The sequence below is a fragment of the Nonomuraea sp. NPDC049758 genome, assembly GCF_040674635.1.
GTDB lineage: Bacteria > Actinomycetota > Actinomycetes > Streptosporangiales > Streptosporangiaceae > Nonomuraea.
Window position 1 is genome coordinate 1 of the sequence record NZ_JBFAMZ010000021.1, and the last position, 56,195, is coordinate 56,195.

The window sequence follows — 56,195 nt, forward strand, 5'->3', positions numbered from 1 at the left end:
CGGTTACATTCCGAACCCGGAAGTTAAGCTTCTCTGCGCCGATGGTACTGCACTCGGGAGGGTGTGGGAGAGTAGGTCACCGCCGGACAATCTTTCAAAGAAGCCCCACACGGATCGTGTGGGGCTTCTTTGCGTTGTACACGTTTCCCGGTGAAGAGCTTCAGGGGCGCGCTGGACGCCTTGGGAGTTCGATCCGGTGTGACAGGGCCGGCCGCAAGGTCGCGTCGTGCCAGCCGGCTCGCGCACCTGGAGTTGCCTGGCAGGGCCGGTGCGCTGTAGGAGACCCCATGTGTTGACGCGCTCTCCGCACCCAGCTTGTCCCTCTTGGATACGAGCACATCGACGTCAGCAACTTTCCGTTCCGACGACTGGAGATCGGGCGCGACGGCTTATAAGCCTCGTGAGGCTGCCATGGGTAATGGCGGTGAGCCAATTGCTGCGCACACGGTCGACGGCAATTCCCCGGCTGCCTCTCCTGGCAGGAGCGGTGGGCTAGGTGTCGTTCTGCCGCCTTCGGGATCGGTTGCATCAGAGCAGAGCGCCTCTCGGGGCGCCTGGCGCCCAGCAGTGGTGAGGGGCCCCCATAAGCCACAGGCTTGTCCGCGATGTGTCTGTCGCAGAACTCATCGTTCAGAGGCTTCCTCCAATGCCTCCGGGGACGACTATGACATCACTGCCGCGTCTTTCTATGAAGCGGCGTTCTGTGTGTGGAGGTGAAAGCTGGGATCGTCGTGGGTAGCTGGAGGGCTCGTTAACGGTCGGGGGCTTGCTAGGCTGGGGGGAGCGGGCCACCCCCACGGGTGGCCTTCGTCGCGTAAGGCCCGAGGGCGGGCGGCGACCAGCCACGGTGGACCGCCGTTGTGAGTCCGCTGAGTGAGCCAACGAAATGGACCAGAAGTGAACAGTGATAACGGATCGGACGGCGGACAGCGCGGGCGCGGCGACTACGGGGACAGGCGCTCCAGCGGCGGCAGGACTGGCGGATACGGCTCTCGCGGGCGTGATTCCGGTGGCGATCGTCCGTTCCGTTCAGAGGGCCGGCCGCGGCCGTACAACCGCGAGGACAGAGCGCCCCGCAGCGGGGAGGGTTCCCGCGACGAGCGTGCGCCGCGGCGCGAGGGCGGTTTCCGGGACGAGGGCCGCTCCTACCGCGACCGGGACGACCGCGGACCCCGCCGCGAGGGCGGCTACGGTGAGCGCCGCGAAGGCAGCGGCAGCTACGGCGAGCGCCGCGAGGGCGGCGGCGGCGAGCGACGCGAGAGCCGGTACGGCGATCGCGGGCCGCGTCGTGAAGGTTTTGACCGGGGTCCGCGTCGTGAGGGCTTCGATCGCGGGCCGCGGCGTGAGGGTGACGAGCGTCCGCCTTACCGGGACCGGGATGATCGTGGGCCGCGCCGTGAGGGCGATGACCGCCGTCCGTACCAGGACCGCGGACCTCGGCGTGAGGGCGGCGGCTACGGTGACCGCGGGCCCCGCCGTGAGGGCTTCGATCGCGGGCCGCGGCGTGAGGGCGACGAGCGTCGTCCCTTCCAGGACCGCGGACCTCGGCGTGAGGGCGGCGGCTACGGCGACCGCGGGCCGCGCCGTGAGGGCGGTGGTTTCGGTGACCGTGGGCCGCGCCGTGAGGGCGGTGGTTTCGGTGACCGTGGGCCGCGCCGTGAGGGCGGTGGTTTCGGTGACCGTGGGCCGCGCCGTGAAGGTGGCGGTTTCGGTGACCGTGGGCCGCGTCGGGAAGGCTTTGACCGGGGTCCGCGTCGTGAGGGCTTCGAGCAGGGGCCGCGTCGTGAGGGTTTCGACCGCGACCGCGGGCCGCGTCGCGAGGGCTTTGACCGCGGTCCGCGCAGGGAAGGCTCCGACCGCGGGCCGCGTCGCGAAGGCTTCGACCGGGGCCCGCGCCGTGAGGGCGGTGGGTACGGCGAGCGCCGCGACGACCGCTTCGGTGACCGGGGCCCGCGCCGGGAAGGCTATGACCGTGGTCCTCGTGGTGAGGGCTCCGAGCAGGGGCCGCGTCGTGAGGGCTTCGACCGTGGGCCGCGTCGTGAGGGCGGCGGTTACGGTGACCGTGGTCCGCGTCGCGAAGGGGGGCCGCGCCGAGAGGGTGGGTTCCGTGACGACCGCGGCGGCGGGCAGCGTCGTGAGGGGTTCGACCGGGGTCCGCGTCGCGAGGCTGGCTACGACCGCGGCCCGCGCCGCGACGACTCCTACGGGCCTCGTCGCGAGGGTGGCGGCTACCGTGAGTCGCGTCCGTTCTCGCGTGACGACCGCGGGGAGCGTCCGGGCGGCGGCACCCGCGCCAGGTACGGCCGCGAGGACCGCGACTCCGACGCCCCGCAGCGCGAGAGGCTGCCCGAGGTGGCACCGGACATCACCGCAGAAGAGCTCGACAAGGAAGTGCGCGAGGAGCTGCGTTCGCTGCCCGGTGACCTCTCCGACCTGGTCGGCAGGCACCTGGTCGCCGCCGAGCGCGCCCTGGAGGAGGACGACCCCGACAAGGCGCACGAACACACCAAGGTGGCGCGTCGGTTCGCCGCTCGCATCGGTGTCGTACGCGAGGCTGCAGGCATCGTCGCCTACCGGGCCGGACACTTCTCCGAGGCGCTTAGCGACCTGCGTGCGGCCAGGAGGATGACGGGGTCGGACGCGTACCTGCCGGTCATGGCCGACTGCGAGCGCGGTCTGGGCCGTCCGGAGCGGGCCATCGATCTCGTACGTTCGCCGGAGGCCGAGCGGCTCGACCGGGCCGGACGCATCGAGCTGACCATCGTCGAGTCGGGCGCCAGGCGTGACCTCGGCCAGCAGGACGCGGCCGTGATCACCCTCCAGCGCCTGCCCGAGCTGCGCGACCCGCAGCCCAAGCCGTGGTCGGCGCGCCTCGCGTTCGCCTATGCGGACGCCCTGGCCGACGCCGGGCACCAGGAGGCGGCGACCGACTGGTTCGCCCGTGCGATGGCCTTCGACGAGGACGGGGAGACGGACGCGGCCGAGCGCTACGCCGAGCTCACCGGAGCCGTCATCGAGGACGTCGAGGAGGACTTCGAGGAGGATCTCGACTCCGAGGACGACTTCGACGACGCCGGCGCCGCCGACGCGGGCAAGCTGGCCGAGGAGGAGGAAGAGGACGACGAGGCCCTGGCCGAGGCGGACGACCTCCTGGAGCCCGAGGCCGCCGAGCAGCCTGCCGAGCCGGTCGAGCCTGCCGAGCCGAAGGATGCCGTCGCTGCTGAGACGGCCGAGCCGGAGGCGGGCGAGCCCGCCGACGGTGGCGAGGAAGAGAAGCTGGCGGAGGCCGGGACGCCGGGCATCACGCCTGCGTTCATCGAGCCGAACTTCGGTGACGTGCTGGAAGTCGAGACGGACGAATCCGCTCAGGACCGGCCGAAGAAGAACGACGAGTAGGTGTTGCTGCTCCGCCGTACCCCTGATGATCAGGGGTACGGCGGAGTTTTTTGTGTCACATGGAGTGTGGTCGGCCGGTCGTCATCGTTCGACGCGGTTGAGCCAGTGGAGGATGCCCGCGACGTTCGACGGGGCGCCGCTCAGCAGCTCGAACTGCTCGGCAGTCACATCGTCCGACTGCAGGGCGGTGTAGCGCTCCTTGGTGCGGTCGCGGACCATGGCGACCGCGTGATCGAGGTCGAGGCCCTCCGAGTGTGCCTGGCGGGTGAGATCCACCCAGACCTGGAGCTCTTCGGCGGACCGCTCAAGGGTCTCCTGGACGGCGCCGACCGGTCCATAATGGCTGAACAGCAACCGTTGCGGACCAAGTGCCTGGAACAGGGCGATCGAGTCGAGGGCCGTCTGAAGGTCGAAGTCCGGCGGCGGCGTGGCGGGGCGCAGGTCGCCGGTCTGGGGCAGGTACACGCCCGCGGCGTCCCCGACGTAGAGGTCTCCGGTGGCGGAGTCGATCAGGCCGACGTGGTGCTTGGCGTGGCCGGGCGAGTAGTGGCTGCTCAGCGTGCGGCCGTTGCCCAGGTCGATGGCTCCGGTGTCGCCCAGGGCGACGATCCGCTCGGCCTCGGTGGGGGACAGCTCGCCGAAGAGGGTGTCGAGCTGGTCACCCCAGACCATCCGGGCGCTGGCCATCAGACGCGACGGATCGGCCAGATGGCGCGCGCCCTTCTCATGTACCACTACCTGCGCGGACGGGAAGAACTTCGCGATGTCGCCCACACCGCCCGCGTGGTCCAGGTGGATATGGGTCACCACCACGGTGGCCAGGTCGTCCGGGCCGACGCCGAGCGAGGCGAGCGCGTCGCGCACCACGGGGGACGAGGTCGAGGTGCCCGTCTCCACCAGGCACGGACGATCTCCCAGGATCAGGTAGCCGGCGGTGATGCCCGCGTATCCGGCCATCTTGGTGTCGATCTCATAGACGTCGCCGCCTAGTGCGGTGATGTTGTCCACAGGCACTCCCGCGCGTACATCCGTCATCCCCAGAACGACGTTCGCATCGATCCGGGCTTCCCTTCATCGTAGAGAGTGACCTCCTCCGGAACACAAACGGGAGGACGACAATGGATCGGAACGAGGTCGTGCTGGTGGGGCGGCTGTCGGCGGCGGTCGAGGAATACGCGATGCCGAGCGGCGACATGGCCACGAAGTGGCGCGTCATCGTACGCCGCCGGCGCAGGCACCGGCGAGGCCCGGCTCTCACCGACAGCATCCCGTGCGTCACGTTCGATCCCGAGGTGGCGGAGATCGTGCGGGGCCTCAAACCGCGGGACTTCATCGAGGTCACGGGCGCGTTCCGCTGCCGGGTCTTCGGCCCGGCCGCCGCCAAGATCTGGCGGTACGAGGTGGAGGTCAGTGCCGTCAGACCTGTCGAGGAGACGGTTCCTGAGCCGTCTGAGGAGATGGTTCCGAGCCGGGGGCCGCGACAGGTGGCTCAGTTGGCCGGGGCGGGGTGACCTTGCCGGCGATGGCGAGGCGCCGCCCCGGAGAGCGCTCGGAGGTGGGCAGGGGAGGCGCGGCCACGCGGCAGGGGCGGCGTCAGTCGATGGCGAACGTGCGCAGGACCAGGCCGGTACGCGGTTTGGGGCCGAAGGAGGTGGACTTGCGGGGCACTCGTTCGCCGCCCGCGGCGACCGCCAGCACGTCATGGACCATGAGCGGCTTGAGGATGACAGCTGTGCCTCCCGTCTGGATCGCGAGCCGCAACGCCGCCTCGGTGTCGTGGTGGACGATGCGTACGGCCCGCTCGTCGTCCTCCATGCCCCACACCTTGGGCAGGATGAACTCGCTCAGGATGGAGGTGTTCAGCGAGTTCCAGCGGTCCGAATGGTGGTCCGGCATCGCCAGGTTCAGCTGCACCGGGTCGGGGTCGGTGAGCAGATGGGTGCCGCTCTCCCCGGCGAGCAGGAAGGCGGGCTCGGCCGCGTTCTGCAGTGCCTCCAGGCCCTGCGCCAGGTCGTCGTAGTCGTGCACCTGCCAGGCGCCCCTGGCCCTGGCGGCGGCCTCGGTCAAGGGGAGACCGGGGATGACGCGGTGGATGGCCTTGAGGTCGGGTGGGTAGGCGGTGGAGTCGACGATCAGGGCCAGCCCGAAGTCCCAGGGGCCCAGCGCCTGCCGGGGGTCGGCCGGGGCGGAGGCCGGTTCCGCCGACGGATGGGCCAGGTGATCGGTCAGCTCGTGCCGGAACGAGGTGACTGGGCTGGGAGAGGGCGTTACGGGGCGGTCCGGAGCCGCGTTGAGGGGGGCGTGCTGAGAAGCCTGGGGAGCGTAGGGCGTGGCCTGGTGGGTTCCGTCCCGCAGGGCTTGGCGGGCGGCGTGCTCCTGACGCTGGAGGACGCGGTAGGTGGCGTACCGGTGGTGGCCGTCGGCGATCAGGGCCTGACGGTTGCGCAGGTCGGCGTTGATGGCGGCTATCTCGTCCTGGTCGGTGATCGCCCACAGACGGTGGGTGAGGCCGTCCTCGGTTCCGGCCGTGACGAGGGGCGGTCGTTTGGCGGCCACCTCGTCCACCAGGCGGGTCGCCTTGCCGTTGTCGCCGTTGTAGAGCAGGAAGATGGGTTCGAGGTTGGCCTCGGTGGTGCTCATGAGAGCCAGCCGGTCGGCGATGGGGCCGGGCATGACGTCCTCGTGGGGGAGGATGACGCGCTCGGCGGGGTCGACCAGGCCGACGTCGCCGATCAGGCCGCGCTGCAGGATGTGCGGGCCGCTCTGCTCGTACACGTACAGGGCGGGGGTGTCGTCGGCCACGAGGACGCCGGCGTCCAGCCAGGCCCTCAGGGTGTCCCTGGCCTCGGAGTAACGGGCTTCGAGCGGCACCTCGGTCCGGTGGCGGAGTCTGGGCGGGGTACCGGCCGGGACGCGTGGGGTGCCGGGTTCGGTGGCGGGTGTCGCTTCGGGGTTGCAGGGAAGGATGAGGCGGACGACGTTGTTCGGGTGGGAGGCAAGGAGGGCTTCGACGTCCGCGTCGCTGATCAGGTCGTACGGTGGGGAGGTCACCTTGGCGGGATCTTCGACATCGAAACGTACGCCTCGGAAGGGCCGTAGCACCAGTCCGTCAGGCACCGGCAGTTCAGGAGTCCCCATACCGGGCATGCTCCCATAAATGCTTGCGCCTACCAGGAGTTGCCCCAATCGTTTGCTGTCGCGCCCCTTACGCGGCGGAGCGGGAGCGAGGTTCGTCGTCCAGCGATGAAGGAGTCCTCACGCATGGTTCAGGGCGGAAACGGTCACGATGAGTCCGTGGGTGGCGTTCCCGGGGGCGGTGTCTACGACTGGTATCAGCGTGGCGTGAAGTTGCTGAAGGAGGGGAGTCCGGCTGCTGCCGCGGCGTTGCTGGAGCGGGCCGCCGCTGCTGAGCCGCAGTCCCGGAGCATCCTTGAGGCGCTGGCTCGGGCGCAGTTCAACTCCCGCCAGTACGCGGAGGCCGCGGCCAGCTTCCGGCAGATCGTGGATGCGAACCCGGCTGAGGATTATGCGTACTTCGGGCTGGGCTTGTCGTTGTGGCGTACAGGGGATCTTGAAGGCGCTCAGGAGCCGCTGGCCATCGCGGTGGCCATGCGGCCGGACGAGCGGCATTACGTGTCGGCCTTGAAGAGCGTGCGGGCGACGTTGAGGGCTCGCCGAGAGATGTAGGGGGCAGGCGGGCGCGGGAGCCGGCCATGGCGAACGTCGTGTCCCAAGCGACTGTGCCACCTGGGCGTTTCGATCCTCCTTGGGGCATCAGCTCGGGCGGGAGCCTTCCGCGGTGTTTGGTTCCGGCCCGTCGTGCTGAGCGGGCGTCGTCGCGGCAGAGCGCTTCCTTGGTCTGGCCCTGTGCTGGACGGCGCGTATCCGTGGCCCGGCACGCGACTATGCCGTGCCCCGGTCGGCCCATAGGAGTGACGCTGTCGCTGGGGGCCTTCCGGGGCCTCGACGAGGCGTTCATGCCGTCACGCATGGGCGGCCATGTCCGCGCGGTCCCCAGCCGCTGACGGCGGCCGAGGGACATCGCGGCATTTGCCCGCCGTCGACCCCGAGCACCTGGCCGGTGGTGACGACTCCGCCCGGTACCAGAGAAGTGGCTTCCCAGCTGCTGAGCGACCGACTCGGGTTGTGCGGAGAACACGACCTGCTGGGACATATGGGGCCTGTGCGGTGGCTTTCCCAGCCGAGTGCTCTAGGGGCGGGGTACGGCGAATGCAGCCGTCGTGGCTGCCCAGGCCGTCCCAGTTTGAGCGTGCAGGCATGCCATGGCTGCCTTGCGTAAGGGATCAGGCATGCCGTGGCCGTATTTGGCTGCACCACCATCGTGGAAGCGGCGGAAGGCTGCCGTGAGGGTCTTTGCCCGGTTCGCGCGGCGGAACGGCGCCTTGAGGGCCGTGCCTCCAGTTCCGGGCTTGTCGGCCGTCGCCTTCCATGCACGGCATCACGGCTATGCGACTGGTCAGGTGGCAGGGGTCAGCCGTGGCGGGTGGCGTTGGCGAGGATGGCGGATCGGAGGTAGGCGGCCAGGCCGGGCGACGTGCGGTCGAAGGTGGCGGTGAAGCGGGGGGCGGAGACGTACAGGTCGGCCAGGCCGCGGTGGATGTCGTACGTGCAGTCGTAGAACCAGCGGGAGAGGTGGGCGCGGTGTTCCTCGGCCAGGTCCATCGCGAGGTCGCCGTCTGCCGGGACGTCGGCGTGCATCGCGTCGGCGAGGCGGGCCGAGAGGGCGGCTGCCTCGGCCTCGTGCCGCTGCCAGTCCTCCTTCGTGTACGTCGAGGTGCGGCGTGCGGATTCGGCCCAGGCGTGTGTGCCGCCCCAGCGTTCTTCGGCCTCCGCCGCGTACTCGTCATGGGCGGGAGCGTCGAGGGGTTCTGCACGTTCCTCGGCCGTGGCGTCGGGCTCGCGGGACATGGTCATCCTTCCGGTTGCGGTTGCGGGTTTCCCGATCCACGAGGAGAGGGCTTCCTGTGGCGGGGTACGAAGGCGACGCTAAAGTCTCACGCGGCGTGAGAGTCAAACGGGAAGAGGCGCTGTGCTGATTGACGGCTATGACACCCTGCTGCTCGACCTCGACGGTGTGGTCTATCTCGGACAGCACGCGGTTCCCGGGGCGAGGCAGGCGCTGGAGGAGGCGCAGGGCAGGGGGGTCCGGCTCGCCTACGTGACCAACAACGCCTCCAGGACGCCCGCCGCCATCGCCGCTCACCTGCGGGAACTCGGCGTCCCGGCCACGGCGGCCGATGTGGTGACCTCGGCGCAGGCGGCCGCGCGACTGGTCGCCGAGCGGGTGGCTCCGGGCGCCGCGGTGCTGGTCGTGGGCGGGTCGGGGCTGCGGGTGGCCGTACGGGCTCATGGGCTCAGGCCGGTGTCCGTCGCGGCCGAGTCGCCCGCGGCGGTGGTTCAGGGGATTGCTCCCGGTTTGTCGTACGCCCTGCTGTCGGAGGGGGCGCTGGCCGTACGGCAGGGTGCGCTGTTCGTGGCCTCCAACGCTGACAGCACCATGCCGACCGGGCGGGGCGAACTGCCGGGGAACGGGGCAATGGTCCGGGTCATCGCCGCCGCCACCGGGGTCGAACCGGTGTACGCCGGTAAGCCGGATCCGCCGTTGCACCGGGAGTCGATGATTCGTACGGGCGCCCGGCGGCCGCTGGTCGTGGGGGATCGGCTGGACACCGACATCGAAGGGGCCTCCAACGCGGGGGCGGAGAGCCTGCTGGTGTTCACCGGGGTGGCCACCCCGCTCGACGTGCTGACCGCTGGGCCCCGGCACCGGCCCACGTACCTGGCCGAGGACCTCGGCGCGCTGGTCCAGCCCTATCCCGACGTCCGGGACGGCTCCTGCGGGGGATGGCGGGCCGAGTGGCGCGACGGGACGCTGCACCTCGAAGGCGACGGCAGCCGGATCGACGGCCTGCGCGCGGCCTGCGACGCCGCCTGGACGGCCGCCGGGGAAGGGCGGATCGGGGAGGACGCGGTCAAGGACGTCCTGAAGCGCGTGGGGTAAGGCGATCGGCGCGGGGCCGCCTCGACCTTGTCTTTCCCGCCAGGCGCGGCCAGGAGCCCACGAGCCCTGTCGTGTCGGCGTCCTTCTTCCACGGCTCGCAACACGACGGGCTCGTCCACGCGCGTGGTGCAGGGGCAGCGCCATGATGCGGGGGGCTTGTCGGGAAAGCGTCAGATGGGGGCGACGTGGCCGCCGGAGGGCGGCTCAGTCGGTCGGGGGTCGAGGGGCAGGTTCGCTGTTCGCTTGTCGCCTAACAGTTAACGCACGCGCCGAGTAGTTGCCTGACAGCGAACACACGCGCTGCGCAGCTACGTAGGACGTTGAAGAGCCACCTGAACGGAACCGGTCAGATCAGCTTGCGCAGGCGCAGCAGGTCGCCGAAGCTCGCGTCGATCTTCACCCGCCCTCCGAGCAGGGCGCGGGCCAGATCCAGTTCGCCGTCGACCAGCGCGACCAGGTCGTCGCTCGCGATGGTGATCTTCACGTCGGCCGGTTTGCCGCCCGCCGGCGGCTCCTCGGTGAAGGGGTCGAGCCCCCCGTGGTGCAGCCGCCCGTAGAAGATCATGTCGAGGTCGGAGACCCGGGCGCTGACCGTGCGCTCGACCACGTGTTTGGCACGATCCTCCGCGCCGATCTCGTCGAACTGGGCGACGAGCCTGGCCAGTGCCGCCCGGCACTCCTCGACGCTTGCCATGTTGGGCATCCTTTCTTTCCCTTTGCGGTCGGTAGCGTTCCACATCACTAGCACCCCCGTATGAGCTTCAACGCGTGACACGCCTGCCAAGGTCCCGGGCGCTCGCCCGAGGCGTTACGGTCGAGTCATGAGTGAGCTGCCGGAGGAGACCGGTGACGAGCGGGTCGACGCCATCGTGGCCGGTCTCGGTCGTGTGGGCGAGCTGCCGGTGAACGAGCACGTGGCGGTGTTCGAGGAGGCGTTCGCCGGGCTGGAGTCCACTCTCGCGGGTGCGGGCGACGAAGCGCTGGGCGAGCGGTGAGCCGCAGGATCCGTCTCGACAGCGAGCTGGTGCGCCGCGGGCTGGCCAGGTCGCGCGAGCAGGCCGCCCAGCTCATCGAGGCCGGGCGGGTCAGCGTGGGCGGCCAGCAGGCGCACAAGCCCGCGACCCAGGTCGACACCGCCTCGGCCATCGTCGTCGCCGAGTCGGCCGACGGGCCCGACTATGTTTCGCGGGGAGCGCACAAACTGCTCGGGGCGCTGGAGGCGTTCAAGAGCCTGTCGGTGGAGGGGCGCAGGTGCCTCGACGCGGGAGCCTCCACGGGCGGCTTCACCGACGTGCTGCTGCGCCACGGCGCGGCCCATGTGCTCGCCGTCGACGTCGGCTACGGCCAGCTCGCCTGGTCGCTGCGCACCGACGAGCGGGTGACCGTGATGGAACGCGTCAACGTGCGCGACCTGACCCCCGACATGGTCGGCGAGCCGCCCACGCTGGTCGTGGGCGACCTGTCGTTCATCTCACTGCGGCTCGTGCTGCCCGCGCTGGCGCAGGTCGCCGCGCCGCGGGCCGACTTCGTCATGCTGGTCAAGCCGCAGTTCGAGGTGGGCAAGGAGCTCGTGGGCGCGGGCGGTGTGGTGCGCGACCCCGAGCTGCGGGCCAGGTCGGTGCGCGAGGCCGCGGCCAAGGCGCAGGAGCTGGGGCTGAGCGTGCGGGGCGTGACCGCGAGCCCGCTGCCCGGCCCTTCCGGAAATGTCGAATACCTGCTGTGGCTGGGCAAAGGAGAGGGTGATCCGCCCGTCGCCGAGCTCGATGCCGAGATCCAGCGTGCCGTCGCGGAAGGGCCGCAATGAACCGGACCGTGCTGGTCGCCGTCCACACCGGGCGGGGCGCCGCCGTCGAGAGCGCCCGTCTGGTCATCAACCGGCTGGTCGGGGCGGGCATCAACGTGCGCGTCCTGGACACCGAGGCACGTGACATCGGCTGTGGCGGGGTGGAGGTCGTCCCCAGTGACGACCCGGGCTCGGCCAAGGACGCCGAGGTCATGATCGTGCTCGGCGGCGACGGCTCGTTGCTGCGCTCGGCCGAGCTGGCCAAGCCCGCCGGCACGCCGCTGCTCGGGGTCAACCTCGGGCACGTCGGGTTCCTGGCCGAGGCGGAGGTGGCCGACCTGGCCGCGGCGGTCGACAGTGTGGTCGCCGGGCGCTACGACGTCGAGGAGCGCATGACGATCGACGTCCTGGCCAGGCAGAACGGCCGGGTGATCGCCGACACGTGGGCGCTCAACGAGGTCACCGTGGAGAAGCAGGAACGCATGCTGGAGGTGGTCGCCGAGATCGACGGGCGGCCGCTGTCCCGCTGGGGCTGCGACGGCGTGATATGTGCCACTCCTACGGGTTCGACGGCGTATGCGTTCTCGGCCGGCGGGCCGGTGGTCTGGCCGGAGGTCGAGGCGCTGCTCCTGGTGCCGATCAGCGCCCACGCGCTGTTCGCGCGGCCGCTGGTGGTCTCGCCCCGGTCCACGATGGCCGTGGAGATCCTGCCGGACACTCCGGGCGGCGTTCTGTGGTGCGACGGCCGCCGCCGTTTCGAGCTGCCCTCCGGGTCGCGTGTGGAGGTGCGCAGGGGCGCCGAGCCGGTGCGCCTGGCCCGTCTGCACGGCGTCGAGAACACCGGCGCGCCCTTCACCGACAGGCTGGTCGCCAAGTTCGAACTACCGGTTCAGGGATGGCGCGGGAGAGTGCGACCCTGAATGAATGGAGGGCGGAGCGCGTAGGATCCCATGGGCAACAGGTGTCCGGAGACAATCGACCGGCCATCAGGCACGGCAGTGACGGGAGTGGGCAGTGCGACCAAGGGTCGAGGAGGTCCGCATCCAGGGGCTCGGCGTCATCGACGAGGCCGTACTCGAGCTTTCGCCGGGCTTCAACGTGGTCACCGGCGAGACCGGCGCGGGCAAGACGATGGTCGTCACGGGGCTCGGGCTGCTGTTCGGCGGCCGGGCCGATCCCTCGCGCATCCGTCCGGGGGCCGACAAGGCGACCGTGGAGGGCACGCTCGTCGTCGAGCCCGGCGGCCGGGTCGCCCAGCAGGTCGAGGATCTCGGCGGTGAGGTCGAGGACGGCGAGTTGATCATCTCGCGCACCGTCTCGGCCGAGGGCCGTTCCAGGGCCTGGCTCGGGGGCCGTACGGTGCCCGTCGGCACGCTGACGTACCTGGCCGACGACCTGGTGGCGGTGCACGGGCAGATGGACCAGCAGCGACTGCTGCAGGCCGCCAGGCAGCGCGCCGCGCTCGACCGTTACGCCGGAAACGAGCTGGTCAAGCCGTTGCGGGCGTATTCACAGGCGTACAAGCGGCACAAGCAGGTCGGGGCGCTGCTCGACGAGCTGACCACCCAGGCCAGGGAGCGTGCCCAGGAGGCCGACCGGCTGCGGTTCGGCCTGGAGGAGATCGAGAAGGTCGACCCCAAGCCGGGCGAGGACGCCGAGCTGCGCGAGGAGGAGGAGCGTCTCTCGCACGCCGACGCCCTGCGCAGTGCCGCCACCACGTCCCACACCGCGCTGCTCGGCGACCCGATGGAGGCCGGCGGCGGCGCCCGTGACGTGATCTCGCTGCTCGGGGAGGCCCGCGCGGCCGTCGAGGCGGTGCGCGACTACGACCCCCAGCTCGCCGGCGTGGCCGACCGGCTCGCCGAGGCCGGATACCTGATCTCCGACGTCGCCACCGACCTGGCCGCCTACGCCGAGTCCATCGAGGCCGACCCCGCCCGTCTGGGAGCCGTGCAGGAACGCAGGTCCGTGCTGGGCAGCCTGATCAGGAAGTACGCCGAGGACAGCGCGGGGGTGCTGGCCTGGGCCCAGCAGGCGGCCGCCCGCCTGGGCGAGCTCGAAGGCGACGACGAGCGCATCGAGGAGCTCACCCGCGAGCACGAGGAGCTCACCACCAGGCTCACCACCCTGGCCGCCGAGCTGACCAAGGTGCGCGAGGCCGCCGCCGAGCGGTTCGGCCAGGCCGTGACCGAAGAGCTGACCGCGCTGGCCATGCCCCACGCCCGGGTCGTGGTGCAGCTCACCCAGAGCGCCGACTTCGGCCCGGAGGGCGTCGACGAGGTGGAGCTGCGGATGGCCGCCCACCCGGCCGCGCCGCCGCTGCCGCTCAACAAGGGCGCCTCCGGCGGTGAGCTGAGCCGCGTCATGCTCGCCATCGAGGTCGTGTTCGCCGGTGCCGACCCGGTGCCCACGTTCGTGTTCGACGAGGTCGACGCGGGGGTCGGCGGCAAGGCCGCGGTCGAGATCGGGCGCCGGCTGGCCCGGCTCGCACGCACCGCGCAGGTGATCGTCGTCACCCACCTCCCACAGGTGGCGGCCTTCGCCGACCAGCATCTGGTCGTCGAGAAGGCCAGCGACGGCAGCGTCGTGCGCAGCGGGGTCGTCACGCTCAACCACGAGGGGCGCGTCCGCGAACTGTCGCGCATGCTGGCCGGTCTGGAGGACTCCGAACTGGGCCGGGCGCATGCGGAGGAGCTGCTGGGGCTCGCAGCGGCCGACAGGTGATTCAGCGTGACATAGTGGACACGCGGCGTAGTGCTTGGCCTCCGCGCTGTTTCCCTCTGGCAGGATGGTCATGATGAAGGTTCCGGGGAGCAAGATGCCGGGCCTCCGTGGCAGGAAGGTCGGTGACCTTCCCGGTGTGACGGCAGTGGCGAGAATCGACCGGCGAACCAAGAGGCTGACCAAGCGCCTCCAGCCCGGGGAAATAGCGATTATCGACCACGTCGACGTTGACCGGGTCAGCGCGGAGGCGCTCGTCGCGTGCGGCGCGGCGGCTGTGGTCAACGTCGCCGCGGGCATCAGTGGCCGCTATCCCAACCTGGGTCCGCAGATCCTGCTCGAGGCGGGCATGCCGTTCGTCGACAACGCCAATCCCGAGCTGTTCGAACGCGTCAAGGACGGCGACGTCATCCGCCTCCACGAGGGCGTCATCTACCTCGACGACGACGTCGTGGGCAAGGGCGAGGAGCAGACGGCCGAGGCCGTCGAGGCCGCCATGGCCGAGGCGCGCGCCGGGCTGGCCGTGCAGATCGAGGCTTTCGCCGTCAACACGATGGAATACGTTCGCGGTGAAGGCAAGCTTCTCATCGACGGAGTCGGCGTGCCTGAGATCCGCACCCCGATGGAGGGCAGACATGTCCTCATCGTGGTGCGCGGATATCACTACAAGGAAGACATCGCCACCCTCCGTCCCTACATCAGGGAATACCGCCCCGTCCTCGTCGGCGTCGACGGCGGCGCCGACGCGCTGCTGGAGGCCGGTTACCTCCCCGACGTGATCGTGGGCGACTTCGACTCCGTCTCGACCAAGGCCCTGACCTGCGGCGCCGAGCTCGTCGTGCACGCCTACCGCGACGGCCGCGCCCCTGGCCTGGAGCGGGTGCACCAGCTCGGCCGCGAGGCGGTCATCTTCCCGGCCACCGGCACCAGCGAGGACATCGCGATGCTCCTGGCCGACGACAAGGGCGCCGAGCTGATCGTCGCGGTCGGCACGCACGGCACCCTGGAGGAGTTCCTCGACAAGGGCCGCTCCGGCATGGCCAGCACCTTCCTGACCCGGCTGATCATCGGCAGCAAGCTCATCGACGCCAAGGGCGTGAGCAGGCTCTACCGCAGCCGCATCACCACCTCCCAGCTCCTGATGCTCGTGATCACCGCCCTGATCACCATGGGGGTGGCGCTCTTCCTGTCGCCGCTCGGCCAGACCTGGCTGAACGGCCTGCAAGACGTCTGGAACGCATTCATCTTCTGGCTGGTCGGACTCTTCTCGTGATCGATTTTCGCTACCACGTCGTCTCCATCGTCGCGATCTTCCTGGCGCTGGCGGTCGGGATCGTCCTGGGCACCACGCTGCTGCAGGAGCCCGCGGTCAAGTCCGCGCAGGAGATCTCCGCGCAGCTCACCAAGACCAAGGACGAGCTGCGCGTGCAGATCGACCAGCTCCAGGGCCGCGAGGCGGGCAACGACGCCTTCGTCACCAGCGTCACTCCGAAGCTGGTGGCCGGCGAGCTGACCGGCCAGCGCGTGCTGCTGGTCGAGGCGCCGGGGTCGAGCACCACGTTCCGCGAGGCCGAGCAGCAGGTGCTGGAGGAGGCGGGCGCCGAGGTGAGCGGGCGCGTCACGCTGACCGAGAAGTTCTTCGACCCCGACCGCAGCGGTGTGCTCGACGGCCTGGTCAACCAGCTCAAACCGGTCGACATGGTCTTCCCGTCCACGGCGACCGTCTGGGACAAGGCCGGCGCACTTCTCGCCTCCACGCTGCTCACCACCGACCAGGCCCAGGCAGGCACCCCCAATGCCGCGACCGCCGCCGTCATCAGCGGGTTCGAGGCGGGCGGGCTGGTCAGCACCGACGGCGACCCCGCCAAGCGGGCCATGCTGGCGGTGATGTTCGCGCCGGAGAAGGCGTACGAGGGGGAGCAGGCCGAGACCCAGCTGGGCGCGCTCGTCTCCGTCGCCGACCGGCTCGACGCCGCGGGCAAGGGGGCGGTGCTGACCGGCAGCGCCGCCAACACGGCCGTCACCGGGGGCGCCGTCAGTGCCCTGCGCGACGACGGCGATGTCGCCAAGCGCGTGTCCACCGTCGATACCGTCGATATGCCCACGGGCCGGGTCGTGGTCGTCTACGCTCTCCGGGAGCAACTGAGCGGGCGGGCCGGCCAGTACGGCATCGGCAAGGGGGCCTCGGCCACCCAGCCCGCGCTGCCGACCACCACACCCTCACCGACCCAGTCAGGGAGCTGACATGGCCCGTGGCCTGCTCTACGCGCTGGCCGGCGCCGCGATCGGTGCCGCCGCCGCCCGTGCCGCCTACTCCGCCTTCACCCGGAATCGTCCGGCCGATCTGGGCGGGCGCTGGACGCGCAAGAATCACCGCGGCGAGCCCATCACCCTGCTGGAGGGGCCCGCGTTCGTGGCGGGCTCCGGCGCCGCGGCCGCGCTCACGCCCGGCCTGGCGCCGCGTACCCGGCTGGCCGCGGTGCTGGCCGGCGTCGGCACCGGGGCCCTCGGGGCCTACGACGACCTCTACGGCACCACGTCCTCCAAGGGATTCAAGGGCCATCTGACGGCTCTGGCCCGCGGTGAGGTCACCAGCGGCGCGGTCAAGATCCTCGGGATCGGCGCCACCGGGCTGGGCGCCGCCGCCCTCGTCTCCGACGGGCCCGTCGACACCCTGGTCAACGGCGCGGCCATCGCCGGCGCCGCCAACCTCGCCAACCTGTTCGACCTGCGTCCCGGGCGGGCGATCAAGGTCGGGCTGCTGGCCGGCGGGCCGCTGCTGGCCGTCTCGCTGCTGCGCTCCTCGCCCGCCGCCGCGGCCCTGGCCGCCGTGCCGCTGGGCGCCGCCGCGGCGCTGCTGCCCGACGACCTCGGCGAGCGCGCCATGCTCGGCGACGCGGGCGCCAACTCGCTCGGCGCCCTGCTCGGGCTGGCCGCGGTCACCAAGCTCGGCAGGCCCGGCAGGCTCGTCCTCCTGGGCACGGTCGCGGCGCTCACCGCGGCCTCGGAGAAGGTCAGCTTCACCAAGGTCATCGCCGCGAACCCGGTGCTCAACCGACTCGACATGCTCGGGCGGCGTCCCGTCGACCACGTGTGACCCTCCGCGCGCGATTGTCGGTGGTACCTGCCAGGATGTCGGCGTGACCGGATACTGGGCGGGGGAGGCCGGGTGCGGAGCGTGACGGCGCGGGGCGTGGCGGGTGGCGCCCTGCTCATCGGGGCGCTCACCGTGCTGGCCCGGATCGCCGGCTTCGCCAAGCAGTACGCCTTCGCCCAGACCGTCGGCACCAACTGTCTGTCCACCGCCTACATGACGGCCAACCAGATCCCCAACATCGTCTTCGAGGTCGTCGTCGGAGGTGCGCTGGCGGGCATGGTGGTGCCGGTGCTGGCCGGGTCCGCGGCCTCGCGCGAGCGCACCGGGCACATCAGCTCGGCGCTGCTGACGTGGGTCGTCGTGGTCCTGGTGCCGCTGGGGGCGCTCACCGCGTTGTTCGCCCGGCCGGTCATCGGGCTGTTCCTCGGCGAGGCCGTCAACGGGTGCGACACGACCCAGCTCGTCGCCGTGGCCACCCGGATGCTGGTCGTCTTCGCCCCCCAGATCCCGCTGTACGGTGTGGCCGTCGTGCTCTACGGCGTGCTGCAGTCGCACAGCCGCTTCGCCGGGCCCGCGGTCGCGCCGCTGGTGTCCAGCATCGTGGTCATCGTGGCGTACCTGCTGTTCGTGCCGCTCAGCTCGGGGACCGTCGACCCGGCTCATCTGCCCGGGCCGGCCGAGCTGGCGTTGTCGGTGGGCACCAGCCTGGGCGTGCTCTCGCTCGTGCTGACCGTGGTCGGGCCCGTGTCGCGGCTGGGGCTTCGGTGGCGGCCCACCTTACGGTTCCCCGACGGCGTGGCCGGGCAGGTGCGCAGGCTCGCCCTGGCCGGGATCGCGGCGCTGCTCGCCCAGCAGGCCGCCATGATCGTCGTCGTGCTGCTGTCGAACAAGGCGATCGGCAACGGGGCCCTCACCGTCTACAACTACGCGTGGGCGATCTACCTGGTGCCGTACGCGGTGCTGGCCGTGCCGATCGCCACCAGCGCGTTCCCCCGGCTGTCGGCGCAGGCGGGCGACGCGGTCGCGTTCTCGGCGCTGGCGGCGCGGACCACGCGGGCCGTGGTGCTGGTCACGGGGCTGGCGGCTGGGGTGCTGGCCGCCGCGTCGGGGCCTGGGGCGGTGGTGTTCCTGGGAGGCAGGAGCGAGGTGCCGCCGCCTCAGCTGGCCCTGGCGATCGCGCTGTTCGCGCCGGGCATCGTCGGCTACGGGCTCATCGCCCATCTGAGCCGGGTGCTCTACGCGGCCGGGCTCGGGCGGGCGGCCGCCACCGGGACGGTGGCGGGGTGGCTGGTCGTCATCGTCGCGCAGACCGTGCTGGTGCTGCTGCTGCCCGCCGGGTGGAAGATCGGTGGGATGGCGCTGGGGATGAGCGTCGGCATGACCGCCGGTGGGGTGTTGCTGCTCGGGGCCGTGGTGCGGGCGCGCGGGAGCGGTGCCGCGGCGGGGCTGCCCCGGGCCGCGGGGGCGGCGGTCGTCGGTGGTGTGCTGGGGTACCTGGCGGGGGCTGGGGTGGTGAGGTGGCTCGGCGTCTCGGGCATCTGGCCGAATGTGGGTGCGGTGGTGCTGGCGGTGGTGGTGGCCGTCGTGGTGGGGGCTGTCGTCGTTGCGGTGGTGGACCGGCCGGATGCCAGGGTGGTGGCCGGGCTGCTCCGACGGGGCGGCTGATCCACGGCCACTGATCCTCTGCCTGTTGTGCGGTGGGTGCGCTCCGGCGGTTACTGGTCGTCGCGCATGGCTTCGGGGGCGGACGGCTGGCCGCGCTTGGCTTCGGACGCTCGGACGGCTGGTCCTGTACGGCTGGTTCCGTGCGGCTTCTGGGGCTTTGCGCAGCTGGGTCGCGTTTCTGGGGGCGGACGGCTGGTCACGCGGGGCTTCTGGGGCTGGCACGTCTGGTGGCGCGGTTCGTGGTGGCGCGGCTCCTGGTTTTCCGTAGTTTCTGTTCTTCTGCCGCGGGTGGCTTGCAGTTGGTGCTGGTTCCGCGGTGCGAGGTCTTCTGTGTGAGGCAGGGCTTCCTCGAAAGCTTGCCTTCGAGGGGCTGACCTGTGTTGGGTGGCGGGCCATGCAGGGCCAGGAGCCACCTGGGGGCGTGGCCTCTGGAAGGTTGCTGGCCTTGGAAGGGGCAGCAGGGTATCGGGCACGTGGTTCCAGTGGTGCTTGACCTTTTGCGGGCCAGGCGCCCGCAGGGCTGGCCGGGCTGTGAAGGTGCCCACATTTCTGGGGCCCGTGAGGCTCAGGGGCTGTCGAACTGCCCGGCATCAAGAACGTGCCATGGGCTTGGGAACCGTGGATCCCTGGCTTGGGGCACAGGGGCCTGCGCGGTTGGTTGCTTGGTTGGTGGTCATGGCGGACCAAGGCGTGGTGGTCGGGGGCCCTTGAGGCTCAGGTGCCTGTGGGGGCAGGTACTGGGCGTCGGTGGGTTGGCGGGTGAGATCGGGAAGCTGTGGCGTGATTCGGGTTACGGTTTCAGCTTTGAGGTGTGGCTGCGGTTTCCGGTGAGGGCTCAGGAGGGGTCGTGCGGGTGGCTTTTGTGATGGGGACCACGTCGGGTGGGACCGGGCGGCATGTACGGATGCTCGTCGAAGGGCTGGTGCAGCGCGGCCACCAGGCGGCGGTGGTGGGGCCGGGGAGTGTCGAGGAGGCGTTCTCCTTCCGGGCGGCGGGAGCCGCGTTCGCCGAGGTGCCCGTGTCGGACCGGCCGCATCCGCTGAACGACCTGCGCGCGGTGCTCGCGATCCGGCGGCTGACGCGCGACGCCGACGTCGTGCACGCCCATGGCCTGCGAGCGGGGGCGTTGGCGAGCCTGGCACTGAGGGCGTTCAGAGGTCAGGGGAAGCGAAGGGGCGATGGCCGGGAGGGGCCGGGGGTGGTGGTCACCCTGCACAATGCGCTTACCGCCGGCGGTTTCGTGGGGTTCGTCTACGGGGTGCTGGAGCGGATCGTGGCGCGGCGGGCCGACCGGGTGCTGGTGGTCTCGCCGGATCTGGCGGAGCGGATGAGCGTCCTGGGCGCTCGGGAGGTGGCGGAGGCGGTGGTGCCCGCGCCGCCGCTCCGGGCCGCCCGGCGCAGGCCCGAGGAGGTGCGGGCGGAACTGGGGGCGGGTGATCGTCCCCTGGTGCTGACGATCGCCCGGCTCGCCCAGCAGAAGGGGCTCGACACCCTGCTGGACGTGGCGGCCGGGCCGTGGGAGTCGCCGGCGCCCCTGTTCGCCGTCGCGGGTGAGGGGCCGTTGCGGGCGGAACTGGAGGACCGGATCCGGTCCCGGAACCTTCCCGTCCTGCTTCTCGGAGACCGGGACGACGTCCCCGACCTGCTGGCGGCCGCGTCCGTCGTGGTCAACTGCAGCCGCTGGGAAGGGCTGCCGCTCAGCCTCAGCGAGGCACTGATGGCGGGCACGCCGGTGGTGGCCTCGGACGTCGGCGGAATTCCGTGGCTGGTCGGTGACGCGGGGATGCTGGTGCCGTACGGGGACGCCGAAGGGCTGCGCAGCGCGTTGCGCAAGGTCCTGGGCGAGCCGGAGGTCGCGCGGACGCTGGCCGAGGCGGCCGCCCGGCGCGGACGGGAGTTGCCGGACGGTGACGATGCCGTGGAGAGCGTCCTCGGGGTGTACGAGGGGGCAAGATCGAATGGATGATGAGATCAGAGTGTCGGCGTATACTGCGTGGGTTAGGGAGGGGAGTATCCCTTCGCGACAGCCTCGTCATCACGGTGCAGCCCCGCTCCACGGGGCCCCCGGGGCTGCCGGTCCGCGTTGTTCGCGGGCGGGAGAGACCTCCGGCAATGAGTCATGCATGCCGGAGGGTTTGAATCGTGACCGTACCCGTGTGGGCCTGGATCGCCGTCATCGGCGGTCTGCTGGTCGTCCTCGCCTTTGACCTTTGGATCGTCGACCGCGGTGAAGCCCGTGAGTTCTCCATGCGGCAGGCCGGATATTGGGTCACCTTCTATGTCGCCCTGGCCGCGTTGTTCGGTGTGGGGTTGTGGGCCACCTTCGGGGCCGACAAGGCGGGGGAGTTCTTCGCCGGGTACATCACTGAATACAGCTTGAGCGTCGACAACCTGTTCATCTTCTTCATCATCATGAGCAGGTTCGCGGTGCCGCGGCCCTACCAGCACAAGGTGCTGCTCGTCGGCATCGTGCTCGCGCTGGTCATGCGCGGCATCTTCATCGCGCTCGGCGCCGCCGCGCTTGAGCGGTTCAGCTGGCTCTTCTACGTCTTCGGCGCCTTCCTCGTCTACACCGCCGTCAACCTGATCCGGCAGCACCTCAAGGGCGAGGAAGACGAGTTCAACGAGAACATCCTGCTCAGGTGGGTGCGCCGGGCCTTCCCGACCACCGAGGGGTACGTCGGCTCGAAGGTCAGTGTCAAGATCGACGGCCGCCGCATGGTGACCCCCATGCTCATCGTGATGGTCGCCATCGGCACCACCGACCTGCTGTTCGCCCTCGACTCGATTCCGGCCATCTTCGGGCTCACCAAGGACCCCTACGTCGTCTTCACGGCCAACGCGTTTGCCCTGATGGGGCTGCGTCAGCTTTACTTCCTGCTGGGCGGGTTGCTGCAGCGACTCGTCTACATCAGCTATGGTTTGGCGTTCATCCTCGGGTTCATCGGGGTTAAGCTGATAATGGAGGCGTTGCATGCCAGCGGCGTCTCCTGGGCACCCGAAATTCCCATCTGGGTGTCGCTCACGGTCATCGGCTCCACCATGGCGATCACCACGGTTGCGAGCCTGATCAAAGCCCGCATGACGAGCGGCGAAGGCGAGCACACGCACCCGGAGCAGGTCTAGCGGAACGGCTATCGAGGCGCTTTGCTTGTGAAGTTGCGCCGTGTAATAGTTGCGAGTTCCGTAACAGCATGGCAAAGCGCCTAGTCCAGTCACCACCAAAGGTTGTACGTGTCAGACGATTCTGCTAAGTCGAGCCGCGTCCGGCTCGCGCGCGGGGTCTCCCCGTGGCTCCTCCCGACGGCGGCCGCGGCGGCCGCCACCGCGCTGCTGACGCGCCGAGACCGGCGCTGGGCCCTGGCTGCGGCCCCGCTGGGTGCGCTCACGGGCGGCATGCTCTGGTTCTTCCGCGACCCCGAGCGCACTCCTGGCGAGGGGCGCATCCTGTCGCCCGCCGACGGCGTGGTGCAGAGCATCGACCCCTGGCCGGACGGCCGCACCCGCGTCGCGATCTTCATGAGCCCCCTGAACGTGCACGTCAATCGTGCCCCTCTTGCGGGAAATGTCACGTCCGTGCAGCATGTCGCAGGTGGGTTCCTGCCGGCGTTCAACAAGGACAGTGACCAGAACGAGCGCGTGGTGTGGCATTTCGAGACCGCGCTGGGCGACATCGAGATGGTGCAGATCGCAGGCGCCGTGGCGCGCCGGATCGTGCCGTACCTGAGCGCCGGGGCGAAGGTGGCGCAGACCGAGCGCATCGGGCTCATCCGGTTCGGCTCGCGGGTCGACATCTACCTTCCCGAAGGCATCTCGCCCGCGGTCACCGTGGGGGAGAAGACGGTTGCGGGGGTGACCAGAATTGACCACGGCTGACGCCGGCAGCTGGCAGGCGGGCGAGGAAGAGCCCCGCGGTCCCGTGGGCAAGGCGTTCCGCCTGTCCGCCGCGGACTCGCTCTCGCTGGGCAACGCGGTCTGCGGGTTCCTCGCCGTCTGCGTCCTGGCCTACTCGGCGATTCAGCAGCTCACGGTCGCCGACGGCAAGTTCACGCCCACGCCGAGCTACTTCGCCACCGCCATCGTCCTGCTGCTCATCGGCGCGACCTGCGACCTGTTCGACGGGCTCGTCGCGCGGCGCTTCCGCGCCTCGGCGATGGGCGCCGAGCTGGACAACCTGGCCGACGTGATCAGCTTCGGGTTCGCGCCCGCGTTCATGGTCGTGATCTGGGGTGTCGGCGCGCCGCCTTCGGTGCCGTTCATCGCGGTGGTCACCGCCGCGGCGGCCGTGCTGGTCGCCGGTGTCGTACGCCTGGCGCGCTTCGCGTGCGTCAAGACCAAGAGCGGCGACTTCATGGGCCTGCCCATCCCCATGGGCGCCATGACCGTGATCTCCATCGTGCTGCTGTTCCAGCCCAGCATCTGGGCGCTGTTCGCGGTGCTCGGCGTGGCCTGGCTGATGGTCAGCCGGATCGAGTACCCCAAGCCGAAGGGGCAGCTCGCCGCGGTCGTCCTCGGGTGGATCATGGTGAACGTGGCCTTCCTCACGTTCTGGGTGGCCTGGCCGGAAGGCGGCGACCTGCCGATCAAGATCGGCGCGACCATGCAGATCGCGCTCGTCGCGGCCATCCCGCTGCGCATGTTGTTCTACAAGCGGGAGCTGCGCAAGGAAGCCGAGCGAATCGGCAACTAGGGGATTTTTCATCCATCTTCGGCTTTGATGGATTCATGTCGGCCATGCCGCGCGAGCACACGCGTACGTACTACCTCGGCAAGCTGGCCACCGAGCTGGAGCAGCGCGGGCTGACCGCCACCCTGCGGGCCAACCCGCCCGCGCTGCGGATCAGCGATCCCGACACCGCGCTGCTGGCCGAGACGATCGACTGCGTGCCGCTGCCCGAAGGGTGGTTCTACCGCTGGTCGTGGGGCGAGCTCGTGGGCCTGGCCGACGATCCCGCCCTGGCGGCCGGGCGCATTGTGCGCGTGCTGGCCGCGGGCAGGTGAGCTACCAGCCTCTGGCCTTCCACTCGGGCAGCGAGGGACGTTCGGCGCCGAGCGTCGTGTCCTTGCCGTGGCCGGGATAGACCCAGGTGTCGTCGGGCAGGCGGTCGAAGATGCGCTCGGTCACGTCGGTGTAGAGGCGCTCGAAACGCTCCGGGTCCCTGCCGGTGTTGCCCACCCCGCCGGGGAACAAGGAGTCGCCGGTGAACAGGTGACGGCCGTCGGCGCCGCCGTCGTACAGCAGCGCGATCGAGCCCGGGGTGTGGCCGCGCAGGTGGATGACCTCCAGGGTGACCGGGCCGAGGGCGATCGTGTCGCCGTGGTCGACCGTGCGGCCGACCGGGACGGGTAGGGCGGGCGCGTCGAGCGGATGGGCGATCACCTCGGCGCCGGTCACCCTGGCCACCTGTTCGAGGGCCTGCCAGTGGTCGCCGTGCTGGTGGGTGGTGACGATCGCGCCGAGCGGCTGGTCGCCGACGAGCGCCAGCAGCCGGTCGGCGTCGGCCGCGGCGTCGATCAGCAGCTCGTCGCCGGTCTCGGTGGAACGCAGCAGGTAGGCGTTGTTGTCGTGGGGGCCGACCGCCAGCTTGGAGATGGTCAGGGCGGGCAGCTCGCGCACGTCGGCGGGGCCGCCGACCCGGACGTCGCCGGTGTAGGTCATGGGTAGTCCTTCGGGGGCGTCGCGGGCAGATCAGCGGGAGCCGGCATCGTCAGCCACGGCGGCGGCTCGGGAAGGAGCGCGCCACCGTCACCAGGCGGCGACGGCTGTCCCGCGGGCACCAGGGTAACGCCCTCGCCCTCCGACCTTCCCGTCAACCAGGCCAGCATGTCGCCCGGCCGGCCCTGGACCGCCGGGCCGTGGCCGAGGTTCTGCCACCTTTGCCCCGGCTCGCCGGTCAGGACGACCTCGCTCACCGTGCTGCGGCCGTACGGCCAGGACCGGCGGAGGTCGTGCAGTTCGCGGCGGACGAACGTCTCCGGCCAGTCGCGGTGACCGTACCCGGCGCCGAGGTCCACGTGGTGCATGCCCACCTCGCGCAATCGGCGTACCAGGATGTACCAGGCGGGATGCGACGGCGGCCGCATGCCTCGTACGGACACCGGCCACGCCTCGGCGGGCAGATCGCGGATCGCGGCGGCCAGGCGCGCGGCGCTGCCGGCCAGGTCGGCCAGGTGGCGCGCGGCCGGACGGGCGGCGGCGGCCTCGATCTCGGCGGTCCTGGCCTCCAGGGAGGGGTACTGCGGGGTCTCGACGCCCGTCCTCGCCCAGGTGAGCAGGCGAAGATGGGAGCGGGCGTTGCCGGCCAGGTGGGCGAGCACGTGCCCTCTGGTCCAGCCGGGCAGCAGGGACGGGGCCGCGACGTCGGCGTCGGAGAGGGACGCGGCCGTGGCCAGCAGCCGGTCGGTCGCGGAGGCGAGTTCGGCCTGTACCGCGGGTAGAACAGTCATATCCGGATATTTCATCACTTAGGTGTCCAAGGTCGGGTGCGGGCATAAAGCGGCAGGTCAAGTGGTTGACTCTCAAAGGGCTCCTGCCGACGCGGGAGATGGCCGTAACCTGTGAAGGACGGATTTTCGGGGGCCGGGGATCGGCTCGCCGAAAATGTCGGTGCCCCCGTCTACCATCCCCCGTGGACCTATCCGCCTTTCGACCTCCGGGATCGCCGTGGCAGACCGCCTGATCGTGCGTGGTGCACGAGAACACAACCTCAAGGACGTCTCGCTTGACCTGCCGCGAGACTCGCTGATCGTCTTCACCGGCCTCTCCGGCTCCGGCAAGTCGAGCCTGGCCTTCGACACGATCTTCGCTGAGGGCCAGCGGCGCTACGTCGAGTCCTTGTCGGCCTACGCCCGCCAGTTCCTCGGCCAGATGGACAAGCCCGACGTCGACTTCATCGAGGGCCTGTCGCCCGCGGTGTCCATCGACCAGAAGGCCACCAGCAAGAACCCCCGCTCCACCGTCGGCACCATCACCGAGGTCTACGACTACCTGCGCCTGCTGTGGGCGCGCATCGGCAAGCCCCACTGCCCGGCCTGCGGCCGTCCGATCGCCCGGCAGATGCCGCAGCAGATCGTCGACCGCGTGATGGACCTGGAGGAGGGCACCCGTTTCCAGGTGCTCGCCCCCGTCATCCGCGGCCGCAAGGGCGAATACGCCGAGCTGTTCCGCGAGCTGCAGACCAAGGGCTTCGCGCGGGCCAGGGTCGACGGCACGGTCGTGCGGCTGGAGGAGCCGCCGACGCTGAAGAAGTACGAGAAGCACGACATCGAGGTCATCGTCGACCGCCTGTCGGTCAAGGAGTCCTCGCGCCGCCGGCTCACCGACTCCGTCGAGACCGCGCTGCAGCTGTCCGGCGGCACGATCACGCTGGAGTTCGTCGACCTGCCGGAAGACGACCCGGGCCGTGAGCGCTTCTACTCCGAGCACCTCTACTGCCCCTACGACGACCTGTCGTTCGAGGAGCTGGAGCCGCGCTCGTTCTCCTTCAACTCGCCCTTCGGCGCCTGCCCCGAGTGCACCGGCCTCGGCACCAAGATGGAGGTCGACCCCGACCTGGTGGTGCCCGATCCCGAGCGCACGCTCGGCGACGGCGCGCTGCACCCGTGGTCGGGCGGCCACACCAGCGAATACTTCGTCCGGCTGATCGAGGCGCTCGGCCACACGGTCGGGTTCACCCTCGACACGCCGTGGGAGCGGCTGCCCAAGAAGGCCCAGAAGTCGCTGCTGTACGGCCACGACGAGCAGGTGCACGTCCGCTACAGCAACCGCTACGGTCGCCAGCGCTCCTACTACACCACTTTCGACGGCGTCATCCCCTGGGTGCAGCGCCGGCACGCCGAGGCCGAGAGCGACGCCACGCGCGAGCGCTTCGAGGGCTACATGCGCGAGATCCCGTGCCCGGCCTGCAAGGGCGCCCGGCTCAAGCCGGTCACCCTCGCCGTCACCGTCGACGACCGGTCGATCGCCGAGGTCGCGGCCATGTCGATCGGCGAGTGCGCCAAGTTCCTGGCCGAGCTCAAGCTGTCCGACCGTGACATGCACATCGCCGAGCGGGTGGTCAAGGAGATCAACGCCCGCATGGGCTTCCTGCTCGACGTCGGCCTCGACTACCTGACCATGGACCGCGCCGCCGCCACCCTCGCCGGTGGCGAGGCCCAGCGCATCCGGCTGGCCACGCAGATCGGCTCCGGGCTGGTCGGCGTCCTCTACGTGCTGGACGAGCCGTCCATCGGCCTGCACCAGCGTGACAACATGCGCCTGCTCGACACGCTGATCAGGCTGCGCGACATGGGCAACACGCTGATCGTCGTCGAGCACGACGAGGACACCATCGCCGCCGCCGACTGGGTGGTCGACATCGGTCCCGGCGCCGGCGAGCACGGCGGCCAGGTCGTGGTGTCCGGCACCGTCCAGGAACTCCTCGCCAGCGAGGAGTCCATGACCGGCCAGTACCTGTCGGGGCGCCGGAGCATCCCGATCCCGGCCAAGCGCCGCAAGCGTGACAAGAAGCGGCAGATCACGGTCAAGGGCGCGCGCGAGCACAACCTCAAGGGCGTGGACATCGAGTTCCCGCTGGGCGTGTTCACGGCGGTGACCGGCGTGTCCGGGTCGGGCAAGTCGACGCTGGTCAACGACATCCTCTACAACGCGCTGGCCAAGGAGCTCAACGGTGCCCGCACGGTGCCGGGGCGGCACTCCCGCATCAACGGCATGGACCAGGTGGACAAGGTCGTGCACGTCGACCAGTCGCCGATCGGCCGTACGCCGCGCTCCAACCCGGCCACGTACACCGGGGTCTTCGACCACGTGCGCAAGCTGTTCGCCCAGACGGCCGAGGCCAAGGTGCGCGGCTACCAGCCCGGGCGGTTCAGCTTCAACGTCAAGGGCGGGCGCTGCGAGGCGTGCGCGGGCGACGGCACGATCAAGATCGAGATGAACTTCCTGCCGGACGTCTACGTCCCCTGTGAGGTCTGCCACGGCGCCCGGTACAACCGGGAGACGCTGGAGGTCCACTACAAGGGCAAGACGATCGCCGAGGTGCTCGACATGCCGATCGAGGAGGCGCTGGCCTTCTTCGACGCGATCCCGGCGATCAAGCGGCACCTGCAGACGCTCAACGACGTCGGCCTGGGCTACGTGCGGCTCGGGCAGCCGGCGACCACGTTGTCCGGCGGCGAGGCGCAGCGCGTCAAGCTCGCCTCCGAGCTGCAGCGGCGCCAGACCGGCCGGACGATCTACGTGCTCGACGAGCCCACCACCGGCCTGCACTTCGAGGACATCCGCCGGCTGCTCGGCGTGCTCGGGCGGCTGGTCGACGGCGGGAACACGGTGATCGTCATCGAGCACAACCTCGACGTCATCAAGACCGCCGACTGGATCATCGACATGGGCCCCGAAGGCGGGTCCCGCGGCGGCACGCTCGTGGCCGCGGGCACGCCCGAAGAGGTGGCGCTGGTCAACGAGAGCCACACCGGGCGCTTCCTGCGGAAGATCCTGTCGCTCTGAGGCAGTGACCGGCTCGGGTGCGGCTGGGCCTCACCTGGGTCAGGTGGTGGCTTGGGTTTCTGCGGGAGTCAGGGCGGTGGCTCGGACGCGGCGGCGGCGCTTGGCGGCGTCGCCGCGCTCCAGCCACCACTCGGCGAACAGCAGCGGCAGCACCCAGCCCAGCCAGGCGCTCAGCGCGCCGACCGTGGCGGCCAGCAGCGCCTGGTCGCCGTGGAAGGTGGTGTCGAGCTGCGGTGACAGCGTGATGACGAACACCGCGCCCCACAGGCGGTTGGTGATGATCGACATCGTCAGGGCGAAGCTGCGGATCATCCACCTGCGGTGATCGACGAACCTGCGCTGCCTGGCCATCCGCCAGCCGGCCAGGGTGCAGCCCAGCCAGAGCAGCGCCAGCACCACTCCGCTGGCCCTGGTCACCGGGCCGAAGGGCGTGGCCAGGCTGACCACCAGTCCCAGCAGGCCGCCGGGCAGGCAGCCGCCGAAGACGTACACCCGGCCGATCACGCGGTGGGCCCGCGGATGGCGGGCGCGGAACCACGGCCAGACCTGCAGGCAGCACGAGATCATCGCGATCGAGCCGAAGATCACGTGCAGGGAGAGCACCGCGAAGTGCGGTGGGAAGAAGTCGGGCGCCGGCACCCGCGACCGGCTCGGGTCCAGCGACAGGTAGGGCGGCAGGGAGAAAGCGACGAACGCGATCGCCACCACCACGAGCGGAGCCACCCACGGACGCCGCCACCAGCGCGGCCCGGACGTCGTGGGATTGGGAGTCTCGGTGAGTGTCATGAGCGACACGCTCGCGCGCGGCGCTGACCGCGCGCGTACCGTCCGCTGACCGTGTGCCGACCGCTCGTTGCCGCGACGGTGACCGTATCGGTCACCCGATGGGCGGACCGAGGGGTGGGGCCAATAAAGTGGAAGCACGGGTAACGGCTTGACCTGCTGGGGGTCGGCGGAGACGCGAAGGGTCGGCTAATTCATGACGGTGACCAATCAGGGCGAAGCCATGCCCGAAAACGGTGGCATCGGGCGGCGCGAGATGCTCGGCGTGGCGGGGGTGGCCGCGTGCGGGCTGGCGCTGGCCGGGTGCGGGGCGGGGGACGCCAAGGCGCAACCCGCGTCGGGGATCAAGGGCAAGGTGCTCGCCAAGACGGCGGACGTGCCCGTCGGCGGCGGCACGATCGTGCAGGAGTGGCGGATCGTGATCACGCAGCCCACGAAGGGCGTCTACAAGGCGTTCAGCGCGGTCTGCACGCACAAGGGATGCACGGTGGGCACGCCGAAGGACAACGTCATCACGTGCGCGTGCCACGGCAGCGAGTTCGCCGCCGACAGCGGCCAGGCCACCAAGGGGCCCGCGACCGCGCCGCTGACGGTCTACCAGGTCAAGGTGGAGGGCGACGGCATCGTCGTGGTCTGAGGACACGGTCTGAGGACGGGTCTCAGGGTGGGCTGAGGGTGTGGGCCGAGGCCGGCGCTCGGGGGTGGGCCGGGGAAGGCTTGTTCTGGGTAATTGTGCGTGGTTTCCGGGATTGGGGGCGTGCAGGCTGAACCGGTGCGGGGGCGCCGGCCGTACCTGCATGTGAGACCGAGACCTGGGAGGACGCACCATGACAGAAACGACGCGCCGGACGGTCATGCTCGGCGCCGGAGGCGCCGGGCTCGCGGCGGTTCTGACGGCGTGCGCGAGCTACGGTTCGCCGACGACGGCGGCGAACGAGGCGCCGGCCACCGAGGAAACGGCCGCCGGGGGGCCGTCGTCGGAGCCCGGGAAGAAGGCGAAGAAGAAGGCCAAGGCGCTGGCCGGCACCGGCGACATCCAGGTCGGCGGCGGCGCGGTCTTCAAGGACCAGAAGGTCGTGGTGACGCAGCCGACCGAGGGGGAGTTCAAGGCGTTCACGGCGATCTGCACCCACGCGGGATGCACGGTCGCCAGCGTCTCGAACGGCACCATCAACTGCCCCTGCCACGGCAGCAAGTTCAAGATCGAGGACGGCTCGGTGGCCGACGGCCCCGCCGACGCGCCGCTCGCCGAGAAGAAGATCACTGTGGACGGCGACAAGATCAGACTCGCCTAATCCCCGTCTCATGAATTTCTCACCTGCCTCCGGTTGGGTGGAACGCATGGGAGATGACCTTCGAAGCCGTCGGGCAGTGATAGCGGGTGTGGGCGCGGGCGGGCTGGCCCTGGCGATCAGCGCCTGCGGCGGAAGCACCGAGACCCCGGCGGCCACCGCCCCCGACGCGGGCGGCCAGTCGAGCGCGGCGCAGCCGGGCGCGTCGCAGTCCAGTGCCCCGCAGGCCGGCGGCGCGCTGGCCAAGACCGCCGACATCCCCGTCGGCGGCGGGACGATCTTCAAGGACCAGAAGATCGTGGTGACGCAGCCGACGGCGGGCGAGTTCAAGGCCTTCAGCGCGATCTGCACGCACAAGGGCTGCCCGGTGGGCAGCGTCGCGGACGGCGCGATCGTGTGCCCGTGCCACGGCAGCAAGTTCAACATCGCCGACGGCTCGGTCACCAACGGCCCGGCCGACAAGCCGCTGGCCGCGCAGCAGATCAAGGTGGAGGGCGACCAGATCACCCTGGCCTGACCCGTGACCTGACCCCTGGCGTGATCCATGGCTTGGGCCCATGGCCTGAACCATGGCTCGGCCCCGAACGCGGTGAGCCCCGTCGTGCCGTCCGAAGGCTCGGCGGGTCACCTTGTCGGTGGCGCCTACTAGGCTTTGACCGTGGCGAGAGCAGCGGGCAGCCCCTTGAGTTTCCGGCCCAGACCAGGTTCGATCCCCGAGTCGCCGGGGGTCTACCGGTTCAGGGACGCGCACGGCCGGGTGATCTACGTCGGCAAGGCCAAGAGCCTGCGGCAGCGGCTCAACTCCTACTTCGCCGACTTCTCCGCGCTGCATCCGCGCACCCAGTCGATGCTCACCACGGCCGCCGACGTCGACTGGACCGTCGTCGGCACCGAGGTCGAGGCGCTGCAGCTCGAATACTCCTGGATCAAGGAGTTCGACCCGCGCTTCAACGTCAAGTACCGCGACGACAAGTCCTACCCCTACCTCGCGGTGACGATGGGGGAGGACTTCCCGCGCGTCCAGGTCCTGCGGGGCGCCAAGCGCAAGGGCACCCGCTACTTCGGCCCCTACTCGCACGCCTGGGCCATCCGCGAGACCGTCGACCTGCTGCTGCGCGTCTTCCCGGTGCGCACGTGCAGCGCCGGGGTGTTCAAGCGGGCCGGGCAGATCGGCCGTCCGTGCCTGCTGGGCTACATCGACAAGTGCTCGGCGCCGTGCGTGGGCCGGGTGACCCCGCAGGAGCACCGCGAGCTGGCCGAAGACTTCTGCGACTTCATGGCGGGCAACACCACCCGCTTCATCAAGCGCCTCGAGAAGGACATGCGCGAGGCCGCCGCCGAGCAGGAGTACGAGCGGGCGGCCCGGCTGCGCGACGACATCCAGGCGCTGCAGCGCGCGCTGGAGAAGCAGGCCGTGGTGCTCGGCGAGGCCACCGACGCCGACGTGATCGCGCTGGCCGAGGATCCGCTGGAGGCCGCCGTCCAGGTGTTCTACGTGCGCGGGGGCCGCATCCGCGGTCAGCGGGGCTGGGTGGTCGACAAGGTCGAGGAGACCTCGCCCGGCGAGCTGGTCGAGCAGTTCCTGCTGCAGATGTACGGCGAGGCCGGCCCCGAGTCGATGCCGCGCGAGGTGCTCGTGCCCGCGCTGCCGCCCGACGCCGAGGCGGTCGCCGAGCTGCTGACCGAGCAGCGCAGGGCCCGGGTCGAGGTGCGCGTCCCGCAGCGCGGCGACAAGAAGGCGCTGATGGAGACCGTCGAGCGCAACGCCAAGGAGTCCCTGGCCCAGCACAAGATCCGCCGCGCCGGCGACCTGACCACCCGCAGCAAGGCGTTGCAGGAGATCGCCGACGCGCTCGACCTCGACCAGGCGCCGCTGCGCGTCGAGTGCTACGACGTCTCCCATCTGCAGGGCGAGAACGTCGTGGCGTCCATGGTGGTCTTCGAGGACGGTCTGGCGCGCAAGAGCGAGTACCGGCGCTTCGCGATCAAGACCAAGGAGGGCGACGTCGCCTCGATCCACGAGGTGATCATGCGGCGGTTCCGGCGTTACCTGGAGGAACGTTCGGCCACCGGCGAGCTGGCCGCCGAGGACGACGACGGCCACGGGCCCATCGACCCCGAGACCGGCAGACCGCGCAAGTTCGCCTACCCGCCCAACCTGGTCGTCGTCGACGGCGCGGGCCCCCAGGCGGCCGCCGCGCAGCGGGCGCTCGACGAGCTCGGCATCGACGACGTCGCGGTGTGCGGCCTGGCCAAGCGGCTGGAGGAGGTGTGGTTGCCCGGCGACGACCAGCCAGTGATCATGCCTCGTTCAAGTGAGGGTCTCTACCTGCTGCAACGCGTCCGCGACGAAGCACACAGGTTCGCCATCACCTACCATCGTTCCAAGAGGTCCAAGTCAGTGAAGGAGAGCGCGCTCGACGGCGTGCCCGGCCTCGGGCCGGCGCGCAGGCAGGCGTTGCTCAAGCACTTCGGCTCCGTCAAGAAGCTACGCGAGGCCAGCGCGACCGAGATCTGCGAGGTTCCCGGCATCGGGCCGGCCCTCGCCGAGGTCATCGTGTCGACGCTGAAGGGAGATACATCGTGAACACCCGCGAGGGAGCGCAGGGTGTCGGCGAACGGAGTGAGGCCATGAGCACCGAGCCGGCGTTCGTCATCGTCACCGGCATGTCCGGGGCGGGGCGCAGCACGGCCGCCAAGGCGCTGGAAGACCTGGGCTGGTTCGTCATCGACAACCTGCCGCCGGGGCTGCTGTTCGCGATGGCGGAGGAGGCGGGCAAGGTCAAGCTGGCCGCCGACAAGGTGGCCGCGGTCGTCGACGTGCGCAGCCTGGCCTTCACCACCGACCTCAACGCGGCCATCGAGGAGCTGGAGGGCCGCGGCGTGCGCGTGCGGGTCGTCTTCCTCGAGGCCAGCGACGAGGAGCTGGTGCGCAGGTTCGAGAACGTCCGCCGGCCCCACCCGCTGCAGGGCGAGGGCCGGCTGGTCGACGGCATCACCCGCGAGCGCGGCATCCTGCGCGAGGTGCGGGCCAACGCCGACCTGGTGATCGACACCTCGTCCCACAACGTGCACGACTTGCGCAACAAGATCGTCGCCTACTTCGGCGGCGAGGACCGTCCGGGGCTGCGGCTCAACGTCGTCTCGTTCGGGTTCAAGTACGGCCTGCCGGTCGACGCCGACCTCGTCGTCGACTGCCGTTTCCTGCCCAACCCCCACTGGGTGCCCGAGCTGCGGCCGATGAACGGCCTCGACGCGCCGGTCAGCGACTACGTGCTCGGCCAGCCGGGCGCCAAGGAGTTCCTCGACGCCTACGAGGAGGTCCTGCAGGTCGTCGCCACCGGCTACGCCCGCGAGGGCAAGAGCTACGCGACCCTGGCCGTGGGCTGCACGGGCGGCAAGCACCGCAGCGTGGCCATGGCCGAGCAGGTCGCCGCCCGCCTGCGTGACCGCGGCATGGAGGTCCAGGTCAGTCACCGGGATGTGGGGCGGGAGTGACCCATGAACGTATGGAGGCGGGCCTGCCGCATCCGCTGAACGGTCCCCGCGTGGTGGCCCTCGGCGGCGGCCACGGGCTCTACGCCTCGCTGTCGGCCTTACGGGTCGTGACCGACCGGCTGACCGCGGTGGTGACCGTGGCCGACGACGGCGGCTCCAGCGGCCGGCTGCGCCGCGAGCTCGGCGTGCTGCCGCCCGGCGATCTGCGCATGGCGCTGGCCGCGCTGTGCGGCGACGACGAGTGGGGCATCACCTGGAGCGAGGTCGTCCAGCACCGCTTCCGCAGCGAGGGCGAGCTCCACGGGCACGCCGTCGGCAACCTGCTGATCGTGGCGCTGTGGGAGCTGCTCGGTGACTCGGTGGCCGGCCTCGACTGGGTGGGCCGGCTGCTCGGCGCGCACGGCAGGGTGCTGCCGATGGCCTCGGTGCCGCTCGACATCGTGGCCGAGGTCGAGCTCGACGGCGTCACCTCGACCGTGCGCGGCCAGGTCGCCTGCGCGCTCACGCCGGGCCGGGTGCAGGCCATCTCCCTGGTGCCGGAAGACCCGCCGGCGCGTCCCGAGGCGGTCGCCGCGGTGCACGAGGCCGACTGGCTGGTGTTCGGGCCGGGCTCGTGGTTCACCAGCGTGCTGCCGCACCTGAAGGTCCCCGAGCTGGCCCGCGCGCTGCACGACAGCCAGGCCAAGCGGCTCGTCACCCTCAACCTGGCCCCCCAGCCGGGCGAGACCGACGACTTCTCCCCCCAGCAGCACCTGGAGGTGCTCCGCCAGCACGCCCCCGACCTGGCCTTCGACGTCGTGCTGGCCGACACCGGCGTGGTCGACGACCTCGACGCCCTGGACAAGGCCGCGGCGGCGCTCGGCGCCCGGCTCGTCCTGGCCGACGTGGCCGCCGCCGACGGCTCGCCCCGGCATGACCCACGACGTCTTGCCTCCGTCCTGGACGAGATTTTCCTCCAGAAGCGTTGATCCTGGTCGGCGTGGCGCGAAGGTGCGAGAGACTGGCGGGAGCCGGTCTGAATGGGGGAAGGACTAACGCTTATGGCGATGACAGGTGTGGTGAAGGACGAACTGAGCCGCCTGCCGGTGCTGAAACCGTGCTGCCGCAAGGCGGAGGTGTCCACGCTGCTGCGGTTCGCCAGCGGCCTGCACCTGGTGGGCGGCCGCATCGTGATCGAGGCCGAGCTCGACACCAACGCCACCGCGCGGCGGCTGATCAAGGACATCGGCGAGGTGTTCGGCCACAAGGCCGAGGTGCTCGTGCTCGCGCCGGCCGGGCTGCGCAAGGGCTCGCGCTACGTGGTGCGCGTCTACCGCGACGGTGAGGCGCTGGCCCGGCAGACGGGCCTGATCGACAATCACGGGCGCCCGGTGCGCGGCCTGCCCCGGCAGGTCGTGGCCGGTGCGGCCTGCGACGCCGAGGCGGCCTGGCGGGGCGCCTTCCTGGCGCACGGCTCGCTGACCGAGCCGGGGCGTTCGATGTCCCTGGAGGTCACCTGCCCGGGGCCGGAGGCCGCGCTCGCGCTGGTCGGCTCGGCCCGGCGGCTGAAGATCCACGCCAAGGCCCGGGAGGTGCGCGGCGTCGACCGCGTCGTGGTCCGCGACGGCGACGCGATCAGCGCGCTGCTCACCCGCCTCGGCGCGCACGACAGCGTGCTGGCCTGGGAGGAGCGCCGGATGCGCCGCGAGGTGCGGGCCACCGCCAACCGGCTGGCCAACTTCGACGACGCCAACCTGCGGCGTTCGGCGCGGGCGGCCGTCGCGGCGGGCGCGCGGGTGCAGCGCGCGCTGGAGATCCTCGGCGAGGAGGCGCCGGACCACCTGGTGGTGGCCGGGCGGCTGCGGGTGGAGCACAAGCAGGCGTCGCTGGAGGAGCTGGGCCAGATCGCCGACCCGCCGCTGACCAAGGACGCCATCGCCGGGCGCATCAGGCGGCTGCTGGCGATGGCCGACAAGCGCGCCTCCGACCTGGGCATCCCCAACACCGAGGCCAACCTCACCGTCGACATGCTGGCGCCGTAGCGGGCTCGCCGCCGTGCGGGCGCCCGCGGCGCCGTCCGGGAGACCCCCATCCCGTACGGCTCCGCGCGGTGCCCCGCACGCGCCGACGTCCCTGTACGCCCGTCATGGCCGGTCGTGAGGGCTCACGGGCCGCTCGCCGTGACGAAGCGCGCTGTGGGCCGCCCGACGGCTGCTGCGTGGGCCTCCGTCAATCCCTGGCGGGCTTGCGCGGCGTGAACAGGTCCGCGGGCGCGGCCTGCTGCCCGGGCGACTGCGCGAGCACCTGTGCAGACGACTGTGCGGACGACTGGGCGGGCGGTTGCGCGGGCTCGAAGGGCGCCCGGTACTCCTGCCCGGCCTCCTCCGCCGCCTCCTGGGCGGCCAGGGCGGCCCGGTCGGCGCGGCGTACGCGGAAGACGCGCAACGTGACCAGCAGGAGCGCGGCCACGGCGGCGACGGCGATGTACAGCCACATCTGCCACGTCTGCGCGAGCGGCTCGCGGTAGACCGCCAGGGCGCGGGGAAGCCCCTCGCCGGCGTTGGCCGCCGTGATGTCGCCGATCTGCGGGGAGAAGGGCGTGCCGGTCGCGGTGGTGCGCCGCGCGGCGCCGATCGTGATGGACACGCCCGAGATCTGGCCGCCGGCGACGGCCGCCGCCGCGTACAGGGCGGCCACCACCGGCAGCGCCCGGTTGCGCGGGCGGGCCGCGCCCACCGCCAGGGCGACCAGCAGCGCGATCAGGAGCGACAGCGTCACCGACAGGGCGTGGCCGTTGCCCAGCGTGGCCACGGCCTTGGGCAGCCGGTCCTGGAACAGCACCGCGAGCCCCAGGGCCGCCGCGCAGACCAGCGCGGCGACCAGCCCCGCGATCAGTCCAGGAAGCAGGCCGGACCGCTTATGTGACATCTCAGCCCCCAGAGAATGCACGAATTTACTCCGACGAGTCGGGCACTTTACTCGAAGCTCGCAAATTGCGCCCCCTGAACGGGGATACGCAGGGCGGTACCTGCAGTGGTCTAAACCAATTTGGGTCCGATAGTGTTCGTGGTTGAGATTCAACCGCCATCTGTTCGAGGAGATCGGTTTCCGTGAGCATCCGCGTAGGCGTCAACGGCTTCGGCCGCATCGGTCGCAACTTCTGGCGCGCGGTCGCCGCCAGCGGCAAGGACATCGAGATCGTCGCGGTCAACGACCTGACCGACAACGCGACGCTCGCCCACCTGCTGAAGTACGACAGCATCCTGGGCCGTCTGCCGTACGAGGTGAAGGCCTCCAGCGACGAGATCACCGTCGACGGCAAGGCGATCAAGGCGTTCGCGGAGCGCGACCCGGCCAAGCTGCCCTGGGGCGACCTCGGCGTCGACGTCGTGGTGGAGTCCACCGGCCTGTTCACCGACGCCTCCAAGGCCAAGGTGCACGCCGACAACGGCGCCAAGAAGGTCATCATCTCCGCGCCGGCCAAGAACGAGGACGTCACCATCGTGATGGGCGTCAACGAGGGCGTCTACGACCCGGCCAGCCACACGATCATCTCCAACGCGTCCTGCACCACCAACTGCCTGGCCCCGATGGCCAAGGTCATCCACGACACCTTCACCATCGAGAAGGGTCTGATGACCACCATCCACGCCTACACGCAGGACCAGAACCTGCAGGACGGCCCGCACAAGGACCTGCGCCGCGCCCGCGCCGCCGCCCTCAACGTGGTGCCCACCTCCACCGGCGCCGCCAAGGCCATCGGCCTGGTGCTGCCCGAGCTCAAGGGCAAGCTCGACGGCTTCGCCATGCGCGTGCCGATCCCCACCGGCTCGGCCACCGACCTCACCGTCGACGTCAGCCGCGAGGTCACCGCCGAGGAGGTCAACGCCGCGGTCAAGGCCGCCGCCGAGGGCCCGCTCAAGGGCATCCTCAGCTACACCGAGGACGAGATCGTCTCCTCCGACATCGTCACCGACCCCCACTCCTGCATCTTCGACGCCGGCCTCACCAAGGTCATCGGCAACCAGGTCAAGGTCGTCGGCTGGTACGACAACGAGTGGGGCTACTCCAACCGCCTCGCCGACCTGATCGAGCTGGTCGGCCGCGACCTGTGAGCGTGACCGAGGCCGCTGCGGGAACAGGAGCATGAGCATGCGCACGCTCGACGATCTCGACGTCAAGGGGCGGCGCGTGCTCGTGCGCGCCGACCTCAACGTCCCGCTCGACGGGGAGAAGATCACCGACGACGGCCGCATCCGCGCGTCGGTGCCGACGATCCAGGCGCTGGCCGGGCGCGGCGCCAAGGTCGTCGTCTGCGCCCATCTGGGCAGGCCCAAGGGCAAGGCCGACCCCAAGTACTCGCTCGGGCCGGTGGCCGCACGCCTGGGCGAGCTGCTCGGCCAGGACGTCGCCTTCGCCACCGACGTGGTCGGCGACAGCGCGCGGCAGACGGTCGAGGCCCTCCAGGAGGGCCAGGTCGCCCTGCTGGAGAACCTGCGCTACGAGCCGGGCGAGGAGTCCAAGGACGACGCCGTCCGCGGCGCGTTCGCCGAGAAGCTGGCCGGCCTGGCCGAGCTCTACGTCGGCGACGGGTTCGGTGCGGTGCACCGCAAGCACGCCAGCGTCTACGACGTGCCGAAGCTGCTGCCGCACGCGGCCGGCGGGCTGGTCGTGGCCGAGGTCGAGGTGCTGCGCAGGCTGACCGAGGACACCGAGCGTCCCTACGTGGTCGTCCTGGGCGGGGCCAAGGTCTCCGACAAGCTGGGCGTCATCGCCAATCTGCTCACCAAGGTCGACCGGCTGCTGATCGGCGGCGGCATGGCCTACACCTTCCTCAAGGCCCAGGGCCACGAGGTGGGCCGGTCGCTGCTCCAGGAGGACCAGCTCGACCAGGTGCGCGGCTTCCTCGCCGAGGCCGGCAAGCGGGGCGTCGACCTCGTGCTGCCGGTCGACGTGGTGGCGGCCGTCACCTTCGCGGCCGACGCCGAGCACGAGGTGGTCGAGGCCACCGCGATCCCGGCCGACCGCGAGGGGCTCGACATCGGCCCCAAGACGCGCGAGCTGTTCGCGAGCAAGCTGGCCGACGCCAAGACCGTCTTCTGGAACGGGCCGATGGGCGTGTTCGAGTTCGACGCGTTCTCCGGCGGCACCCGGGCGGTGGCCGAGGCGCTCATCGGCTCCGACGCCTTCACGGTGGTCGGCGGCGGCGACTCCGCGGCGGCCGTGCGCAGGCTGGGCCTGCCCGAGGACGGTTTCTCGCACATCTCCACCGGCGGCGGGGCCAGCCTGGAATACCTTGAGGGCAAGACCCTTCCCGGACTCGCGGCTCTGGAGGACTGAGGTGGCTCAGCAGCGCAAGCCGCTCATCGCCGGCAACTGGAAGATGAACCTCAATCACCTTGAGGCCATCGCCCTGGTCCAGAAGCTGGCGTTCGCGCTCAGCGACAAGGACTTCGACAAGGCCGAGGTGGCCGTCCTGCCGCCCTTCACCGACCTGCGCAGCGTCCAGACGCTGGTCGACGGCGACAAGCTGCGCATCGTCTACGGGGCCCAGGACCTGTCCCAGTACGACGGCGGCGCCTACACCGGCGAGGTGTCGGGCGTCATGCTGGCCAAGCTCGGCTGCACGTACGTGGTCATCGGCCACTCCGAGCGCCGCCAGTACCACGGCGAGGACGACGACCTCGTCAACGCCAAGGTGCAGGCGGCCTACCGGCACTCGCTCACGCCCATCCTGTGCGTCGGCGAGGGGCTGGCGGTGCGCCAAGAGGGCGGCCACATCGCGCACAGTCTCGGTCAACTCGACGGCGCCCTGCGCAAAATCAGCGCCGAGCAGGCAAAATCGATAGTGGTGGCCTACGAGCCCGTGTGGGCGATCGGCACGGGCGAGGTGGCCACCCCGGAGGACGCCCAGGAGGTCTGCGGAGCGTTGCGGGTGAGACTCGCGGAGCTCTACGACCCCGAAGTGGCCTCCGCGGTCCGTATCCTTTACGGTGGCTCGGTCAAGTCCGGCAATATCGTGGGGATCATGGCTCAACCCGATGTCGACGGCGCGCTCGTGGGTGGTGCCAGCATCGATGCCGGGGAGTTCGCCAAGATCTGCCGAGTCTCCGAATTGCCTGGCTAACTGAGTCGTTCTGAGGGTGCGACTTGACACCAGGCCGTACCCTCAAGAGGCAAGTTTGAATCGTCACGCGTAACAGAGCACTGAAGGAACAGGCATACCGTGGAAATCGGAATCTCCATCGCCCTCATCCTGGCGAGCGGTCTCATGATCCTGCTCGTCCTGCTCCACAAGGGCAAGGGTGGCGGCCTGTCTGACATGTTCGGCGGCGGTTTCTCGTCGAACTTCGGTGGTTCCTCGGTGGTGGAGCGCAACCTCGACCGGCTGACCGTCATCACGGGCACCGTCTGGTTCGTCTGCATCATCGCTCTCGGCCTGCTCATGCGGCCCTGAGACAACTGATTAACGCGTGACAGTGATTCTCCCCCCGTGTCACGACGCGGGGCGATCGAGCGAGGAGTTCATCCGTGGGTAGTGGCAACGCGATCCGTGGCAGCCGAGTCGGCGCCGGCCCTATGGGGGAGGCCGAGCGCGGCGAGGCAGCTCCGAGAGTGCGGGTCTCGTTCTGGTGCGCCAACATGCACGAGACGCGCCCCAGTTTCGCCAGCGACGCGGCGGTCCCCGAGACGTGGGATTGCCCACGTTGCGGCCTCCCCGCCGGACAGGACGAGGAGGCCCCGCCTGCCCCGCCCAAGAACGAGCCGTACAAGACGCACCTGGCCTACGTGAAGGAGCGCCGGAGCGACAAGGACGGCAAGGCGATCCTCGAGGAGGCACTGGAGCGCCTGCGCAACAACAAGTCCCCCTGGTAGGCGAGCCGGCGGAAGGGCCCTGGTGCTGGTCACCGGGGCCCTTCGCGCGTCACCGGCCGTGCACCGCCACGCCGTCGACGAACGTCATGCGCACCCGCGTCGTCCAGATGTCGGCCGGGGGCAGCTCGAAGGGGTCGCGGTCGAGCACCACCAGGTCGGCCGGGCGGCCGGGCTCGATCACGCCCGCCGGCGAACGGTTGATCCAGGCCGACCCCTCGGTGTACGCGCTCAACGCCGTGGCCAGGTCGAGGCGCTGGCCGGGCAGGAACGGCGTCTGCGCCGTCGGGTAGCCCGCGTGCACCGATCCGCCCGGTTCGGTACGGTTCACCGCCACGTGCATGCCCTGGATCGGGTCGGCGTCGGAGACCGGCCAGTCGCTGCCCGCGCAGAACCGGGTGCCGTGCGACTGGAGATCCTTGAAGGGGTACTGCCACGACGAGCGCGGCTCACCCAGGAACGGCAGCGTCAGCTCGTCCATCTGGGCGTGGTGGGTGGCCCACAGGGGCTGCAGGTTGGCCGTGACGCCCAGGGCGGCGAAGCGCGGCACGTCGGAGGGCTCGATGATCTGCAGGTGGGCGATGTGGTGGCGGTTGGCCGGGTCGGTGCCCTCGAAGCTGTCCAGGGCCTCGCGCACGGCGCGTTCGCCGATGGCGTGGAAGTGCACCTGGAAGCCCAGCCGGTCCAGCTCGGCGACGTACCGCTTGAGCTTGCCGGGATCGACGTAGGACAGGCCCGTGCCGCCGCACCGGCAGTACGGCTCCAGTGTCGCGGCGGTGAAGTTCTCCGTGATGCCGTCCTGCATGATCTTGACCGAGGTGGCGGCGAACCGGTCCAGCCCCTCGGCGGCGGCCCGCCTGCGGACCAGGTCCTCGATCTGGTCCTCGCCGCGCGTCCTGTCCCACCACAGCGCGCCCACCACGCGGGCGCGCAGCCGGCCCGCGCGGGCGGCGTCGAGGTAGGTGGGAAGCTGGTCGTCAGAGCCGGCGTACGAGCCGACGATGGCGTCCTGCCAGCCGGTGACGCCCAGCGAGAACAGGTGCTGCTCGGCCTCGGCCAGGGCCCGGGCCTGGTCCTCGGCGGTGGGCCGGGGGGCCAGCAGGCCGACGAGGTCCATCGCGCCCTCGTGCAGGACGCCCGACGGGGTGCCGTCGGCGTCGCGCTCGATCCTGCCGTCGGCGGGGTCGGGGGTGTCCCGGGTGATGCCGGCCAGGTAGAGGGCGCGGGAGTTGACCCAGGCGGCGTGGTGGTCACGCTGGATCAGGTAGGCCGGCCGGTCGAGGAAGTCGAGCTGGGAGCGGTGGGGGAGGCCGTTGGGGAAGGCTGACATGTCCCAGCCTCCGCCGTCGATCCACTCTTTTTCTGGATTTTTCGTGGCGTAGTCGGAGATCTTGGCTATGTAGGTGTCTAGGCCGAAAATCTCTGACAAGTCGCACTTTGCTCGTTCGAGTCCGGCTTGTACCGGGTGCATGTGCGCGTCGACGAAGCCCGGGGTGAGCAGGCCGCCGTCCAGGTCGACGGTGTCGTGGCCGGGGGCGCTGCGGGACAGCTCGCCCTCCGGGCCGACGGCGGCGATCACCCCGTCCCGCACCAGCACGGCGTCGCGCCGCACGGCGCCGCCGATGAAGGCGCCGCCACCACGGAAGAGGATGTTCATGGAGGTTCTCCCTTTGTCAGTGCGGTTCTCAGTGCGGGGTCAGTGGCCGGTGATCAGGTCGGCGAAGCGGGCCAGGGCCGAGGTGCGGGGCATGGAACGCTCCCGATGATCGGCCACCCGGTACAGGCGGTACATCGCGTGCACCCCCATCCAGCGCAGCGGCTCGGGCTCCCAGGAGCGCACCTTGCGCCCCACCCACGGCAGGGACGTCAGCTCCGTCTCCTCCCCGAGTATGAGATCACGCAGGGTGCGCCCGGCGAGGTTCGTCGTGGTCACGCCGTGCCCGGTGTAGCCGCCGGCCCAGCCCAGGCCGGTCGCGCGGTCCACGTGCACGGTCGAGCACCAGTCGCGCGGCACGCCCAGCACGCCCGACCAGGCGTGCGCGACCGAGGAGGAGCGGGCCGCGGGGAAGAAGTCGACCAGGAGCCGCCACAGGGCCTCGACCGTCCACTCGTGGGTGCGGCCGCGGGCGTCGATGCGGGAGCCGTACAGGTAGGGACGTCCCCGGCCGCCGAAGGCGATGCGGTCGTCGGCGGTGCGCTGGGCGTACATGTAGTAGTGCGCGAGGTCGCCGAGCAGTTCGGCGCCCCGCCAGCCGACCTCGTCCCAGAAGGAGGCGGGGAGCGGCTCGGTGACGATCATGGAGCTGTTCATGGGCAGCCACTGGCGGCGCAGGCCGTTCAGGCGGGCGGTGAAGCCCTCGGTGGCGCGGATGACGTACGCCGCCGAGACCGTCCCGTACGGGGTCACCGCCCGGCCGGGGGCGATCTCGGTGACCGGGGTGCGCTCGTAGACCGGGACGCCGAGGTCGCGTACGGCCCTGGCCAGCCCCTGGGCCAGCTTGGCGGGCTGGATGCGGGCGCAGTGGGGGCTCCAGGAGGCCGCCAGGGCGCCCGCCACGCGTACGTGCTCCGAGGGGTCGGCCAGGCGCAGGTCCGCCTCCTCGATGCCCCAGGCGCGGGCGGCGGCCACCGAGGCGCGCAGCCGGTCGGCCTGGGCGCGGGTGCGGGCCACGTTCACCACGCCGCCCTTGACGATGTCGCAGTCGATCGACTCGTTCTCGCAGACCGCGATGACCTCGTCGATGGAGGCGTACATCTCGCGCTGCAGGCGGCGGGCGTCCGAGCCGTACCGTTCGTGGGAGCCGGCCAGGTCGCCGGTCAGCCAGCCGCCGTTGCGCCCCGAGGCGCCGAACCCGGCGAACTCCTGCTCCAGCAGCACCACCCGGAGCGAGGGACGGGCCTTCTTGAGGTAGTACGCGGTCCACAACCCCGTGTAGCCGGCCCCGACGATCGCCACGTCGGCCTGCAGGTCGCCGTCGAGCCGCGGACCGGGCTCCGGCACCCCGGACGAGCGGTACCAGAAGGACACGTCACCGTTGACGAATCCGGACGACAAGGGAACTCGCGCGTTCATGGCCCCATATCCTGCTATATCGGGATTAGGTGGCGCATCTCACGACGAAATTCGTGATGAAACCCGTCGTTAGCGGGCATGTAACACGCCCCAGGCATGCTCCTCCCATGGGATTCTTGCGCATCCGGACCACGGTGGACGAGCGACCCGGACGGCTGGCCTCGCTGGCCTCGGCCCTGGCCGCCAGGGGCGGCAACATCCTCGGCCTGAGCGTCCAGTCCGACGCCGACGGCACGGTCGACGAGTTCGTGGCCGACATCCCGGCGAGCCCTGAGGCCGTGCGCGAGGCGCTGGAGGCAGCAGGCGGCCGGCGCGTCCAGGTGGTACCCGCCACCGCCCACGAGCTGACCGACGAGACCACCCGCGCTCTCCTCCTCGCCGCACGCCTGCACGCCCAGCCGTGGCGCCTGCCCGCGATCCTGGCCGACTTGCTGCGCGCCGACTCCGCCCGCTGGGCCTACGGTGAGCACGTGAGCGAACTGCCCGACCCCCACCAGCTCGTCATCCCGGTCGCCGCCAAGCGCGTCATCCAGCTGCGCCGCCGCAGGCTGCCCTTCACCCTTACCGAGGCCGCTCGCGCCGCCGCCTTCGTACGGCTCGTCCAGCCCCCGGCCGAACCCGTCGGCAGCGACCGATCCCTGCGCTTGGCCGACAACAGCGAGGTTCACGTCCGTGCCCTGACGCCCGCATTCCGCGAGGCCGTCCGCGACCTTCACGACCGCTGCACCCCCGCCTCACGCCGCTTCCGCTACTTCACGTCCATGCCGTCCCTGCCCCCGCGCATGTTCGACCGGCTGTGCGACCGTGACCGCGGCGAATCCATCGTCACCTGCCACGACGGCCAGGTCATCGCCCTGGCCAGCCTCATGTACTGCGCCGACCCCGGCGCCGCCGAACTCGCCTTCCTCGTCGAGGACAGCTGGCAGGGGCGCGGCCTGGGCGCCGCGCTCGCCCGCATCCTCGTCGACGCCGCCCGCAACCACGGCTTCGCCGAGATCCGCGCCACCATGCTGTCGGACAACCTCCGCATGCACCGGCTCATGACCGGCCTGGGGGCCGTCGTCGGCCCCACCGATGATCCTGGTGTGATCGAGGCCCGCTTGTCCGTGGCCGCCATGGTGTGAAACGGAAGGGCGCGTGGCCCCGGCCAGGGTCACGCCGATCGTGGGTGCCGGTGTGTTCAGAGGGACAGCGGCGCCGAGGATGAAGTCAGAGGCGCGGCAGCCGGGACGCCATCGTCGTCACGCTCGTGCGCCGAAGTCACGATGCTGCGATCGTTGTCGGCAGGAGCAAGCCGGGTGCCGCCTCAGGCAGATTCGAAGACGAAGGGGCGACGCCCGACGCGCACCGCAGGTCGACCTCGCCACCCGCGAACGACGCTCCCGCGAAGTCCAGGGTGGCGCCTGTGAACCGAGCGTTGCCGAAGTATGCCTTGCCGCCCGAGAAAGTGGAATTCTCGAAATAGATTCTCCCGCCGGAGAACTCTGCCTGATCGAACCAAACTTCGCCGCCACAGAACGTTGTCCTGTAGAGCGACACCTCGCTGCCCTGGAACCTCGCTCCGACGAACCAGACCACGCCATCGGCGAACGTGGCATCTCCGAAGGAGAGCTCACCCCCCACGAGTTCGGCCTCCGCGAACGAAACGTCCGCACCGTCGAACACGGCCCGGTGAAACCAGATGGCCCCTCGCAGCAGCTTGACCCTGGTGAACTTCATCTTGCCGCCGTGGAGCTGGGCGTCGTAGAAAGGAACGTCACGGTCGATCACCGCTCCGGTGAAATCAAAGTTGTATCCGCTCCAGGAGACTGCGGCGGTCGGACGGAGGTGTTCTCCTAGGACGCGCCAGACCGTTCCACGCACTTCTCCCATCGCACTGGCCTGCACAGGAATGGGCTTTCCCGGTTTCGGGCGGACTTCAAAAGGCATCCGTACGTAGGCGCAGAGCACGTCGATGCAGGTTTGCCGACCGGCCGGCCAATCGTCGGCAAGTCCGGCGAGTGCGTGGACTCCCGCGAGTCGGACGGCCGGGTCTTCATGACCGAGCTGCCCAGCTGCTGCAGTGAACCGCTCGTTGAACAGACGCGTTCGTTCGCGTTCTTCCTTCGCATGCTCAAGGAGAGCCGTTGCCTCCAGCACCCGTTGTCGGCGATACGCGATGACCAGCGCGAGCACGCCTCCAATGCCCGCGACTGCCGCCATCGCCAGCTTGATAACCTCCAGCAATTCTGCCACCGATATTGTGGCCGATGGCTTCGGCGACGGCATGCCGAGCAGCAGCAACACCACTGCGACACCGCCTGCCGCTACTGCGATGGCGATTGCCAAGGAAAGAATCAGTGCGGCGCCGACCGGTACCAATTGAAGAGGAGTCCTGGTCGAGGGATTCTCATCTCGCTTGCGCAGGAAACGATGCTCCATCGCGACTCCCCGGCCTTTGATCGAGCGGCATCTGTCGGCTTCGCCAACTACAACGCAGCCCAGCATCGGCAAGGTTCCTGGGAGGACGCCTTGCACATGCAGCGTAGGAGCACCGGTATGGGCCGGCGGGTGCCCGTCGCTGACGAGTGGCACTCTGCGGCGTTCTTCCGGGCGGACAGTGTGCCGAGCCGCCGCCGTCCGCCGCGCACGGCTTCGAACGGGGCGGTGAGACCAGATACGTGGTCGGGAGCCGCTTGTCGCGCTCCGATGCGACCTCCAACCTGTGCTGCGCTCACCTCTCCCGGTCCGGCCAGGATGCAGGGAGACGCCGGCGTCCATTACGGCGGTTTGGTGCCGGATGAGAGCGCCGAGAGCAAGAAGCCGTCAGCCTGCGAGGCATGGCTTGGCAGTGGCGGAACGACACAACCTGGTCGGCATTCCTCGCCTATGCTTTGCGATGTGCGTCCCCTCCGCCGCTCGCCGCGCTGGCACATGTCCCGCCTCTTTGTTCTCCTCGATCGCCTTTCCGGCGATGCGAAACAGGTGCCTCCTCCTGCGTCCCCACCCGAAGCGCCGGAGCCTCCGCCAATTCCCCATGACAAGACTGGAGAGAAGACGATCTCATGGGGCACAATGATCGGCACCGTGGTCGCCGGAATCGCCGCAGTCGTCGCCATCGTCATCTCGCTGCGCAGCTACAGCCTGTCTGTGAGCACCTACGACCTCCAGGTCGCCGACCGTAATGAGCGCCTCGCGAATGACAAGCGCAAAGTTTCCGACCGGATCACTTGGTGGCGCGAGAACTACGCGCGAGAAACTGAAACGACCAGATATTTCGAACCGCTCCTGGTCATTCAGAATTCCAGCAGCGAGCCGGTCACGGTTTATGTCCTTGCCGACTACTTCCATGACGGACAATGGAAGAAGCGGTGGGCTAGTAAGGGCGTGATGCCGCCTTGCACGATCATGCGCGACTACCCGCTGGAGTCGGTGGGCGTTTTGGCGAGGCGAGAGTACAGAGAGTCGTTCAACAAGGCGACATACACGCTGTATTTCATTGATTCGGCGGGCAACGGCTGGTCCAGGGACGCCATGGGGCGTCTGACGAGCACGTCGGCCGACCATATACGCAACGTTCTGTTCAAGCAGGTGTCCCCGACAGTTCCCGCCCAGGCGCCCACTGCCTACGCCACCCCTGTCTCATGCTCATAGCCGCCTTGGAATCTGGCGACGGTCAGCGGCCCCCAGTCCGATCTATCGGTGTCCGGCAAACGCGGCGTTGGACTTACCGCCCTTATGAGCGCTGCCAAAACCGGGCCGCATGCCGAAGAGGTCGCGTGCCAGAGCCTGCAGAAAGACCCATCGCAGTCCTGCCGTCGATCAGGCCGACATCAAGCGTTCTTGCGCCGACGTCCTTCGCATCAAAGGCACTGCTGAACGGCGGCTCATCGCCGGGTTCATGCTGCCGGATTCCCATATGACAAAGGGAAACGGGAGCTCTTGGCCCCGACCCCGGCATCGCCGAGATGGCCTTCCTGGTCGAGGACCGCTGGCCGGACCGAGGACCCGGGCGTCGTGGAGGCGCGGCTGCCGGTCGGCGCGCGGGCCTCAGCCTAGGCCCTCCTCGGGCTCGCCGGACTCGGCCGGGTCGGCGGCGGGGGCGGCGGCGGGGCCGATGCCCAGGTGGCGCTCGATGCGTTCCAGGCTCTCCTCGATGCGGGTGAGCCGTTCGGCGAGCACCGAGCCGCCGCCGAAGTACACCTCCGTCGGACGTTCCCTGGTGCCGCGGCCCACCCGGTCGAGCAGGCGCTGCCGGACGTCGGCCAGGTCGGCGCCGGTGTCCGCCAGAGCCTGGGCGGCCAGCCCCTCGCCCTCCCTGATCAGCCCGAGCAGGATGTGCTCGGTGCCGATGTAGTTGTGGCGCAGTTGCAGTGCTTCGCGCAGGGACAGCTCCAGCACCTTCTTGGCGCGCGGGGTGAAGGGGATGTGCCCGCTCGGTGAGCTGGCGCCGCGGCCCACCTCGCGCTCCACGAAGGCCCGTACGTGCTCCAGCTCCACGCCGCAGCCGTCGAGCACCAGCGCGGCCAGCCCCTCGCCCTCGTGGATGAGGCCCAGCAGGATGTGTTCCGTGCCGATGTAGTCGTGGCTCATCTGCCGCGCCTCCTCCTGGGCGAGCACGACGACCCTGCGCGCACGGTCGGTGAAGCGTTCGAACACCGGGGGCCTCCGTTCGACTGGGGCTGCCTCCACTATGCGCTACAAACCACGCCGTGTGGGGTATTTGTCCTGTGTGGATCTTGACGAGGTGGCCGGCCGCCTCTACGCAGTCCCGCCGGCGGAGTTCACCGCCGCCCGCGCGGCCGAGGTCCGCGCGGCCAAGGAGGCGGGCGACGTACGGCTCTCGCGGGACATCGCGAAGCTGCGCAAGCCCACAGTCTCGGCCTGGGCGGTCAACCGGCTGGCCCGGGAGCACCCCGCCGAGCTGGCCGAACTGCTCGGCGTGGGGGAGCGGCTGCGTGCGGCCTGGCAGGCGCAGGACGCCGAGGCGCTGGCCGAGCTGACCCGGTCGCGTGGCGAGGCGACCGCCAAGGTGGCGAGGCTGGCCAGGCAGGCCGGCGGCCTGTCGGCGGCGGCCGCCTCGGAGGTGGACCAGACGCTGGACGCGGCCGTCGTGGACGCCGGCGCCGCCGACCAGGTGCGGGCCGGTCGCCTGGCCAAACCACTCAGCTACAGCGGCTTCGCCCCCGCGCCCGCCACCGCCGCTTCCACCGCGCCCGCCGCTGCGCCGGCCACCGCCCCCTCCGGCGAGCCCCGCCCCGGGGCGCGTGGGCGGGGGCGGGCCGGGAAGGACGCGGCGGCCGAGGCGCGGGCGCGGGCGGAGGCCGAGGCCAGGCAAGCCCGAGAGGCCAAGGAGGCCAAGGAGGCCAGGAAGGCGAAGGAGCGCGCGGAGGCCGAGGCGGCCCACCGGGAGTGGGCCGAGGCGCTGGAGTCGGTCACCCGCGACCACGACGAGCGCGCCGAGAAGGTCGCCCGGCTGGAACGCAAGCTCGCCAAGGCCCGCAAGCGGCTGGAGGAGGTCCGGCAACGTCTGGAGGTGACGCGCCGCGAGGAGCGCCACGCCCGCCGTCGACTGGACTAAGGTGCACGAAACGCGTTCGTACACCTGCAAGGAGGGGCGATGGCCCCCTGGACGCCCGCCGACATCCCGGACCTCACCGGCACAACGGCCATCGTGACCGGCGCCAACAGCGGCATCGGCCTGCCCACCGCCCGCGAGCTGGCCCGGCACGGAGCACGCGTCATCGTGGCCGCCCGCTCGGCGGACAAAGGCGAGGCCGCCGTGGCGGAGATCCGGCGGGCAGTGCCGGGGGCCGACGTCGCGTACGGGGCCCTCGACCTGGCCGACCAGTCCTCGATCCGGCGCTTCGCCGACACGGTGGACAAGGTGGACCTGCTGATCAACAACGCCGGGATCGGCCTGATCCCCCGTCAGCTGACCAAGGAGGGCTGGGAGCTGCAGTTCGGCACCAACCACCTGGGCCACTTCGCGCTCACCGGGCTGCTCCTGCCACGGCTCCTGGCCGCTCCGCACGCCCGCGTGGTCACCGTCTCCAGCGACGCGCACTCCATGGGCAGGCTCGACTTCGACGACCTCGCCCTGGAACGCGGCTACGGCCGGATGAGCGCGTACGGACGGTCCAAGCTCGCCAACCTGCTCTTCACCCTGGAGCTCCAGCGGCGGGCCAGCAGCGCCGGTGCGGGCCTGATCAGCGTGGCGACCCACCCGGGTGCCACCGCGACCCGCTTCGTCAAGCTGGGGCCCCTGCAGCCCCTCCTGCGCCTGTTCCTCCAGTCGGCCGACGCCGGCGCAGCCCCCTCGCTGTACGCCGCCACCTCGCCGGACATCACCGGCGGTGAGTTCGTCGGCCCCCGGCTGAAGCTGCTCACGCCCTCGGAGACGGCCAGGTCGGAGGAGGTCGCGCGGCGGCTGTGGGAGGTGTCCGCGCAGCTCACGGGCGTACGGTTCGAGGAGATCGCCCACCGCTGAAGGGCGTACCGCAGGGAGCGCAACCACTCATCGCTGTATGGGGGCTGTCCTCGACGGTTTCTCAAGGCGGTCGGCTTGCGCGCCCTGGTCGAGCGGGCCGGAGGGCGCGGCGAGCTCGATGTGGACGTCGCCTTCGCGCGGCTGTCCGAGGTCGCCTGAGGCCCTGGTGTGGCACCCGTGATGTTCGGCGAGGGGTCGGTCGGCGGCGTGCGGGTGCTGCCGGTCCTGGGCCCCGTCAGCGCAGGCCGTGGGCCAGATAGGCGCAGACGGGGAAGCCGGTGCCGGCGTACGGGGCGGCCAGGCGGTCGTAGCAGGTCCGGACGCGGGCGTAGGTTTCCGGCGGCTGCCGGGCGATCGTCTCGAAACGCGGGCCGCCTGCTTCCACCACGCCGTTCCACCAGGCGGCGACGTCCACCCGGTGCCGCCAGCGCAGTGCCCGCACGTCCACGGCCGTGAAGCCCGCCGCCTCCAGCAGCTCGGCGAAGCGTTCCGGCCGTTCAACGGCGGCGAAGGGGCGGACCGGGGGTTCGTACGGCACCCCGGCCGCCGCCAGGGCCTCGGCGAAGACGTTCGTGGCCGTCATCTCGTCGGACTTCCACCAGGTGAGCGCAACGGCGCCGCCGGGACGCAGCACCCGGCGCAGCTCCGCGAGCGTCGCCGGGACGTCGGGGACGTGGTTGACGACGAAGTTGCCCGCCACGGCGTCGAAGAAGGCGTCCTCGAACGGCAGGACGGGCAGGGTGGCCCGGCGGACCGTGGCGGCGGGGTGGCGGCGGGCGACCAGCTCCAGCATGGCGGGGTCGGCGTCCACGGCGGTGACCTCGGCGCCGGCCGCGAGCGCGGCCGCCGTGACCACGCCGGTGCCACATCCGGCGTCAAGAATCCGCTCCGGACGCCACTCTGGAACACCGACCTCAGGACGCCGCTCCACCCGGCCTTCCGAGTAGGGGGTCGCGTCGGCGCCTGGAGTCGCGGCGGCACCTCGGGTCGAGGTTTCCTCTGGGGGCGTCGCGGTGTCGCCTCGGGTCGCGGTGTCGCCTCGGGTCGCGGCGGCGAGCAGGGGCTGGACGGTGTGCGAGCTGAGCCGCGCGAAGCCGCGGTCGTAGGCCTCGGGATCCCTCACAACCCCGGAGCCTACCCCGCGCCCCGAATCCTGACACCTTAAGGTGAAATTTCGCCCCTTCCCCTGTTTTAGAAGGAAATCCCAGGCTTATGGTCTTCGCCATGACCATCGACGCCTTCATCGACGCGCTGCCCAAGGTGGAGCTGCACGTACATCTGGTCGGATCGGCCTCGGTCGACACCGTGCTGGAGCTGTCCCGGCGGCATCCCGGCAGCGGGGTCCCGACCTCCGAGGAGGAACTGCGCCGTTTCTACACCTTCCTCGACTTCCCCCACTTCGCCCGCGTGTACCAGGCCGTCAACAGCCTGGTCCGCGAGCCCGAGGACGTCGCCACCCTCGTCCTCGGCCTGGCCAGGGACCTCGCCGGGCAGGGCGGCCGGTACGCCGAGCTGCAGGTCACCCCGTACGCCCACCACGTGGTCGGCATGCCCATGCGCGAGGTGACCGAGGCCCTCGACCTGGCCGCCCGCCGCTCCCTGACCGACCACGGCGTGGAGATGGCCTACATCTTCGACATCCCCGGCGAGTACGGCGAGGAGGCCGCCCGGATCACCGTCGACCACGCGCTACGCGAACCTCCCGCCGCATTGGTAGGTTTCGGCATCGGAGGCATCGAGCAGGACCGTCCCAAATACCGCGACGCCTACCGCGACGCCTTCACCGCCGCACGCGCCGCCGGCCTGCACAGCGTCCCGCACGGCGGCGAGATGAGCGGCCCCGAGACGATGTGGGAGGTCATCGAGGGCTACGGCGCCGAGCGCATCGGCCACGGCATCAACTGCCTGTCGGACCCCCGCCTGGTCGCCCACCTGCGCGAGACCCAGCTCCCCCTGGACGTCTGCCCCACCTCCAACGTCTGCACCGGCCAGGTGCCCGAGCTCGCCGCCCACCCGCTGCCCCGGATGCTGGAGGAGGGCCTGTACGTCACGCTCAACAGCGACGACCCGCCCATGTTCGCCACCACGCTGGCGGGGGAGTACCGCGCCGCTGCCCACGTGCTCGGCCTGGGCGCCACCGAGCTGGCCCAGCTCGCCCGCAACGCCGTCAACGCCTCCTACCTGGCCGCCGACCGCAAGCAGACCCTCCTCAAGGAGATCGACACCCTGACCGCCGACCTCTGACGGCCAGGCACGTCGCGTCATGCCGTCCTCACCGAACGGCGTGACGCGACCGCACGGAATGCGCCCGAGGGGACGCGGGACCACGGCCAGGCCGCCGCCCGCACGCCGGGCCGGACGACCACCCCGACGCAGACGCCTGCACCGGCGCGGCGGCCGATGGGGAACACGTGCATGGGGTCCGACGACGAGCGCAGCATCGTCATCACGAGCTGCGACGTGTCGGCTCGCCCGGAGACCACGATCTCGTTCAGCTCGTGCGGATCGCGCAGCGCCGGTACGGCGAGATGTTCGCCTGTGCCCCCGCCGCCGACCCGCGTTGAGCTTCAGGGGGAGGCCAGGCGGCCCAGTTCTGGGGGGATCTTGGCGGCGGCGGCGCGGTCCAGCAGGAACAGGGTGCCGGCCCGGCCGCGGGCGCCGGCCGCCGGCACCTGGACGTGCCCCGAGTCCGACAGGGCCAGGCGTACCGCGCCCGACTTCTCCTCGCCGGCCGCCACCACCCACACCTCGCGCGCCGCCTGGATGGCGGGCAGGGTCAGGGAGATGCGGGTGGGAGGCGGCTTGGGGGAGCCGTGCACGGAGACGACCGGGCGCGTGTGGTACAGGGCGGGCATGCCGGGGAACAGCGAGGCCACGTGCGCGTCGGGGCCCATGCCGAGGAGCATGACGTCGAAGGCCGGCACCGGGCCGTGGTCCTCGGGGCGGGCCGCGGCGCGCAGCTCGGCGGCGTACGCCTCGGCAGACTCCTCGGCCGTCATGCCGGAGTCGGGGCCGCGCATGACGTGGATCCGGGCGGGGTCCAGGTCCACGTGGTCGAGCAGCGCCTGGCGGGCGCCGGTCTCGTTGCGTTCCTTGTCGCCGGTGGGCACGAAACGCTCGTCGCCCCACCAGACGTCCAGGCGCCGCCAGTCGACGGCGTCACGGGCGGGCGTGGCGGCGATGGCGGCCAGCGTGGCGATGCCGACCGTGCCGCCGGTCAGCACGATCGAGGCCGACCCCTTGGCCGACTGCACGTCGACCAGGCGCGTGATGATGCGCGCCGCCACGGCCTTGGCCAGGACGTCGGCGTCGCGGTGCACGACAACGTTGGGAACGCTCACGACACTTCTTTCTCAAGTGGAGGGGGTCAGCCCTTGTACGTACGGGCGAAGCGCTTGACGGCGGCCTCGTAGACCTCGTCGCTGTCCAGCCGGCGCAGCTCCTCGGCCATCAGCTCGGAGGTGTGCCGCCTGGCCAGGGCCACGTTCCGGTCGGGCTGGCCGGGACGCGACAGCGTGGCCAGCCGCGCGTCGGAACGCATGACGGACAGCTCGCCGTCGCCGGTCTGCAGCCGTACGGCGGTCAGGCCGGGACCGGCCGACTCGCCCACCTTGACCGGCGCCCCCAGCCGCTCCGACAGCCAGGCCGCCAGCAGCGGCGCGCTCGGGTGCCCGGCGCTGGCCTCCACCACGCCCTTGCGCACCTTGCCCACCGGCTGGTCGAACGCGGCGGCCAGCAGGCTGCGCCACGGCGTCAGCCGGGCCCAGGCCAGGTCGGTGTCGCCGGGGGCGTACCCCTTGGCGCGGGTGACCAGCGACCGGGCGCCGCCGTTCTCGAAGCCCTTGGCGTCGGTGATGCGCCGCTGGGCCAGGGCGCCGATCGCGTCCTTGGACGGCACGTCGGGGGCCGCGCCCGGCCACCAGGCCACCACGGGGGTGTCGGGCAGCAGCAGGGGGCTGACGACGGAGTCGGCGTGCTGGGTCAGCTCGCCGTACAGGCGCAGCACCACGACCTCGCCCGGCGTGTTCTCGCCGATGCGCAGCTCGGCGTCGAGCCGGTTGGGCTCGGCCTCCTCCCGCTTGATCACCACGATGATGCGCGAGGGGTGCTCGCGGGCCGCCTCGGTGGCGGCGCGCAGCGCGTCGTACTGGTGGCGCTCCTCGGAGACCACCACGAGGGTCAGCACCATGCCGATGGCGGGCGCGCCCATCTGGTGGCGCAGCAGCATGAGCTGCGCCGAGATCTTGCCGGCCGTCGTGTCCGACAGCATGAACGTCGTCACTAGAGTCTCCTCCACACGCGGCCGTCGCGCGCCATCATCGAGTCGGCCGACTCCGGGCCCCACGAGCCCGATTCGTACCCCTCGGGCTGTCCCTGCGTGGCCCAGAAGTCCTCGATCGGGTCGAGGATCGTCCAGGACAGCTCGACCTCGCGCTGGTGCGGGAAGAGCGGCGGGTCGCCGATCATGACGTCGAGCAGCAGCCGCTCGTACGCCTCCGGAGAGGACTCCAGGAACGACTCGCCGTAGGCGAAGTCCATGGACACGTCGCGCACCTCCATGGCGGTGCCCGGGACCTTCGAGCCGAACCGCACGGTGATGCCCTCGTCCGGCTGGACGCGGATGACCAGGGCGTTCTGGCCCAGGATCTCGGTGTCGGTCTTGCTGAAGGGCAGGTGCGGCGCCCGCTGGAACACCACGGCCACCTCGGTGACCCGGCGGCCCAGCCGCTTGCCGGTACGCAGGTAGAACGGCACCCCGGCCCACCGCCGGTTGGCGATCTCCAGCTTGATGGCCGCGTACGTCTCGGTGGTCGACTCGGCGGAGATGCCCTCCTCCTGGAGGTAGCCGACGACCTTCTCGCCGCCCTGCCACCCGGCCGCGTACTGGCCGCGCGCGGTGTTGAGCCCCAGGTTGGACGGCAGCCGCACCGCCTTGAGCACCTTCTCCTTCTCCCGGCGCAGCGCCGAGGCGTCGAAGGAGGTCGGGTCCTCCATGGCGACCAGCGCGAGCAGCTGGAGCAGGTGGTTCTGGATCACGTCGCGGGCCGCGCCGATGCCGTCGTAGTAGCCGGCGCGCCCGCCGATGCCGATGTCCTCGGCCATGGTGATCTGCACGTGGTCGACGAAGCTGCGGTTCCAGATGGGCTCGTACAGGTTGTTGGCGAAGCGCAGGGCCAGGATGTTCTGGACCGTCTCCTTGCCCAGGTAGTGGTCGATCCGGAAGATCGAGCTCTCCGGGAAAGCCGACGTGGTGATCTCGTTCAGCTCGTGGGCCGACTTCAGGTCGTGGCCGAACGGCTTCTCGATGACCACCCGCCGCCACGACCCCTCGGGCGCGTCGGACAGCCCCGTGCGCTTGAGCTGCTCGACCACCACGGGGAAGAACTTGGGCGGGACGGACAGGTAGAACGCGTAGTTGCCGCCCGTGCCGCGGGTCTGGTCGATCTCCGCCAACGCCATCGCCAGGGCGTCGAAGGCTCCGTCGTCGGAGAACTCGCCCGGCACGAAATGGATGCCTTCGAGGATCTGCTTCCAGACCTCCTCGCGGAACGGCGTACGCGCGTGCGCCTTGACCGCGTCGTGCGTCAACTGCGCGAAGTCCTGGTCCTTCCAGTCGCGCCTGGCGAAACCGACCAGCGAGAAACCGGGCGGCAGCAGGCCGCGGTTGCCCAGGTCGTAAATGGCCGGCAGCAGCTTGCGCTTGGCCAGGTCGCCCGTCACGCCGAACAGCACCAGCACGCACGGCCCCGCCACCCGCGGCAGCCGCTTGTCACGCGGGTCGCGCAAGGGGTTGGCCTCGGCGACCTCCAATGTCGTGGCGGTGTTCGCCACGGCCGCCGCCACCGCGACGACCTCCTCCTCAGGAGATGCTTCGTCAGTCATCTCAAACCTCCTGTGCGGCTGCGAGCAAATGCGCGACACCCGTCGCGCGGTCCGTCAAGTGCAGGCGTACGGCGGGCCGTCCGCGGGTCTCCAGCGCGGCCAGGTCGCCCAGCGCCTGCGCGAGCTGGAGCCGCCCCAGCGTGTACGGCTGCCCGG

General features: G+C 70.7%; 52 protein-coding genes, 1 rRNA gene and 1 pseudogene (1 of these 54 running past the window's edge). 36 read left to right on the forward strand and 18 right to left on the reverse strand.

The features are described 5' to 3' along the window. Positions 1 to 88 (forward strand): 5S ribosomal RNA (gene rrf / locus AB0J46_RS40220); the annotation flags it as partial. Between the two features lie 941 nt (positions 89 to 1,029). Here the strand turns inward: rrf and AB0J46_RS40225 are convergent. Next, complete coding sequence (locus AB0J46_RS40225; protein WP_364339983.1) at positions 1,030 to 2,448, reverse strand: hypothetical protein; 1,419 nt, start codon at positions 2,446 to 2,448, stop codon at positions 1,030 to 1,032. On the opposite strand from AB0J46_RS40225, the gene AB0J46_RS40230 reads away from it, so the two are divergent. Continuing rightward, the gene (locus AB0J46_RS40230; RefSeq protein ID WP_364339986.1) at positions 2,392 to 3,396 is read left to right on the forward strand and encodes a hypothetical protein; all 1,005 of its coding nucleotides are present in this window, start codon (positions 2,392 to 2,394) and stop codon (positions 3,394 to 3,396) included. The genes AB0J46_RS40225 and AB0J46_RS40230 overlap by 57 nt on opposite strands. Before the next feature lie 81 nt (positions 3,397 to 3,477). Here the strand turns inward: AB0J46_RS40230 and AB0J46_RS40235 are convergent, their stop codons facing one another. Further along, positions 3,478 to 4,404: an MBL fold metallo-hydrolase gene (locus tag AB0J46_RS40235; protein ID WP_364339988.1), complete on the reverse strand. Its 927-nt coding sequence runs from the start codon at positions 4,402 to 4,404 to the stop codon at positions 3,478 to 3,480. A 110-nt stretch (positions 4,405 to 4,514) separates the two neighbouring features. On the opposite strand from AB0J46_RS40235, the gene AB0J46_RS40240 reads away from it, so the two are divergent. After that, entirely contained in the window at positions 4,515 to 4,907 is a 393-nt protein-coding gene (locus AB0J46_RS40240; RefSeq protein ID WP_364339990.1) for a single-stranded DNA-binding protein, read from the forward strand. 82 nt (positions 4,908 to 4,989) lie between these two features. On the opposite strand, the gene AB0J46_RS40245 is transcribed toward AB0J46_RS40240, so the two are convergent. Further along, a complete protein-coding gene (locus AB0J46_RS40245) occupies positions 4,990 to 6,543 on the reverse strand; it encodes a DUF1015 domain-containing protein (protein ID WP_364339992.1) in 1,554 nt (517 codons plus the stop codon). 114 nt (positions 6,544 to 6,657) lie between these two features. Between AB0J46_RS40245 and AB0J46_RS40250 the strand changes: the two genes are divergently transcribed. Beyond that, a complete protein-coding gene (locus AB0J46_RS40250) occupies positions 6,658 to 7,083 on the forward strand; it encodes a tetratricopeptide repeat protein (protein ID WP_352326203.1) in 426 nt (141 codons plus the stop codon). Positions 7,084 to 7,887: 804 nt separating this feature from the next. Here AB0J46_RS40250 and AB0J46_RS40255 read toward each other — a convergent pair. After that, positions 7,888 to 8,325, reverse strand: coding sequence for a TipAS antibiotic-recognition domain-containing protein (locus AB0J46_RS40255; protein ID WP_364339994.1), 438 nt, complete (start codon positions 8,323 to 8,325; stop codon positions 7,888 to 7,890). Positions 8,326 to 8,446: 121 nt separating this feature from the next. On the opposite strand from AB0J46_RS40255, the gene AB0J46_RS40260 reads away from it, so the two are divergent. Continuing rightward, positions 8,447 to 9,418 carry an HAD-IIA family hydrolase gene (locus tag AB0J46_RS40260; RefSeq protein ID WP_364339996.1) on the forward strand — a complete coding sequence of 324 codons (972 nt, stop codon included), beginning with the start codon at positions 8,447 to 8,449 and terminating at the stop codon, positions 9,416 to 9,418. A 346-nt stretch (positions 9,419 to 9,764) separates the two neighbouring features. Here AB0J46_RS40260 and AB0J46_RS40265 read toward each other — a convergent pair whose 3' ends face one another. After that, positions 9,765 to 10,112, reverse strand: coding sequence for an SCP2 sterol-binding domain-containing protein (locus tag AB0J46_RS40265; RefSeq protein ID WP_364339998.1), 348 nt, complete (start codon positions 10,110 to 10,112; stop codon positions 9,765 to 9,767). Between the two features lie 127 nt (positions 10,113 to 10,239). On the opposite strand from AB0J46_RS40265, the gene AB0J46_RS40270 reads away from it, so the two are divergent. The 13 genes from AB0J46_RS40270 (at position 10,240) to AB0J46_RS40330 (ending at position 23,685) form a co-directional block, all read left to right on the forward strand. Then, positions 10,240 to 10,413 (forward strand): hypothetical protein, encoded by a 174-nt coding sequence (locus AB0J46_RS40270; protein WP_352326208.1) that lies wholly within the window; start codon positions 10,240 to 10,242, stop codon positions 10,411 to 10,413. Next, the gene (locus tag AB0J46_RS40275) at positions 10,410 to 11,222 is read left to right on the forward strand and encodes a TlyA family RNA methyltransferase (protein ID WP_352364461.1); all 813 of its coding nucleotides are present in this window, start codon (positions 10,410 to 10,412) and stop codon (positions 11,220 to 11,222) included. Before AB0J46_RS40270 ends, AB0J46_RS40275 begins: the two co-directional genes overlap by 4 nt. Then, positions 11,219 to 12,121, forward strand: a complete 903-nt coding sequence (locus AB0J46_RS40280) for an NAD kinase (protein ID WP_364340000.1) — start codon at positions 11,219 to 11,221, stop codon at positions 12,119 to 12,121. Before AB0J46_RS40275 ends, AB0J46_RS40280 begins: the two co-directional genes overlap by 4 nt. Positions 12,122 to 12,215: 94 nt before the next feature. After that, complete coding sequence (gene recN, locus AB0J46_RS40285) at positions 12,216 to 13,925, forward strand: DNA repair protein RecN (RefSeq protein ID WP_364340002.1); 1,710 nt, start codon at positions 12,216 to 12,218, stop codon at positions 13,923 to 13,925. 73 nt (positions 13,926 to 13,998) lie between these two features. Further along, a complete protein-coding gene (gene steA, locus AB0J46_RS40290; RefSeq protein WP_364340230.1) occupies positions 13,999 to 15,195 on the forward strand; it encodes a putative cytokinetic ring protein SteA in 1,197 nt (398 codons plus the stop codon). Then, complete coding sequence (locus AB0J46_RS40295) at positions 15,192 to 16,166, forward strand: copper transporter (protein ID WP_364340004.1); 975 nt, start codon at positions 15,192 to 15,194, stop codon at positions 16,164 to 16,166. The genes steA and AB0J46_RS40295 overlap by 4 nt, the downstream gene beginning before the upstream one ends. A gap of 1 nt (position 16,167) precedes the next feature. Continuing rightward, positions 16,168 to 17,019 (forward strand): hypothetical protein, encoded by an 852-nt coding sequence (locus tag AB0J46_RS40300; RefSeq protein WP_364340006.1) that lies wholly within the window; start codon positions 16,168 to 16,170, stop codon positions 17,017 to 17,019. Positions 17,020 to 17,091: 72 nt separating this feature from the next. Further along, positions 17,092 to 18,684, forward strand: a complete 1,593-nt coding sequence (locus tag AB0J46_RS40305; protein WP_364340008.1) for a lipid II flippase MurJ — start codon at positions 17,092 to 17,094, stop codon at positions 18,682 to 18,684. An 865-nt stretch (positions 18,685 to 19,549) separates the two neighbouring features. Beyond that, a complete protein-coding gene (locus AB0J46_RS40310) occupies positions 19,550 to 20,650 on the forward strand; it encodes a glycosyltransferase (RefSeq protein ID WP_364340231.1) in 1,101 nt (366 codons plus the stop codon). A gap of 176 nt (positions 20,651 to 20,826) precedes the next feature. Continuing rightward, positions 20,827 to 21,810 (forward strand): TerC family protein, encoded by a 984-nt coding sequence (locus AB0J46_RS40315; protein WP_352364449.1) that lies wholly within the window; start codon positions 20,827 to 20,829, stop codon positions 21,808 to 21,810. Between the two features lie 108 nt (positions 21,811 to 21,918). Beyond that, complete coding sequence (locus tag AB0J46_RS40320) at positions 21,919 to 22,560, forward strand: phosphatidylserine decarboxylase (RefSeq protein ID WP_352329585.1); 642 nt, start codon at positions 21,919 to 21,921, stop codon at positions 22,558 to 22,560. Continuing rightward, positions 22,547 to 23,374, forward strand: a complete 828-nt coding sequence (gene pssA, locus AB0J46_RS40325; RefSeq protein ID WP_357983442.1) for a CDP-diacylglycerol--serine O-phosphatidyltransferase — start codon at positions 22,547 to 22,549, stop codon at positions 23,372 to 23,374. The genes AB0J46_RS40320 and pssA overlap by 14 nt, the downstream gene beginning before the upstream one ends. A gap of 35 nt (positions 23,375 to 23,409) precedes the next feature. Continuing rightward, entirely contained in the window at positions 23,410 to 23,685 is a 276-nt protein-coding gene (locus AB0J46_RS40330) for a hypothetical protein (protein ID WP_364340010.1), read from the forward strand. 1 nt (position 23,686) lies between these two features. Here AB0J46_RS40330 and AB0J46_RS40335 read toward each other — a convergent pair whose 3' ends face one another. Together AB0J46_RS40335 and AB0J46_RS40340 are read right to left on the reverse strand one after the other, a co-directional pair. Beyond that, positions 23,687 to 24,343: an MBL fold metallo-hydrolase gene (locus tag AB0J46_RS40335; RefSeq protein ID WP_364340012.1), complete on the reverse strand. Its 657-nt coding sequence runs from the start codon at positions 24,341 to 24,343 to the stop codon at positions 23,687 to 23,689. Next, complete coding sequence (locus AB0J46_RS40340) at positions 24,340 to 25,131, reverse strand: maleylpyruvate isomerase family mycothiol-dependent enzyme (RefSeq protein ID WP_364340015.1); 792 nt, start codon at positions 25,129 to 25,131, stop codon at positions 24,340 to 24,342. The genes AB0J46_RS40335 and AB0J46_RS40340 overlap by 4 nt, the downstream gene beginning before the upstream one ends. Positions 25,132 to 25,348: 217 nt before the next feature. On the opposite strand from AB0J46_RS40340, the gene uvrA reads away from it, so the two are divergent. Then, on the forward strand, positions 25,349 to 28,189 hold the full coding sequence (gene uvrA / locus AB0J46_RS40345) for an excinuclease ABC subunit UvrA (RefSeq protein WP_352323036.1): 2,841 nt from the start codon (positions 25,349 to 25,351) through the stop codon (positions 28,187 to 28,189). 39 nt (positions 28,190 to 28,228) lie between these two features. Here uvrA and AB0J46_RS40350 read toward each other — a convergent pair whose 3' ends face one another. Next, positions 28,229 to 28,975, reverse strand: a complete 747-nt coding sequence (locus tag AB0J46_RS40350; RefSeq protein WP_364340017.1) for a DUF2306 domain-containing protein — start codon at positions 28,973 to 28,975, stop codon at positions 28,229 to 28,231. A 220-nt stretch (positions 28,976 to 29,195) separates the two neighbouring features. Here AB0J46_RS40350 and AB0J46_RS40355 point away from each other — a divergent pair, with 220 nt between their 5' ends. From AB0J46_RS40355 to whiA, 7 genes are all read left to right on the forward strand, one after another. After that, positions 29,196 to 29,609 (forward strand): Rieske (2Fe-2S) protein, encoded by a 414-nt coding sequence (locus AB0J46_RS40355; RefSeq protein WP_364340019.1) that lies wholly within the window; start codon positions 29,196 to 29,198, stop codon positions 29,607 to 29,609. Positions 29,610 to 29,799: 190 nt separating this feature from the next. Beyond that, positions 29,800 to 30,267: a Rieske (2Fe-2S) protein gene (locus AB0J46_RS40360; RefSeq protein WP_364340021.1), complete on the forward strand. Its 468-nt coding sequence runs from the start codon at positions 29,800 to 29,802 to the stop codon at positions 30,265 to 30,267. Positions 30,268 to 30,343: 76 nt separating this feature from the next. Then, on the forward strand, positions 30,344 to 30,781 hold the full coding sequence (locus tag AB0J46_RS40365) for a Rieske (2Fe-2S) protein (RefSeq protein ID WP_364340023.1): 438 nt from the start codon (positions 30,344 to 30,346) through the stop codon (positions 30,779 to 30,781). Positions 30,782 to 30,946: 165 nt separating this feature from the next. Continuing rightward, positions 30,947 to 32,851: an excinuclease ABC subunit UvrC gene (gene uvrC, locus AB0J46_RS40370; protein ID WP_364340234.1), complete on the forward strand. Its 1,905-nt coding sequence runs from the start codon at positions 30,947 to 30,949 to the stop codon at positions 32,849 to 32,851. A gap of 44 nt (positions 32,852 to 32,895) precedes the next feature. After that, complete coding sequence (rapZ, locus tag AB0J46_RS40375) at positions 32,896 to 33,762, forward strand: RNase adapter RapZ (RefSeq protein ID WP_357705735.1); 867 nt, start codon at positions 32,896 to 32,898, stop codon at positions 33,760 to 33,762. 11 nt (positions 33,763 to 33,773) lie between these two features. Further along, the gene (gene yvcK / locus AB0J46_RS40380) at positions 33,774 to 34,730 is read left to right on the forward strand and encodes a uridine diphosphate-N-acetylglucosamine-binding protein YvcK (RefSeq protein ID WP_364340236.1); all 957 of its coding nucleotides are present in this window, start codon (positions 33,774 to 33,776) and stop codon (positions 34,728 to 34,730) included. Positions 34,731 to 34,802: 72 nt separating this feature from the next. Next, positions 34,803 to 35,783: a DNA-binding protein WhiA gene (gene whiA / locus AB0J46_RS40385; protein WP_138714326.1), complete on the forward strand. Its 981-nt coding sequence runs from the start codon at positions 34,803 to 34,805 to the stop codon at positions 35,781 to 35,783. A gap of 187 nt (positions 35,784 to 35,970) precedes the next feature. On the opposite strand, the gene AB0J46_RS40390 is transcribed toward whiA, so the two are convergent. Then, entirely contained in the window at positions 35,971 to 36,669 is a 699-nt protein-coding gene (locus tag AB0J46_RS40390; RefSeq protein ID WP_364340026.1) for a hypothetical protein, read from the reverse strand. Between the two features lie 182 nt (positions 36,670 to 36,851). On the opposite strand from AB0J46_RS40390, the gene gap reads away from it, so the two are divergent. The 5 genes from gap (at position 36,852) to AB0J46_RS40415 (ending at position 40,617) form a co-directional block, all read left to right on the forward strand. Beyond that, complete coding sequence (gap, locus tag AB0J46_RS40395) at positions 36,852 to 37,856, forward strand: type I glyceraldehyde-3-phosphate dehydrogenase (protein ID WP_364340028.1); 1,005 nt, start codon at positions 36,852 to 36,854, stop codon at positions 37,854 to 37,856. Between the two features lie 37 nt (positions 37,857 to 37,893). Next, positions 37,894 to 39,081: a phosphoglycerate kinase gene (locus tag AB0J46_RS40400; RefSeq protein ID WP_364340030.1), complete on the forward strand. Its 1,188-nt coding sequence runs from the start codon at positions 37,894 to 37,896 to the stop codon at positions 39,079 to 39,081. A 1-nt stretch (position 39,082) separates the two neighbouring features. Then, complete coding sequence (tpiA, locus tag AB0J46_RS40405; RefSeq protein WP_364340033.1) at positions 39,083 to 39,868, forward strand: triose-phosphate isomerase; 786 nt, start codon at positions 39,083 to 39,085, stop codon at positions 39,866 to 39,868. A 99-nt stretch (positions 39,869 to 39,967) separates the two neighbouring features. Continuing rightward, complete coding sequence (secG, locus tag AB0J46_RS40410) at positions 39,968 to 40,198, forward strand: preprotein translocase subunit SecG (RefSeq protein WP_090942947.1); 231 nt, start codon at positions 39,968 to 39,970, stop codon at positions 40,196 to 40,198. Between the two features lie 74 nt (positions 40,199 to 40,272). Then, positions 40,273 to 40,617, forward strand: a complete 345-nt coding sequence (locus AB0J46_RS40415; RefSeq protein ID WP_103961760.1) for an RNA polymerase-binding protein RbpA — start codon at positions 40,273 to 40,275, stop codon at positions 40,615 to 40,617. Between the two features lie 49 nt (positions 40,618 to 40,666). Here AB0J46_RS40415 and AB0J46_RS40420 read toward each other — a convergent pair whose 3' ends face one another. Both AB0J46_RS40420 and AB0J46_RS40425 read right to left on the reverse strand, forming a co-directional pair. Then, positions 40,667 to 42,271 carry an amidohydrolase gene (locus tag AB0J46_RS40420; RefSeq protein WP_364340036.1) on the reverse strand — a complete coding sequence of 535 codons (1,605 nt, stop codon included), beginning with the start codon at positions 42,269 to 42,271 and terminating at the stop codon, positions 40,667 to 40,669. A 39-nt stretch (positions 42,272 to 42,310) separates the two neighbouring features. Continuing rightward, positions 42,311 to 43,687, reverse strand: a complete 1,377-nt coding sequence (locus tag AB0J46_RS40425) for an FAD-dependent oxidoreductase (protein ID WP_364340037.1) — start codon at positions 43,685 to 43,687, stop codon at positions 42,311 to 42,313. Positions 43,688 to 43,794: 107 nt separating this feature from the next. Between AB0J46_RS40425 and AB0J46_RS40430 the strand changes: the two genes are divergently transcribed. Continuing rightward, on the forward strand, positions 43,795 to 44,811 hold the full coding sequence (locus AB0J46_RS40430) for a GNAT family N-acetyltransferase (RefSeq protein ID WP_364340039.1): 1,017 nt from the start codon (positions 43,795 to 43,797) through the stop codon (positions 44,809 to 44,811). Between the two features lie 136 nt (positions 44,812 to 44,947). On the opposite strand, the gene AB0J46_RS40435 is transcribed toward AB0J46_RS40430, so the two are convergent. Further along, a complete protein-coding gene (locus AB0J46_RS40435; RefSeq protein ID WP_364340041.1) occupies positions 44,948 to 46,108 on the reverse strand; it encodes a hypothetical protein in 1,161 nt (386 codons plus the stop codon). 633 nt (positions 46,109 to 46,741) lie between these two features. On the opposite strand from AB0J46_RS40435, the gene AB0J46_RS40440 reads away from it, so the two are divergent. Then, positions 46,742 to 47,320, forward strand: a complete 579-nt coding sequence (locus AB0J46_RS40440; protein ID WP_364340043.1) for a hypothetical protein — start codon at positions 46,742 to 46,744, stop codon at positions 47,318 to 47,320. 588 nt (positions 47,321 to 47,908) lie between these two features. On the opposite strand, the pseudogene AB0J46_RS40445 reads toward AB0J46_RS40440, so the two are convergent. Further along, positions 47,909 to 48,325, reverse strand: a pseudogene (locus AB0J46_RS40445) (Clp protease N-terminal domain-containing protein); the annotation flags it as partial. A gap of 73 nt (positions 48,326 to 48,398) precedes the next feature. Here AB0J46_RS40445 and AB0J46_RS40450 point away from each other — a divergent pair. Next, entirely contained in the window at positions 48,399 to 49,247 is an 849-nt protein-coding gene (locus tag AB0J46_RS40450) for a hypothetical protein (protein WP_364340045.1), read from the forward strand. Positions 49,248 to 49,286: 39 nt separating this feature from the next. Next, the gene (locus AB0J46_RS40455) at positions 49,287 to 50,156 is read left to right on the forward strand and encodes an oxidoreductase (protein ID WP_364340047.1); all 870 of its coding nucleotides are present in this window, start codon (positions 49,287 to 49,289) and stop codon (positions 50,154 to 50,156) included. 235 nt (positions 50,157 to 50,391) lie between these two features. On the opposite strand, the gene AB0J46_RS40460 is transcribed toward AB0J46_RS40455, so the two are convergent. Beyond that, positions 50,392 to 51,279, reverse strand: coding sequence for a class I SAM-dependent methyltransferase (locus tag AB0J46_RS40460; protein WP_364340049.1), 888 nt, complete (start codon positions 51,277 to 51,279; stop codon positions 50,392 to 50,394). Positions 51,280 to 51,380: 101 nt separating this feature from the next. On the opposite strand from AB0J46_RS40460, the gene add reads away from it, so the two are divergent. Then, positions 51,381 to 52,400, forward strand: a complete 1,020-nt coding sequence (gene add, locus AB0J46_RS40465; protein WP_364340051.1) for an adenosine deaminase — start codon at positions 51,381 to 51,383, stop codon at positions 52,398 to 52,400. Between the two features lie 323 nt (positions 52,401 to 52,723). Here the strand turns inward: add and pgl are convergent, their stop codons facing one another. The 4 genes in view from pgl to AB0J46_RS40485 are tightly spaced (at most 26 nt apart) and all read right to left on the reverse strand, a layout consistent with a single transcriptional unit that may run on beyond the window. Next, on the reverse strand, positions 52,724 to 53,497 hold the full coding sequence (gene pgl, locus AB0J46_RS40470; RefSeq protein WP_364340053.1) for a 6-phosphogluconolactonase: 774 nt from the start codon (positions 53,495 to 53,497) through the stop codon (positions 52,724 to 52,726). A 26-nt stretch (positions 53,498 to 53,523) separates the two neighbouring features. Next, complete coding sequence (opcA, locus tag AB0J46_RS40475; RefSeq protein ID WP_358300171.1) at positions 53,524 to 54,438, reverse strand: glucose-6-phosphate dehydrogenase assembly protein OpcA; 915 nt, start codon at positions 54,436 to 54,438, stop codon at positions 53,524 to 53,526. Further along, a complete protein-coding gene (zwf, locus tag AB0J46_RS40480) occupies positions 54,438 to 56,039 on the reverse strand; it encodes a glucose-6-phosphate dehydrogenase (RefSeq protein WP_364340055.1) in 1,602 nt (533 codons plus the stop codon). Before zwf ends, opcA begins: the two co-directional genes overlap by 1 nt. 1 nt (position 56,040) lies before the next feature. Continuing rightward, positions 56,041 to 56,195 carry the end of a glucose-6-phosphate isomerase gene (locus AB0J46_RS40485; protein ID WP_364340057.1) on the reverse strand. 1,462 nt of this gene lie beyond the right edge of the window, so the window shows 155 of its 1,617 coding nt (coding positions 1,463–1,617); the start codon falls outside the window, past its right edge; the stop codon is at positions 56,041 to 56,043.

Excerpts from the sequence above, each read along its gene's own strand:
- AB0J46_RS40240 (WP_364339990.1), top strand. The coding sequence starts at position 4,515 with ATGGATCGGAACGAGGTCGTGCTGGTGGGGCGGCTGTCGGCGGCGGTC.
- AB0J46_RS40245 (WP_364339992.1), bottom strand. The coding sequence starts at position 6,543 with ATGCCCGGTATGGGGACTCCTGAACTGCCGGTGCCTGACGGACTGGTG.
- AB0J46_RS40250 (WP_352326203.1), top strand. The coding sequence starts at position 6,658 with ATGGTTCAGGGCGGAAACGGTCACGATGAGTCCGTGGGTGGCGTTCCC.
- AB0J46_RS40255 (WP_364339994.1), bottom strand. The coding sequence starts at position 8,325 with ATGTCCCGCGAGCCCGACGCCACGGCCGAGGAACGTGCAGAACCCCTC.
- AB0J46_RS40265 (WP_364339998.1), bottom strand. The coding sequence starts at position 10,112 with ATGGCAAGCGTCGAGGAGTGCCGGGCGGCACTGGCCAGGCTCGTCGCC.
- AB0J46_RS40270 (WP_352326208.1), top strand. The coding sequence starts at position 10,240 with ATGAGTGAGCTGCCGGAGGAGACCGGTGACGAGCGGGTCGACGCCATC.
- AB0J46_RS40280 (WP_364340000.1), top strand. The coding sequence starts at position 11,219 with ATGAACCGGACCGTGCTGGTCGCCGTCCACACCGGGCGGGGCGCCGCC.
- steA (WP_364340230.1), top strand. The coding sequence starts at position 13,999 with ATGAAGGTTCCGGGGAGCAAGATGCCGGGCCTCCGTGGCAGGAAGGTC.
- AB0J46_RS40300 (WP_364340006.1), top strand. The coding sequence starts at position 16,168 with ATGGCCCGTGGCCTGCTCTACGCGCTGGCCGGCGCCGCGATCGGTGCC.
- AB0J46_RS40310 (WP_364340231.1), top strand. The coding sequence starts at position 19,550 with ATGGGGACCACGTCGGGTGGGACCGGGCGGCATGTACGGATGCTCGTC.
- AB0J46_RS40330 (WP_364340010.1), top strand. The coding sequence starts at position 23,410 with ATGTCGGCCATGCCGCGCGAGCACACGCGTACGTACTACCTCGGCAAG.
- AB0J46_RS40335 (WP_364340012.1), bottom strand. The coding sequence starts at position 24,343 with ATGACCTACACCGGCGACGTCCGGGTCGGCGGCCCCGCCGACGTGCGC.
- AB0J46_RS40340 (WP_364340015.1), bottom strand. The coding sequence starts at position 25,131 with ATGACTGTTCTACCCGCGGTACAGGCCGAACTCGCCTCCGCGACCGAC.
- AB0J46_RS40350 (WP_364340017.1), bottom strand. The coding sequence starts at position 28,975 with ATGACACTCACCGAGACTCCCAATCCCACGACGTCCGGGCCGCGCTGG.
- AB0J46_RS40355 (WP_364340019.1), top strand. The coding sequence starts at position 29,196 with ATGCCCGAAAACGGTGGCATCGGGCGGCGCGAGATGCTCGGCGTGGCG.
- AB0J46_RS40360 (WP_364340021.1), top strand. The coding sequence starts at position 29,800 with ATGACAGAAACGACGCGCCGGACGGTCATGCTCGGCGCCGGAGGCGCC.
- rapZ (WP_357705735.1), top strand. The coding sequence starts at position 32,896 with ATGAGCACCGAGCCGGCGTTCGTCATCGTCACCGGCATGTCCGGGGCG.
- yvcK (WP_364340236.1), top strand. The coding sequence starts at position 33,774 with ATGGAGGCGGGCCTGCCGCATCCGCTGAACGGTCCCCGCGTGGTGGCC.
- whiA (WP_138714326.1), top strand. The coding sequence starts at position 34,803 with ATGGCGATGACAGGTGTGGTGAAGGACGAACTGAGCCGCCTGCCGGTG.
- AB0J46_RS40390 (WP_364340026.1), bottom strand. The coding sequence starts at position 36,669 with ATGTCACATAAGCGGTCCGGCCTGCTTCCTGGACTGATCGCGGGGCTG.
- AB0J46_RS40400 (WP_364340030.1), top strand. The coding sequence starts at position 37,894 with ATGCGCACGCTCGACGATCTCGACGTCAAGGGGCGGCGCGTGCTCGTG.
- AB0J46_RS40420 (WP_364340036.1), bottom strand. The coding sequence starts at position 42,271 with ATGAACATCCTCTTCCGTGGTGGCGGCGCCTTCATCGGCGGCGCCGTG.
- AB0J46_RS40425 (WP_364340037.1), bottom strand. The coding sequence starts at position 43,687 with ATGAACGCGCGAGTTCCCTTGTCGTCCGGATTCGTCAACGGTGACGTG.
- AB0J46_RS40430 (WP_364340039.1), top strand. The coding sequence starts at position 43,795 with ATGGGATTCTTGCGCATCCGGACCACGGTGGACGAGCGACCCGGACGG.
- AB0J46_RS40435 (WP_364340041.1), bottom strand. The coding sequence starts at position 46,108 with ATGGAGCATCGTTTCCTGCGCAAGCGAGATGAGAATCCCTCGACCAGG.
- AB0J46_RS40440 (WP_364340043.1), top strand. The coding sequence starts at position 46,742 with ATGATCGGCACCGTGGTCGCCGGAATCGCCGCAGTCGTCGCCATCGTC.
- AB0J46_RS40455 (WP_364340047.1), top strand. The coding sequence starts at position 49,287 with ATGGCCCCCTGGACGCCCGCCGACATCCCGGACCTCACCGGCACAACG.
- add (WP_364340051.1), top strand. The coding sequence starts at position 51,381 with ATGACCATCGACGCCTTCATCGACGCGCTGCCCAAGGTGGAGCTGCAC.
- zwf (WP_364340055.1), bottom strand. The coding sequence starts at position 56,039 with ATGACTGACGAAGCATCTCCTGAGGAGGAGGTCGTCGCGGTGGCGGCG.